The sequence below is a fragment of the Streptomyces sp. NPDC047042 genome (assembly GCF_040644035.1).
Classification (GTDB): Bacteria; Actinomycetota; Actinomycetes; order Streptomycetales; family Streptomycetaceae; genus Streptomyces.
The window spans coordinates 286189-326771 of record NZ_JBEYVP010000004.1; the positions used below are offsets into that span (position 1 = coordinate 286189).

Genomic DNA, 40583 nt, shown 5'->3' on the forward strand with positions numbered 1-40583 from the left:
GGCGCAGCCGGCTGGTCAGTGAGGCGGCGGTGCGGTTGGTGTCGCCGCAGGTGCTGGAGTCGCTGGAGCGAAGCGCGCGGGCGGTGCTGCGGTCGGCGGCTCCTGTCGGTTCGTACGACCTCGCGCTGCCCGAAGGGGCGGGCTGTACCGCCGAGTTCAGCCCGGTGCGGGAGGAGGACGGCGGCCGGCTGCTCGGGATCGTGGCCGTGCTGGAGCCGGTCACGGAGGGGACGGCGGTACGGACGCCGGTACGGGCTCTGCCGCGGCCGGTGGCGGGGCGGCCGGCCGGGAGTTCGGTGCCGTGGCTCCACGCGGTGGGCCGGGCAACGGAGTTGGCGCGCGGCGGCGAACCGCTGCTGCTGACCGGGGAGCGCGGCTCCGGCAAGACCACGCTGGCCCGGGAACTGCTGGGCGGCACCGAGTTCCTGGTCCTGGACGCCGCCGAGTCGCCCGAACTGGGCCTGCGGGGCAGCGAGTTGCCGGGCAACCGGCCGCTTCTGCTGCGGCACGCCGAGCGGCTCGCCCAGTCCGATGTCGCCGCGCTGAACTCGCTCCTGGACGAGCGTCCGGACGTCCGGTTGCTCGTCACGTACACACCCGGCACTCCCCCGGGCCCTTGTCACCAGCGGCTCCTGGACACACTGGCCGCCCGCTCGGTGACCCTGCCCGCTTTGCGTGAACGCCCCGAGGACATCCGCGAGTTGCTGGCGGCGCTGGCTCCGCGGCCGGCCGATGGCACACCGCCGCTCACCTGGACGCTGGACGCGCTGCGGGCGCTGGAGCGCTATCCGTGGCCGGGGAATCTCACCGAACTCGCCCACCTGGTACGGACGTTGGCGGAGACCCGGCGGGCGGCGGGGCCGGTCGGGCGGGCCGAACTCCCGGACCCGGTGAGGGAAGGGCCCGCCGCGCGTCCGCTCAGCCCGATGGAGCACGCCGAGCGCACCGCGATTCTGGAGGCCCTGCGCCGCAACGGCGGCAACAAGGCACGTACGGCGGCGGACCTGGGCATCGCCCGCGCGACGCTCTACCGGAAGCTGCGCGAGTACCGGGCCTGAGCACGCTTCACGGGCTTGGGCAGGGCTTTACGGGCTTCGGCAGGGCTGCACGGGCTTGGGCAGGGCTGCACGGGTCTTGGTGAATTTCATGGGCTTTCGGTCGGTGGTGCCGTAGTCCCCCGGATCTCGAGTGTCGGGGCGGCGAGATGGACGCCGCCCGGCTGCCGGGGCCGGTCGAGTCGTTCGAGGAGGCAGCGGGCGGCGCGGCGGCCGATCTCGTGACTGGCGGGGTTCACGGTGGTCAGCCAGACGTGCCGCAGCCGGGAGATGTTCGTGTTGTCGTAGCCGATGACGGACAGGTCCCTGGGCACGCTCAGCCCCAGCTCCTCGGCGGCGGAGAGGGCACCGACGGACGTCATGTCGTTGACGGCGAAGACGGCGGTGGGCCGGTCGGCGGGATCGCCCAGCAGCCGGACGGTGCTGCGGTAGCCGCCCTCCTCGGTGAGGTCACCGGCCTCGACGAGCGCGCCGTCCGCCAGACCGTGCGCGCGCATGGTCGCCTCGAAGCTGCGCCGGCGCAGTTCCCCGACGGCGCCGTACCCGGCGATGTGGGCGATCCGGCGGTGCCCGAGCCCGATGAGGTACTCGGTGGCGACGCGGGCGCCGTGCTCGTCGTCGTTGGCGACCATGTCGACGCCGGGCAGCGCGGGCTCGCGGGCGCCCGCGACGACGACCGGGATGCGCTCGGCGAGGGTGCCGAGCAGCGCCGGGTCGGGCAGGGTACCGACGACCACCAGACCGTCGACGCCGAGATCGCGGAAGGGGCCGGTGAGGTCCTGGCCGCTGCGCCGGTTGAGGCGGGCGTCGGCGAGCAGCATGTGCAGGCCGTTGTCGTGCAGGACGGAGTTGAGCCCGTCGAGGAGGTCGACGAACCAGGGGTTGCGCAGGTCGTTGAGGAGGACACCGACGGTACGGCTGCGCTGTTCGCTGAGGCTGCGCGCGGCGGCGTTGGGCCGGTAGCCGAGTTCCCGTACGGCGACCAGGACGGCGTCCCGTTTCTCGGGCCGTACCTGCTCGGAGCCGCGGAGCACCAGGGAGACCAGGGACTTCGACACACCGGCTCGTTCGGCGACGTCTCGGATGGTCGGCGGTCTCATGCGTTGGACCGTTCCACAGGCCGCCATGTCCTGTCAAAGGGTTGACAGCACAGGCTGCGGGCGCGGAGGGTGAGGGGAAATGTTCTGGACCGGTCCAAAGAGGGGCTGTCATGGCAAGTACGCTCGGTGTCGCCGTCGTGGGGTTCGGCTGGATGGGACGGGTGCACACCCAGGCGTACGTCCGCCTGGCGCACCACTTTCCCCAGCTGGGGCTGCGCCCTGAACTGGTCGCGGTGGCGGAGGAGGTGCCCGGGCGGGCCGAGGAGGCCGCCGCGCAGTTCGGGTTCGCCTCGACGACCCGTGACTGGCGTGACATCGTCAAGGATCCGCGCGTTCAGGCGGTGAGCATCACCGCGCCGAACTTCCTGCACCGGGAGATCGGCGTCGCGATGGCCGAGGCGGGCAAGCACATCTGGATCGAGAAGCCGGTCGGCCTGTCGGCGGCCGACGCGAGCGCGGTGGCCGACGCGGTCGCGGGGGCGGGCGTCCAGGGCACGGTCGGCTTCAACTACCGCAACGCGCCTGCCGTGGAGCGGGCCCGGCAGATCGTCGCCTCCGGCGAGATCGGCACGGTCACGCATGTCCGTATCCGCCTGTTCAGCGACTACGCGGCCCATCCTGACGGTGCGCTGACCTGGCGGTACGAGCGGGAGCGCGGCGGCAGTGGAGTGCTGGGCGACCTCGCGTCGCACGGCGTGGACCTGGCGCGCTTCCTGCTCGGCGACATCGCCGCGCTCACCGCCGACACGGCCGTCTTCGTGCCCGAACGGTCCCGTCCGACGGGCGCCACGGCAGGTCACACCCGGGCGTCGGGTGGTGAGCTGGGGGCGGTGGAGAACGAGGACTACGTCTCCTGCCTGCTGCGGTTCGCCTCCGGCGCGCGGGGGGTCCTGGAGGCGTGCCGGGTGTCGGTCGGGGAGCAGAACAACTACGGCTTCGAGGTGCACGGGACCAAGGGGGCGGTGTTCTGGGACTTTCGGCGGATGAACGAGCTGGGTGTGAGTACGGGGACGTCTTACCAGGATCAGGCGGTCAGTACGGTGTTCGTGGGGCCGGGGGATGGGGAGTTCGGGGCGTTTCAGCCGGGGGCGGCGAATGCGATGGGGTACGACGATCTGAAGGTGATTGAGGCTCAGCGGTTTGTTCGGTCGGTGGGGGAGGGGGTGTCTTACGGGGCTACGTTGGTGGATGCCGTTCAGAGTGCGGTGGCGTTGGATGCGATGGGGAGGTCTGTGGAGTCGGGGGCGTGGGTGAGATTGGGGTAGGGCTCGGTTTGTTGGGTGCGGGGCCGTGGGGCTCTTTCGCGCAGTTCCCCGCGCCCCTATCGATTCGATGCGCCCGGTTTGTTGGGTGCGGGGCCGTGGGGGCTTTTCGCGCAGTTCCCCGCGCCCCTATCGATGCGCCTGGTTTGTTGGGTGCGGGGCCGTGGGGGCTTTTCGCGCAGTTCCCCGCGCCCCTGTCGGGGCGCTTGGCGCGCCCCGAGTTTTCCTGCTCCGCCCGATGCCCCCCTCAGCGTGGGGGCATGTTGTATGGCGTCACCACCTGGATTGGGGACGGGAGTGTCGGGCCCGCCGGGGGGAGGGCGTCGTGGGAGCGCATTATTGTGCGGCAGGCCTCGTGCATGTCCTGGCGGAGGTCGTGGTGGAGGACGCAGGACAGGCGGTGTTCGCTCAGCAGGCGGGTGTTGTCGTGGTCGAGGTCGTGGGCGACGAACACCGCGCACTCGCGACCCAGGTCCTCGAAGGCCCGTAGCGTCGCGATGTTGCCGCCGCCGATCGAGTAGACCGCCCGGATGTCGGGGTCGCGCTTCAGGGCGTCGCGGACCAGGTCGTACTGGGTGGCGTCCAGGCCCTGGCCCTCGGTGATCTCGACGAGGGCGCGCTCGGGGTGGCGGGCCCGCATCGCGCCCCGGAAACCCATCTCGCGTTCCTCCTCGTTGCGGAAGAAGCCGCTGCTCAGGCTGGTGAGGACGTTGCCGGGGCGGTCGCCGAGCCACTGGCCCATGAGGTAGGCGGCGGTCGCTCCGGCGGCGCGGTTGTCGATGCCGACGTAGGCGAGGCGGGCGCTGGAGGGCAGGTCGGTCACCAGGGTGACGACGGGGACGCCGGCGGCCACCAGGCGTCCGACGGCGGCCGTTATCTCGGGTACGTCCGGCGCCTTGACGATGACGCCCTGTGAGCCGCGCCGGGCGATGCGGTCGAGGGTCGCCGCCAGCTCGGCCACCGGGCCGGTCTCGCGGAAGTGGAAGCGGGAGCGTACGACGGCCGGGTGGAGGGCGGGCAGTTCGGCCTCCAGGGCGGCCCTGACAGCGGTGGTGAACCGCTCGGGCGCCTGCATCACGATGTCGATCATGAACGTACGGCCGACCAGCCTGACCTGGGTGCGCTGGCGGTCCAGGTCCGCGATGGCCTGCCGTACCTCACGCTGGGTGCTCTCGCGCACGCCTCCCCGGCCGTTCAGGACACGGTCGACGGTGGCCTCGCTGAGGCCTGCCTGACGGGCGATCTCCCGGATCGGATAGGGGTGGCCCATGGGATGGTTCCTCGGCTTCGGCTTGAGGGGTTTTTGATGGCCGCCTGCTGGTTGTTTGACGAGTTTGTCATGACAACAATGACAGCGACAACGACAGTCGAGAGAAGCGAGAGAAGGACGACGATGTCCCTCACCGCCGCACAGCACCCCGCGTGGCTGTCCGAACAGGACTGCGATCTCGATGTCTTCCGCGCCGAGGTCGAACGGACGACCGACGCCGCCGACTACCCGTACGCGGCCGGCGTCCGCGAGAACGTCCTCGTCTACGACAGTGAGCTGCTGCGTACCGCCGTCGCCGCGCCCGGAGGCCGCCGGGAGGTCCTGGCGGAGCTGGTCCGGGCGCTCACCGACGGACCCGGCGTGGTGGTCCTGGAGCGGGCCTTCACCGATCCGTCGGTCGTGGACCGGGCGAGTGCCGCCTTCGAGGCGCTCATCGCCGGCCAGCGGGCCGCCGGGACCGTCGCGGGCGACCACTTCGCCAAGCCTGGGGCCAACGACCGGGTGTGGAACGCCCTGCAGAAGACGGCCCTGCGTGATCCGGAGGCGTTCGCCGACTACTACGCCAACGACATGATCGCCCTCGTCTCGACCGCCTGGCTCGGCCCCGGCTACCAGGTCACCTCGCAGATCAACGTCGTCAACCCCGGCGGCGCCGCGCAGAGCCCGCACCGCGACTACCACCTCGGCTTCCTGTCCAACGAGACGGCGGCCGCCTACCCGGCGCACGTCCACCGGCTGTCCCCCGCGCTCACCCTGCAGGGCGCGGTCGCCCACTGCGACATGCCCGTGGAGTCGGGGCCGACGCTGTATCTCCCGTACTCGCACTCGTACGAGCCCGGCTATCTGGCCTGGCGGCTCCCGGAGTTCACGGCGTACTTCGACGCCCACCATGTGCAGCTGGCGCTGGCCAAGGGTGACGCGGTGTTCTTCAACCCGGCCCTCTTCCACGCGGCCGGCACCAACCGCTCCGCGGACATCCGCCGGACGGCGAACCTTCTCCAGGTGTCCTCCGCGTTCGGGCGGGCCATGGAGACGGTGGACCGGGAGGCGATCGTGAACGCGGTCTACCCCGTCCTGCTCGCCCGCAAGGCGGAGGGAGCGAGTGACGCCTGGCTCGAGGCGGTCGTCGCCGCCTCCGCCGAGGGCTACCCCTTTCCCACCAACCTCGACCGGGATCCGCCGGTCGACGGACTGGCCCCGCCCTCCCAGGCGGACCTCGTACGGCGTGCGCTGCGCGAGGAGTGGACCCCGGAGGCGCTGCGCGACGCACTGCGGAGCGCCGCCGAACGACAGATGAGCTGAGGAACGGAACACCATGGGACTTCTTCAGGACAAGGTCGTCCTCGTCAACGGCGGCAGCCAGGGCGTCGGCGCGGCCATCGCCCGGGCCGCCGTCCGCGAGGGCGCCGTCGTCGCGGTGTCGGGGCGGCGCCCGGAACCGGGCGAGGCGCTGGTCGCGGAGCTGACGGCGGCGGGCGGCAAGGCCATGTACGTACGCGCCGACCTCTCCGACGCCGAGCAGGCGAAGGCGTCCGTCGCCGAGGTCGTCGCCGCCCACGGGCGGATCGACTGCCTGGTCAACTCGGCGGGCCTGACCTCGCGCGGCACGCTGCTCGACACCACGCCCGAGCTGTTCGACGCGCACATCGCGATCAACCTCAAGGCCCCGTTCTTCGCCATGCAGGCGGCGGTCGCCGACATGGTGGGCCGCAAGGCGCCCGGCACGGTCGTCAACATCATCACGTCGTCGGCCCACGGCGGGCAGTCCTTCCTGGCCCCGTACGTCGCCGCGAAGGCCGGTCTCATCGGTCTGACCCGCAACGCGGCGCACGCGCACCGCTGGGACCGGGTCCGGATCAACGGCCTGAACATCGGCTGGACCGCCACGGAGGGCGAGGACGCCACCCAGCGGGCCTTCCACGGCGCGGGCGACGACTGGCTCGACCAGGCCGCAGAACGCCTGCCGATGGGCAAGCTGGGCCAGCCGGACGAGATCGCGGACTTCGTGGTCCTCCTGCTGTCCGACCGGTCGGGCGTGGTCACCGGTTCGGTGATCGACTGGGACCAGAACGTCCTGGGCGGCCTGGACTGACCCCTCTGTAACGCCCCCGCGCCTCTCCTCCACCCGCAAGACACCCGCACCACACCCAAGGAGCAGTACAGCCCATGCGCATCGGAATCCTCGGCCTCGGCCGCATCGGCGCCTTCCACGCCGAGACCCTCTCCGGTCTCGACGCCGTCGACTCCCTCGTCTTCAGCGACCCGTTCGGGGACGCCGCCAAGACCGCCGCGGAGCGCTTCGGCGCCCAGGTGGCGGACTCCCCCGAGGCTCTGCTGGCCTCCGGTGTCGACGGCATCGTAGTCGCCGCCGCGACCGACGCCCACCCGGCCCTGATCCTCGCCGCCGTCGAGGCGGGTGTCCCGGTGTTCTGCGAGAAGCCGGTGGCCCGCACGATGGCCGAGGGCGTCGCGGTGCTCAACGCCGTCAAGGACAGCGGCGTCGAGATCCAGATCGGCTACAACCGCCGCTTCGACGCGGGCTTCGTCGCCGCGCGCGCCGCCGTGCAGAGCGGTGAGCTGGGCCGGCTGCACACCGTCCGGTCGACCACGCTGGACCCGGCGCCGCCGCCGGCCGCGTACATCGCCTCCTCCGGTGGCATCTTCCGGGACTGTTCGGTGCACGACTTCGACATCATCCGCTGGGTGACGGGCCGCGAGGTCGTCGAGGTGTACGCGGTGGGCTCCAACAACGGCGCCGACTACATCAAGGAGGCGGGCGACGCCGACACCACCGGCGCGATCCTCACCCTGGACGACGGCACGATCGCCGTCGTCTCCAACTCCCGTCACAACGCCCGGGGTTACGACGTCCGCATGGAGATCCACGGCTTCCAGGACAGCATCGCGGTGGGCCTGGAGGACAAGCTCCCGCTGCGCTCCGTGGAGCCGGGCGTGACCTTCCCGGCGGGCGTCCCGCACGACTTCTTCATGGACCGCTTCATCCCCGCCTACCGCGCCGAGCTGACGGAGTTCACGGAGGTCGTCGCGGGCAACCGTACGTCCCCCTGCACGGTCGCCGAGGCGCTGGAGGCCGGCTGGATCGCGGACGCGTGCACGCTGTCGCTCCAGGAGCACCGCCCGGTGCGCATCGAGGAGGTACGCACGGTCTGACCAGGCCGGATCGCACGAAAGCCCGCGCTGTCAGTCGTACAGCGCGGGCTTTTCGACGAGTTCCGCCTCGACCCGCCGGCCCTCGCGCTGTGCGCGTACGCCGGCCTCGCAGACCGCGGCCACCGCGTAGCCGTCCCAGACGCTCGGCCCGGTGACCTCGCCGCGCCGGGTGGCGTCGACCCATGCCTGGACCTCACGGTCGTACGCGTCCTCGAACCGCTCGATGAAGTCCTGGGCGATGGTCCCGCCCCAGCGGCCGGCCGTGCTGACGACCATGTCCTGGCCGTCGCCGATCCGCGCGGTCCCGCGCTCGCAGACCACCTCGGCCTGCACCTGGTACCCGAAGCCGCAGTTGACGTTGATCTCGACGTCGACGAGCGCGCCGCCGTCGGTCTCCATCACGACGAACTGCGGATCCTGAAGGCCCTCCGGAGCGTTCCCGGACGGCCTCGGAAACAGCACGGTGACCGCGGTGATCTCCTGTCCGAGGAGCCACCGGGTCACGTCCATTTCGTGCACCACGGAGTCGTTGATGTGCATCGCGCTGGTCCACCAGGGCGGGGAGGCCAGATTGCGGTGCCGGTTGTGCAGCATGAGCGGCCGGCCCAACTGCCCTGTGTCGAGCAGCGACTTGAGCTTCAGGTATTCGGCGTCGTACCGCCGCATGAAGCCGACCTGGACCCGGCGCCGCCCCAGCCGCCGCTCGGCCTCCAGCACCCGCAGCGCGGAAGCCGCGTCGGGCGTGAGCGGCTTCTCGCACAGCACGGGCAGGTCACGGGAGAACGCCGCGAGCAGGGCCGCCTCGTGAGCGGCCCCGGGCGAGGCGATGAGCACGGCGTCGACATCGGTGGATGCCATGGCGGCGACGGGGTCGGTGTACGCCGTACAGCCGTCGACCCGGCCGGCGACCAGTTCGGCGCGCTCCCGATCGACGTCCACGACGGCGACCACCCGGGCACCACTGGTGACTTGCTGAATCCGCCGAACATGATCAGCACCCATCTTGCCGGTCCCGATCACGGCTACGCCGAGCACGTCACGGTTTTCCATGGAGTAGCGGTCCCCCTTCGACAGACGGTGGGCTGGACCGGCCTAGGGGCGCGGGGAACTGCGCGACCAGCCCCCACCGACCCGCACTTCGGAACCCGGCACCGAGCCGACCCGGACTCGGTCGACCGGCGGCGCCGTCACGCCGACTTCTCCTCCGCGGAGTCCGGGGAGTCCTTGGAGCCGTTGGCAGAGGCAACAGGCGCCTTGAGATCCTCGACCTCGGGGAGCTCCTCGACGTCGACCCCCCGCACCTGCGCCAACTCGTGCTTGAGAGCCGCGAGTTCGGCCCCACCGGCCATGTGGTTGGTGAGCTCTTCGAGGGTGACGTCGCTGCGGGCGGCGGAGAGTTCCATGGTGCCCAGCCGCAGGACGCTGAAGTGGTCGCCGACCATGTAGGCGTGGTGCGGGTTGTGGGTGATGAAGATGACGCCCAGGCCCTTGTCGCGGGCGGCGGCGATGTACTTCAGCACGACACCGGACTGCTTGACGCCGAGCGCGGCGGTGGGCTCGTCCAGGATGAGGACGCGGGCGCCGAAGTAGACGGCTCGGGCGATGGCCACGGACTGGCGCTGGCCGCCGGAGAGGGTGCCGATGGGCTGGTCGAGGTCGTCCAGGACGATGCCCATGTTGCGCAGTTCGGTGTCCGCGGTCTGCTTCATCTTCTCGATGTCGAGACGACGGATCGGCCAGGGGCCCTTGGTCATCTCGGAGCCGAGGAAGAAGTTGCGCCACACCGGCATCAGCGGGACGGTCGCCAGGTCCTGGTAGACGGTGGCGATGCCGGCGTCCAGGGCCTCACGGGGAGTGGCGAAGTGGACGGGGTTGCCGTCGATGAGGAGTTCGCCCTCGGTGTGCTGGTGGAGCCCGGAGATGATTTTGATCAGGGTGGACTTGCCGGCGCCGTTGTCGCCCAGGACGCAGGTGACCTGGCCGGCGTTGACCGCGAGGTTCACCCCGTGCAGGGCGCGGACGTTGCCGTAGGCCTTGCCGGTGGCCCGGAGTTCGACGATCGGCGCGCCGTCCTTGGGCGAACTGTCCATGGTGAGCGTGCCGTTGGGGGAGGTGGTTTCGTTGGTTGTCATCAGTTCACCTCCGGGTCGCCTGGCGGCGGACCCACAGATTGACGAGGGCGGCAAGCAGGAGCATCACGCCGAGGAACGCCTTGAACCAGTCCGGGTTCCAGTTGGCGTAGACGATGCCCTGGGAGACCATGCCGAAGATGAAGGCGCCGATGACCGAGCCGATGGCCGAGCCGTAGCCGCCGGTGAGCAGGCAGCCGCCGATGACCGCGGCGATGATGTAGAGGAACTCGTTGCCGACGCCCTCACCGGACTGCACCGTGTTGAACGAGAACAGCAGGTGCATGCCGACGAACCAGGCGCACGCGCCGACGCCCATGAACAGGGCGATCTTCGTGAACTTCACCGGGACACCGACGGCGCGGGCACTGTCCTGGCTGCCGCCGACCGCGAAGATCCAGTTGCCGAACTTGGTGCGCAGCAGGATCCAGGTGGCGATCGCGGCGAACACCAGCCAGTACACGATCGTGATCTTGAAGTTGACGTCGCCGATCTTGAACTCGGACGCGAAGACGCTCTTGGCCTGGTCGAAGCCGTCCATGTCGGCGATCGAGTCGGAGGCCACGTTGCCGGTGAAGATCTTCGTGACGGCGAGGTTGGCGCCCTGCAGGATGAGGAACGAGCCCAGGGTGACCAGGAAGCTGGGCAGCCCGGTCTTGATCAGCAGCCAGCCGTTGAACGCGCCCACGGCCAGCGACACGATCAGCGCGACGAACACGCCCGTCCACACGTTCATCGACAGCTGGAAGCTGAGGATCGCGGCGGTCAGGGCGGAGGTGGTGACCGCGACACCGGCGGACAGGTCGAACTCGCCGCCGATCATCAGCAGAGCCACCGGCAGCGCCATGATGCCCATCACGGACGCCTGGTAGAGCACCGTCGCGAGCGCGCTGGTCTCCCGGAAGGAAGGCGCCGCCGCGAAGAAGAACAGGTAGACGAGGACCGCCGCGATGAGGGCGCCGACCTCGGGGCGGCCGAGCAGCCTGCGCCCCAGCGACCGCTGCTTGGTACGGCCGTCCTTCTGAGTGACCGGCGGAGCCGGCGGCGAGGAACTCGCCGCCGGAGCCGTTGTCTGACTCATCGACATCACCGAGTGCCCTTCGCGGCGAACGCGGCGATCTGCTCGACGTTGGACTTGTCGACGAACGCCGGGCCGGTCAGCACGGGCTGCTCACCGCCACCGCTGTAGTTGCCGTTGTTCTTGAAGAGCCACATCGAGTCGACGGCCAAGTAGCCCTGGAGGTAGGGCTGCTGGTCGACGGCGAACTGAATGTCGCCCTTCGAGATGGCGTCGGTCAGCTCCTTGTTGAGGTCGAACGTGGCGACCTTCGCCTTGCTGCCCGCGTCACCGACCGACTGCACCGCGGTCAGCGCGTAGGGGGCGCCGAGCGCGACCACGTAGTCAATGGCCTTGTCCTGGTTGAGCTTTGCCGTGATCGTCGACTTCACGGACGGCATGTCGGTGCCGTTGACGTTGAGGGTCTCCAGCGTGCCGGTGAACGTCTTCTTCACACCGTCACAGCGCTGGGTGAGGCCGACGTTGCCCTGCTCCTGGATCACACAGACGGCCTTCTTGGAGCCGAGCTCGTTCAGCTTCTTGCCGAACGCCTCGCCCGCGACGGTCTCGTCCTGGCCGAAGAACTGCTGGAGGCCGAGCTTCTTCCAGTCGCTCAGGCCGGAGTTGAGGCCGACTACCGGGATGCCGGCCGCCGTCGCCTTGGCGACGACGTCCTTCATGGCGTCGGGCTTCGCCAGGGTGATGGCGATGCCGTCGACCTTCTGGTCGATCGCGTTCTGCACCAGGGTGGCCTGCTGACCCGCGTTCGGGTCGGCCGAGTAGACGAGCTTGATGTTGTCCTTGTCCGCGGCGGCCTGCGCACCCTTGCGGACGATGTCCCAGAAGGTGTCGCCGGGCGCCTGGTGGGTGACCAGGGCGACGGTCATCCGAGGAGTGGTGGCCTTGCCCGCCGAGGCGTCCGCGCCGTTGTCCTCGGACTTCTTGCCGCCGGAACTGCTGGAGCAACCCGCGAGGACCATGGCCGTCACCGCGGCAGCGGCGACGACGGGAGCGATCCTGCGGGAGCGAGAAGAGCGGTCCATCTTTCCTGCACCTCACTGTGCGACCGGGGAGAGGGTGGGGATCAGGATGATCCCGGGCCCGGGTCCCGGAGGTCCGGGCCGTGTGCCGCGAACACGGCAAGTCGTGTTGGGACCGAATCCAATTCCTTGGAACTGTCCGCTGTCAATACTTTGTTAAGACATCATTTCACGAGCAGGTCAGAATGTAAGAACAAACCCTTGACAGCGTCACCCTTCGAGTCCTACACCTTGGGGGACGACAGGCCCCTCGGGACCCGCATCCTCCGCAGCTCGAAGGAGCATCGCATGACCGAGTCAGCCCCGCCCTTCGACCAGGTCACCAAGGGCCGCAGCGGAGTTGATCTCTTTCCGCTGCGGTCCGGCGCACCGCTGACCCTAGTGCAGATGTTCGGGAAATTTCTCGGCGGGTCCACTGCCGACGCGGCTGTAGCGGCGGCCCGTCCGGCCCGGCGGCCCGCGCTCGACCAGGACGAGATCGCCACCGGCGTCCGCCGTGAACAGGGTCGACACGGGACCCGCTGTGAACAGGAGTGACAGACCATGACCACCGCCTACCACCTCCCGGCAGGCAAGGCCCTAGGCGGCTCGTACGTCGTCGACGTCAACCCCGAGAAGGCCGGCTGGGGCTACTCCAGCCTCCGGGTGCTGGAACTGCCACCGGGCGGCTCGCACACGCTCTCCAGCGGCGACAGCGAGTGGATCGTACTGTCCCTGAGCGGCGCCTGCACGGTCGAGACGACGGACGACTTCGGCCGCTCCACCTTCGAGGTGCAGGGCCGCGACAGCGTGTTCAGCGGCGTCAGCGACTTCGTGTACGTGCCACGTGACGCCGGTACGACCATCACCTCGGCCGCGGGCGGGCGCTTCGCGCTCACCGGTGCCCGCTGCACCCGCCGGCTGCCCGCCCGCTACGGGCCCGCCTCCTCCGTCCCCGTGGAGCTGCGCGGCACCGGGAACTCCTCCCGGCAGGTCAACAACTTCGGCGCGGCCGGCGTCTTCGAGTGCGACAAGCTGATCGCCGTCGAGGTGATCACCCCCGGCGGGAACTGGTCGTCCTTCCCGCCGCACAAGCACGACGAGCACCGGCCCGGCGAGGAGTCCGTCCTCGAGGAGATCTACTACTTCGAGTTCGCCGACCACGAGGGCACGCCCGGCCTCGGCTACCAGCGGGTGTCCCCGTCCGGCCAGGGCCGGAACACGGACGTGCTGGCCGAGGTGCGGGACGGCGACGTCGTCCTCATCCCCGACGGCTGGCACGGGCCCTCGATGGCCGTGCCCGGCCACCACATGTACTACCTGAACGTCATGGCGGGCCCCGAGGACGACCGCGCCTGGCTGATCTGCGACCACCCCGATCACGCATGGGTCCGCTCCACCTGGCCCGAGCAGCCCGTCGACCCCCGTCTGCCCCTCTACACGGCCCCGGAGAAGTCCTGATGAGCACCACCCCTGTCCGCCGTCTGACCGTCGCCCAGGCGCTGGTGCGGTTCCTGTCCGTCCAGTACACGGAGCGCGACGGTGTCCGCCACCGGCTGATCGCAGGCACCTGGGGCATCTTCGGCCACGGCAATGTGGCGGGCCTCGGTCAGGCGCTCCTTGAGGCCGGTGAGGACGCGATGCCGTTCCACCAGGGCCGCAACGAGCAGGCGATGGTCCACGCGGCCGTCGGTTACGCACGCCAGCTGAACCGGCTCTCCACCCAGGCCGTGACCACGTCCATCGGCCCGGGCGCCACCAACCTCGTCACGGGCGCGGCCCTCGCGACGATCAACCGCCTCCCGGTGCTGCTCCTCCCCGGCGACTACTTCGCCACGCGCAGCGCCGACCCGCTGCTCCAGCAGCTGGAGCACCCGGTCGAGGCCGACCTGTCGGTCAACGACACCCTGCGCCCGGTCTCGCGCTACTTCGACCGGGTGACGCGCCCCGAGGCGCTGATCCCGTCCGCGCTGAACGCCGTACGCGTCCTCACGGACCCGGTGGAGACCGGTGCCGTGACGCTCGCGCTGCCGCAGGACGTGCAGGCGGAGGCGTACGACTGGCCGGAGGAGTTCTTCGCCGAGCGCGTCTGGCACGTCCGGCGTCCCGCGCCCGACCCCTACGAGCTGGCCGAGGCGGTCTCGGCCATCCGGGCGGCCGAGCGCCCGCTGATCGTCGCGGGCGGCGGGATCCACCACAGCGAGGCCGAGGAGGCGCTGAAGGCGCTCGTGGACGCCACCGGCATCCCCGTGGCGTCCACCCAGGCCGGCAAGGGCTCCCTGCGCCACGACCACCCCGCCGACCTGGGCGGGATCGGCCACACCGGTACGGCCGTCAGCGACGACCTGGCCCGTACCGCCGATCTGGTGATCGGCGTCGGCACGCGCTACACCGACTTCACGACCGCCTCGAACACGCTGTTCCAGAACCCCGGCGTGCGGTTCCTCAACCTCAACATCGCCGCGTTCGACGCCCACAAGCTGGCGGCACGCACCCTCGTGTGCGACGCCCGCGCCGGCCTGACGGCGTTGACGGAGGCGTTGACCGGTCACCGTGTGAACTCGGTTTACGAGGCCGAGTACGGCGTCGGCAAGGCACGCTGGGAGCAGGTCGTCGACGCCGCTTTCACAGCTGCCGACGACTCCGCCGTGCCGACCCAGACGCAGCTGCTGGGCGCCCTGGACTCGGTCGTCGGCGACGACGACGTGATCATCAACGCGGCCGGTTCGCTCCCCGGTGACCTGCACAAGCTGTGGCGGGCCCGCAGCCCCCGCCAGTACCACCTGGAGTACGGCTACTCCTGCATGGGCTACGAGATCCCCGCCGGGATCGGCGTCCAGCAGGCCGCTCCGGACACCCCGGTCTGGTCGCTGGTCGGGGACGGCACCTATCTGATGATGCCGACCGAGATCGTCACCGCCGTCCAGGAGGGTCTGCCGGTCAACCTGGTCCTCATCCAGAACCACGGGTACGCCTCCATCGGGGGCCTGTCCGAGTCGGTCGGCGGGGAGCGCTTCGGCACCCCCTACCGCTACCGGGCCGCCGACGGCACCTTCACCGGCGACCCGCTGCCGGTCGACCTCGCGGCGAACGCGGCCAGCCTCGGCATGGACGTGCTGCGCGCCAAGACCGTGGGCGAGCTGCGCACGGCCCTGGCGACGGCGCGTGCCTCGGACCGGCCGACCTGCGTGTACGTCGAGACCGACCCGACGCCGACCGCTCCCCCGGCGGAGGCCTGGTGGGACGTACCGGTCGCCGAGACCGCCGCCCGCGAGTCCGCCGTACGGGCCCGTGAGGAGTACGAGCGTCAGGTCGCCGACCGCCGCCGGCACCTCTGACCCGGAGGTGGAGGGCAGGTCAACTCCGTTCCCCCCAGCCATTTCTGACGCGACGTCATCATCCGAAGGGAGGTGCCCCCGTGGCGACACCCGGTGATCGTGCCCGTGCGGTGTCCGGCTCCCCGCTCGACACCCTGGACTTCACGCTGGACCGCTCCAGCCCGGTCCCGCTCTACTACCAGCTGGCCCAACAGCTGGAGGCGGCGATCGAGCACGGGGTGCTGGCACCCGGCAATCTCCTGGGCAACGAGATCGATCTGTCGGTCCGCCTCGGCCTGTCCAGGCCCACGGTCCGCCAGGCGATCCAGTCCCTGGTCGACAAGGGCCTGCTGGTGCGCAGACGGGGTGTCGGGACACAGGTGGTGCACAGCCAGGTCAAGCGCCCGCTCGAACTGAGCAGCCTGTACGACGACCTGGAGGCCGCCGGGCAGGGGCCCACCACCGACGTGCTGCGCAACGAGGGGCAGCCTGCGTCCGCCGAGGTCGCCGCCGCCCTCGGGGTGAAGGAGGGCGCCGAGGTCGTCGTACTGGAGCGGCTGCGCTGCACGCACGGCGAGCCGGTGGCGTTCCTGTGCAACTACCTGCCCTCGGGGCTGCTCGAACTCGACGCCGGCCGGCTGGAGTCGACGGGTCTGTACCGGATGCTGCGCAGCGCGGGGATCAACCTGCACAGCGCCCGCCAGACCGTCGGCGCCCGCTCGGCCACGGCGGCGGAGGCGAAACGCCTGGAGGAGCCGGAGGGCGCCGCCCTGCTCACGATGCAGCGGACGGCGTACGACGACACCGGCCGGGCCGTGGAGTACGGCACCCACATCTACCGGGCGTCGCGGTACGCCTTCGACTTCCAGCTGCTGATGCGCCCCTGAGCCGCCGCCGCCCCATGCACTCGTGCGGCTATCGGGAGCAGGGGCGGCCCGGGTACTCGGCGCTCTCCGGTACGCCCGCCGCGCGCATCCGGCGCAGTACCTCGCCCCGGACCGCGTCGTCGTCGATGTAGAGGGGGCAGTTGACGTCCCGGTCGAACACCAGCACGTCCCCGGCGGTGTCCCAGAGCACCCAGCGGGGTGCGTGGGGCGAGTCCTGCCACAGCTCGGTGTAGTCGGCGATGACGTCCGTCGTCGGAGCGCTCACAGCGTTTTCTCCTCGTTCTCCCGGCCGTCGACGAGTGTCGCCACGACCTCGATGTCCCCGATGCGCGAGATGTCGACGCTTCGGGGGTCGTCTCCCAGCACGACCAGATCGGCACGCTTTCCCGGCGTGACGCTGCCCGCGCTGTCCTCCCAGTGGCAGGCGTGGGCGCCCTCGACGGTGTACGCGCGCAGCGCCTCGTCGACGGTGATCCCTTCGTCCGGCCCGATCAACTGCCCGGACAGGGAAGCCCGTTCGACCATGAACTGCACGGCACGCAGCGGCGACCCGTCCGCCACCGGCCGGTCGGAACTCCCCACCAGCCGGATCCCGTGCTCCAGGAACCCCCGGCCCCGGTAGAGCCAGTTCGCCCGCTCCTCCCCCATGATCGACGCGTAGTCGTCGCCGAAGTACCGCAGGAAGTTGGGCTGTACGACGGCTGCCGCGCCGAGCCGCGCCATCCTGGGCAGCTGGTCGGGCCGGATCAGCCCGGCGTGCTCGATGCGGTGCCGGGCGCCCGGCCGGGGCCGCAGCCGCTGCGCCTGCTCCAGCGCGTCCAGCGCGACATCGGCGGCCCGGTCGCCGATGGCGTGCACGGCGAGCTGCCAGCCCGCGAGGTGCCCGTCCACGATGGTCCTGGTGAGGAGTTCGGGGTCCTCCTGCAACTGCCCCGCTGTGTCGAGCCCTTGGTAGGGGCTGGTGAGGGCGGCGGTACGGGCCATCATGCCGCCGTCGGTGTACACCTTCAGCGCGCCGACGGACAGCCAGTCGTCGCCGAAGCCGGTCCGCAGGCCGAGGTCGAGGGCGCGCGGGATGCCGTCGGTCTCGTGCGCGGTGACGGGGTGCAGCCGGTCGGCGGCCACCATCAGCTGGACCCGCAGGGGCAACAGACCGCGTTCCCGGGCGAGTTGGTAGGCGCCCAGCTCGACCGGGCTGTTGCCGAGCAGGGCACCGCCGATTCCCGCCTCGGCGCACGCGGTGACGCCCTCGGCCAGACAGGCCCGGGCGGCCCGTCCGATCGCCTCCGCCAACTCCTCCTGGGAGTGCGGCAGTCGAAGCGCCCGGGCCGCCCCCATGGCCCCTTCGGCGAGGAAGGCGCCCTCGTGCGGGACCACGCCGGGCAGCAGTTCCAGCACGGGGCTGCTGACCGCGCAGCCGTGTCCGGAGTCGTGCATCAGGAGCACTTTGCGCCCGGCGGCGGCCCGGTCGAGCTCGGCGAGCGTCAGATGCCGGCCGAGCCCCCGCTGGTCGTACCCCGCGACGTCCACCCAGCCGCCCGCCGGCACCCGCGCCGCGGCCTCGGCGACGACCGCGAGCACGTCCTCGACCCGGACGCAGGGCGCGACCGTGGGGGTGGCCGCCTTGAACCCGGTCCAGGCCAGGTGCACATGGCTGTCGATGAACCCGGGCAGCACGGTCGCGCCCTGCAGGTCGACCACCCGCCGCGCGGGCAGCCCGGTCACCGCCTCGTCGAGGCCCACGATCCGGCCCCGCCAGATGCCCACGTCGTGGGCCACGGGGTGGTCGGGGTCCATGGTGAGGACGTGGGCGTTGGTCAGTCGTGTGGTGAGCATGGGGAGTCGGTCCGGTCGTGGCTCAGACGGTCGGTTCCATGCGTTCCGCCAGGCTCCTGGGCCGCATGTCCGTCCAGTTGGTCTCGATGTGGTCCAGGCACTCCTGGCGGGGCGCCGGGCCGTGGACGACGGTCCAGCCGGCCGGTACGTCGACGAAGTCGGGCCACAGGCTGTGCTGGCCCTCGTCGTTGACGAGCACGGAGTAGACGCCGTCGGGGTTCTCGAAGGGGTTGGTGCTGCTGCCGCTCATAAGGCTCTCCTCTGTCGGGGGTGGGTGAGTGAGTGGTGGATGGGGCCGGGGTCAGGGCCGGTCGAGGTCCTCGGCGCGGGCGACCAGGGCCCGGAGCGCCCGGAACCAGGTCTCCGCCAGGTCCCGGACCGCCTCCTCGGACAGGACGGCGGCGGGCCAGGACCAGTGGGCGGCCAGGACCGGACCGTCGGCGCGGTCCTCGGTGACGACGTTGATGCCGAGGGCGTGGCCCTCCCGCATCTCCGGCTCGGCACCGATGTCAGAGACGTCCTCCTCGGGGGCGTACGACCAGTCCGTGGCCTCGGGGATGCCGAAGCGGCCGAGGTAGTTGAACTCGATCGACGGCGGGGCGAAGCGCGCCAGGACGGGCGCCGTACGGGGGTTGAGGTGGCGCAGCATGCCGTAGCCGGTGCCGTTCGCGGGCAGTGAGCCGAGGTGGGCGCGCACCCGGGCGAGGGCGTCGTCGATCTCAGGGCCGCCCGCGAGGGCCGCCTCCAGGTCGACGGGTCCGGGGTCGAGCAGGACCGGGAAGACGCTGGTGAACCAGCCGACCGTACGGGAGAGATCGGCGTCCTCGGCCAACTCCTCGTCGCGGCCGTGGCTTTCGAGGTCGACCAGGGCGGGGCCGCCCTCGTCGTCCCCGTGGCGGCGGCGCCAGTCGGCGACGGCGAGGCCGAGGCCGGTGAGCAGTACGTCGTTGACGTTCGCGGTGTAGGCGGACGGCACGGCGGACAGCAGCGGGCCGGTGATCTCGGCGGGCAGCCGCAGTTCCAGGTTCCGCACCGTGCCGGCCGTGTCGCGGACCGGGTCGAGCGGCCTGTCGAGCGGGAGCGGCGCGGCCCCTTCGAGTACGCCGGTCCAGAACGGCAGTTCCGCCTCGTGGGCCGGGTCCTGGGCCAGCTCCTCGAGCCGGTGGGACCAGGTGCGGAAGGAGGTGTCGACGGGCGGGAGTTCGGCGGGGCGCCCGGCGTCGACGGCGGTCCAGGCGGCGGCCAGGTCGGGCAGCAGGATGCGCCAGGACACGCCGTCGGTGACGAGGTGGTGGCCCATCAGCAGCAGCCTGCCGGGCTGGGTGCCCGCGTCGAACCACACGGCCCGCACCATGACGCCCGCGTCCGGGTCCAGGGCCGCGCGGGCGGCGTGGGTACGGTCGCCGACTACCACCCGCAGGCCCTCCGCGTCGAGTCCGGCGACGTCGACCCGCTCGATCCACGTCCCGGTGTCCACCGATCCGGCCTCGGGCACCTCCAGGCTCCAGTGGCCGGCTTCCGTACGGACGAGAGTGGCCCGCAGCATGGCGTGCCGGTCGGCGAGCGCGCGGAGCACGGCGGTGAGCTTCGGCCGGTCCAGGGCCGCGGGCGTCTGGACGAGGGCCGACTGGTGGTAGCTCCTGAACGGGCCGCCCAGTTCCCGCAGCCAGTGCATGACCGGCGTGAGCGGCACGGCGCCGGTTCCGTCGTCCACGGGACGGGCGGGGGCGGAGCCGGTGGTGGTCGCCACTTCGGCGAGGGCGGCCACCGTGCGGTGGCGCAGCACGAGTCGCGGAGTGATCCGCACGCCCGCCGCCCTTGCCCTGCTGACCAGTTGCATCGCCATGATGCTGTCGCCGCCGAGCGCGAAGAAGTCGTCGTCGACGCCGAGTTCGTCCAGTCCGAGGACGTCGGCGAAGACACCGCACAGGGCCTTCTCCAGCTCGGTTCCGGGGGCCCGGCCCGTGGAGAGGGCGGCGAAGTCCGGGGCGGGCAGGGACGATCGGTCCAGCTTGCCGTTGGCGAGTTCGGGCAGCCGGTCCAGGAGGACGACGGCCGCCGGAACCATGTGGTCGGGCAGTCGCCGGCCGACCTGGCCGCGCAGCCGCGCCGGGTCGGGCAGTTGACCGGGCACGGGGACCACGTACGCCACCAGCAGCTTGCGCGCGCCTTCCTGACGTACCGTCACCACCGCTTGGGCGATGTCCGGTTCGGCCGTGAGCACGGACTCGATCTCGCCGGGTTCGATGCGGAACCCGCGGATCTTGACCTGGTCGTCGGCCCTGCCGAGGTAGTCCAGGTGGCCGTCGGCGGTCCAGCGGGCCAGGTCGCCGGTGCGGTAGAGCCGGGAGCCCGGCGCGCCGAACGGGTCGGCGACGAAGCGCTCGGCGGTCAGCGCGGGGCGGCCCAGATAGCCGCGGGCGAGTCCGCCGCCGGCCAGGTACAGCTCGCCCGTCACGCCGGGCGGCAGGGGCTGGAGGCGGTCGTCGAGGACGTACGCCCGGGTGCCCGCCACGGGCCGGCCGACGAGCGGCCGGTCGCTGTCGCGCACCCGTGCCACCAGGGCGTCGACGGTGGACTCGGTGGGGCCGTAGAGGTTGAACGCCTCGGTGCCGGTCAGCCGACCGAGCCGCTCCCAGAGCGCCACGGGGACGGCTTCGCCGCCGACGCCGACGACGGCGAGGGGGCAGCTTCCGTCGTCACGGACGAGACCCGTCTCGGCCATCTGGGCGAAGAACGACGGGGTGACCTCAAGGAAGTCGAAGCCGTGTTCGACGACGGCTGCCGCGAGCAGCTCCGGGTCCCGGCGGGTCTCGTCGGACACGACGTGCACGCAGTGCCCGTCCAGGAGCCACAGCTGCGGCTGCCAGGAGGCGTCGAAGGAGAACGCCCAGGCATGTCCGGCCCGGAGACGGTCTCGGCCGGTGGCGGACTTAGCCGGTGCGTAGAGCGTCTCGCGGTGGCTGTGGAAGAGGTTGCCTACGGTCTCGTGGGTGACGACCACGCCCTTGGGGCGGCCGGTGGACCCGGAGGTGTAGATGACGTACGCCGGGTGGCGCGGGGTGAGCGGGGCGAGGCGGTCGCCGTCGAGGAGGTCGGTCGTGTCCTGGGCGGCGAGCAGTTCGGCGGTCGCCGGGGCGTCCACCTCCAGCATCGGCGGGCCGCCTGCGGGCAGCCGCCGCGCGATGTCCCGCGTGGTGAGCGTCAGCACCGGGCGGGCGTCGTCGAGGGTGTCACTGAGGTGGCCGGTCGGGGCGTCGGGGTCGAGCGGAAGATAAGCGGCGCCCGCCTTCTGTACGGCGAGGACGGCCAGCAGTGTGCGGGCTGTCCGGGGCAGGGCGAGCGCCACGAGCCGCTCGGGGCCCGCGCCGCGCGCGACGAGCAGCCGGGCGAGGCGGTTGGCCTCCTCGTTGAGCTGCGCGTACGTCAGCTCGATGCCGTCGGAGGCCACGGCGGGAGCGTCCGGGGACAGCGCGGTCTGGCGCTCGAAGAGGGCCGGTACGGTGGTCGGCTCGGCGATGAGCGGCCGGGCGTTCCACTCGGTGAGGATCCGGTGGCGTTCGGCGGTGCCGAGGATGTCGATCCGGCCGATCGGAGTGTCCGGGGCGACGACGACCGCCCGCAGGAGGCGGACCAGGCGCTCGCCGATCGCCTCCGCCGTCGCGGCGTCGAAGAGGTCGGCGCTGTACTCCAGGACACCGTCGACGCCGTTCCCGCCGGCGCGTTCCACGAAGTCGAAGGAGAGGTCGAACTTGGCGCCGGTCGCGCCGAGTTCCTCCCGACGGGACTCCAGTCCCGGGAAGCCGCCCTTGTCGACGCCCGCGGCCAGGTAGACGACCATGACCTGGAAGATCGGATGCCGGGACAGCGAACGGGCGGGATTGAGCACGTCCACCACCCGCTCGAACGGAACGTCCTGGTGGTCGAAGGCCGCCAGGTCGGTCTCCCGCACCCGGGCGAGCAGTTCGCGGAAGGCGGGGTCGCCCGAGGTGTCGGTGCGCAGCACCAGGGTGTTGAGGAAGAACCCGACCAGGTCCTCCAGGGCCTCTTCGCCACGTCCGGCGATCGGGCTGCCGAGCGGGATGTCCGTACCGGCGCCGAGCCGGGTCAGCAGGGCCGCCACCGCCGCCTGGACGATCATGAACATACTGACGTTGCTCGACCGGGCCAACTCGCGCAGTCGGGCGGTCAGTTCCGGGTCCAGGGCGATGTCAGCCGTGCCACCTCGGTAGCTGGCCTCCAGCGGGCGCGGCCGGTCGGCGGGCAGCGCGAGTTCCTCGGGGAGCCCGGCCAGGGTCCGCTTCCAGAAGGCGAGTTGCCCGAAGGCGAGGCTTTCGGGGTCCTTCTCGTCGCCGAGCATCGCCCGCTGCCACAGGCTGTAGTCGGCGTACTGCACCGGCAGCGGCGCCCGCTGCGGCGCACGGCCGGCCGCGCGCGCCTCGTAGGCGGCGGCCAGGTCGCGGGTGAGCGGCGCGTCGGACCACTCGTCGCCCGCGATGTGGTGGAGCAGGAGCAGCAGTACGTGCTCGTCCTCGGCGGTACGGAAGAGGTGGACGCGCAGCGGCGCCTCCCGGTCCAGTTCGAAGCCGTACCCGGCGGCCTCGGTGAGCCGCTCGGCGAGTTCCGCCTCGTCGCGGACGGTCTCGGCCGCCACTTCGACGCGGGCCTCGCGTGGCTCCAGGATCCGCTGGTACGCCCGGCCGTCCTCCTCGGGGAAGACGGTGCGCAGCGGCTCGTGCCGGGCCACCAGGTCGTCGACGGCCAGTCGCAGCGCGTCGGCGTCGAGCCGCCCGGTGAGCCGCCAGGCGAGCGGGATGTTGTACGTGGCGCTCGGGCCCTCCACCCGGTACAGCACCCACAGGCGCTGCTGGGCGAAGGAGAGCGGGAGCCGCTCCGGCCGCTCGGCCGGTGCGAGTACGGGCAGTCGGGCGCCGCCGTTGTCCTGGCCCTCCTCCCGAAGGCGCTCGGCGAGCCGGGCGACGGTGGGTGCCTCGAACACCGTGCGCAGCGAGACCTCGGTGGCGAGGGCGGCACGGACGCGGGCGGCCAGTCGCATCGCGATGAGGGAGTGTCCGCCGAGGGTGAAGAAGTCGTCGTGGATGCCGACGTGTTCGAGGCCCAGTACGTCCGCGAAGAGGCCGCAGAGGATCTCCTCTCGCGGGGTGCGTGGCAGGCCTTCGCCGGTGCCGGTGCCGGTGCCGGTGCCGGCCGCCGTTGCCGCCGCCGAGAAGTCGGGGGCGGGGAGGGCCTTGCGGTCGAGCTTGCCGTTGGGGGTGAGGGGCAGCGCGTCCAGGGCGACGAAGGCGGCGGGGACCATGTGCTCGGGGAGCGCGGTGGCCGCGTGCCGGCGGAGGGCTGCGGTGTCGAGCGCGGCGGTGGCGAGGGCGGCGGTCCCCAGGTTGGCGTCGCCGGTCGGCACGACGTAGGCGACGAGCCGCTGGTCGCGGGCGACCACGCTGACATGGGCGACAGAGCCGTGGCGGGCGAGGGCGGACTCGATCTCCCCCAGCTCGACACGGAAACCGCGGATCTTCACCTGGTCGTCCGTGCGGCCCAGGTATTCGAGTGTTCCCTCTGCTGTCCAGCGTGCCAGGTCACCCGTGCGGTACATGCGTGAACCGAGTTCACCAAAGGGGTCGGCTGTGAACCGCTCCGCCGTGAGCCCCGGGCGGCCGAGATAGCCACGGGCCAGCTGCACACCGGCCAGATACAGCTCTCCCGCCACACCCGGCGGAACCGGCCGCAGCGCGCCATCGAGAACATACGCACGCGTGTTCCACACCGGCCGCCCGATCGACACCCGGCGGGTCAGCTCGGTCACCTGGGCCGCCGTGACGTCGACCGACGCCTCCGTGGGCCCGTACAGGTTGTGCAGCTCGGCCGGCAGTACGGCGCGGAACCGCTGTGCCAGCTCGTCGGGCAGCGCCTCCCCACTGCACATCACGCGCCGCAGCCCCAGGCAGCCGGCCGCCGTGGGTTCCTCCAGGAACAGCTGGAGCATCGACGGCACGAAGTGCACGGTCGTGACGCCCTGCTCCTGGATCAGTTCTGCCAGATAGACGGGGTCCTTGTGCCCCTCGGGCCTGGCGACCACGAGGGCCGCGCCGGTGATGAGAGGCCAGAAGAACTCCCACACCGACACGTCGAAGCTGGACGGCGTCTTCTGGAGCACGCGGTCGTCGCCGGTCAGGCCGTACTCCGCCTGCATCCACAGCAGCCGGTTGACGATGCCCTGGTGCGGCACGACGACGCCCTTGGGGGTGCCGGTCGAACCGGAGGTGTAGATGACGTAGGCGGGGCTCGACGGGTCGTAGGACTCCGGGAGTTCACCATCGGCCGGCCCCTCGGGGAGGGCGTCCCGGATCACCGTCACCGGGCGGGCGTCGGCGAGCATGAAGTCCAGCCGCTCCTGCGGGTAGTCGGCGTCCAGCGGCAGATACGCCCCGCCGGCCCGGTGCACGGCCAGCAGCGCGACCACCAGCTCCACCGAGCGCGGCAGCGCGACCGCGACCGTGCGCTCCGGGCCCACTCCCAGGCCGGCCAGGACGCGGGCCGTCCGCTCGACCCGCTGGTCCAACTCGGCGTACGTCAGCCGCTGTTCGCCGAACACCAGCGCCAGGGCGTCCGGCGTACGCGCCACCTGGGCCCGGAACAACTCGGGCAGGCTCGTGGCGGGCACTTCACGGGCGGTGTCGTTCCAGTCGCCCAGAACGGCCCCCCGCTCGGACTCCTCCAGCACGTCCAGGTCCCGCACCAGCACGTCGGGGCGGCTCGCCACCTGCTCGAGCAGCCGCACCAGACGCCCCGCCGTCCGGGTGGCCGTCGGTTCGTCGCAGAGGTCGGTCGCGTACTCCAGGAGAAGGACCAGCCGGTCCGACTCGTCCACGAAGGTGAAGTGGAGGTCGAACTTGGCCATGCCGGTGTCCATGTCGAACCACTCGGTCGCCATGCCGAGGACGTCCGGGTCGCCGTCGGGGCGGTAGTGGTAGCCCAGCATGACCTGGAACAGCGGGTTGCGCCCCGCCACCCGGGCCGGGTTGAGGGCCTCGACGACCTGGTCGAAGGGCAGGTCCTGGTGCTCGAACGCGGCCAGGGACGACTCCCGTACCCGCGCGGTCAGTTGACGGAACGTCAGGTCCTCGCCCGACACGTCGGTGCGCAGCACGAGCGTGTTGACGAAGAAGCCGACCAGATCATCGAGGGCATCGTCCGTGCGGCCCGCGATGGGGGCGCCGAGGGGGATGTCGTCCCCGGCGCCGAGGCGGTGCAGCAGCGCGGCCGTCGCGGCCTGGAACAGCATGAACATGCTGGCGCCGGTGGCACCCGACAGCTCGCGCAGGGCGCGACCGGTGTCCGTGGGCAGCTCGAGGCGGACCTTGCCGCCCCGCCCGGTGGGCTCGGCCGGGCGAGGCCGGTCCAGGGGCAGCCGCAGCTCCTCCGGGAGGTCGCGCAAGGTCTCGGCCCAGTGGGCGAGTTGGCCAGCGCCGACCTGGCCGAGCAGCTCGTCCTGCCAGAGGGTGTAGTCGGCGTACTGGACCGGCAGCGGCGCCCACTCGGGGGCGCGGCCCGCGCGCCGGGCCCGGTAGGCGGTGGTGAGGTCGGCCAGGAAGGGACGGTCGGACCACTCGTCGGTGGTGATGTGGTGGAGCACCACGGCCACGACATGGTCGGCCGGTCCGACCCGCAACACCTCGCACCGCAACGGGAGTTCGCCGGTGAGGTCGAAGGGCCGGCGCTGTGCCGCCTCGATCCGCTCGGGCAGCTCGCCCTCCCCGCAGTCGCTCATGGTGAACCCGGGGTCGGCCTCGGCCGCCGGAACGATCAGCTGGTACGGCTCACCGTCCTGCTCGGGGAACAGAGTGCGCAACGCTTCATGGCGTCCCGCCACGTCCCGTACGGCGGCCCGGAGCGCGTCGAGGTCCAGGTCACCCCGGAGACGGAAGACCAGCGGGAAGTTGTAGGCGACGCCGCTGCCGGTGATCCGTTCGACCAGCCACAGGCGGCGCTGCGCGGCCGAGAGCGGGATGCGCTCGGGCCGGGCGGCGGGAGCCACGGCCGGGCGGGCCGGGCGTGAGGTGTCGGCGCGGGCCGCGAGCTGCTCGGGCGTGGGCGCCTCGAACAGATCCCGGATGGCGAGTTCGGCGCCGAGTTCGGTACGGGCGCGGCTGATCAGACGGGTGGCGAGCAGGGAGTGGCCGCCCAGGTCGAAGAAGCCGTCCTCGGCGCCGACCTCGGGCAGGCCGAGCACCTCGGCGAAGAGCCGGCAGAGCACCTCTTCGCGAGGGGTGCGCGGTCCCCGGCCGGTGCCGAGGGCGACGGCCGGTTCGGCGTCGGGCAGGGCGCGCACATCCAGCTTGCCGTTGTCGTTCATGGGCAGCCGGTCGAGGGTGACGAACGCGGCGGGGACCATGTACTCGGGCAGCCGCTGCTTGAGGTCGTCGCGGAGCTGCCGGATCAGGCTGTTGGCGTCGCGGGCCGCCGTCGGGGAGTTGGCGTACGGGGCCGCTCCGCCGCCGGGGAGGTAGAGCCCGGCGGTCAGCGCGGGCACCTCGCCGGGGACGAACACGGCGTCGTAGGTGCCGGTTTCGCCGGACCAGGTGGTCAGGACGCGGTGCCCGAGGCCTGCGGCGAGGTCGCGCAGGGTCTCCGGGTCGACTCCGCCGGGGGTGCCGATACGGGCGTCGGGGACGCCGGTGAGGCGTACCGGGAGTTCGGTCAGCCCACCGGCCAGATCGCCGCTGTCCAGGCCCTGTCCGATCGTGTCGAAGGGAACGGCGAGAACATCCGCCAGTCGCAGGCCCGGCTCGGCGGCGTACAGGACGGCGTCGTAGCGGTAGCGGGTGAGTTCGTTGTGGTGGCGGGCCTGCTTGGTGCGGAGGTCGACGCCGTAGCCGAGGGTGGTGAAGTAGTCCGGGTCGACGAGGAGTTCCTTCTCCAGGCGCAGCCCGCGTTCGACGGCCCGTGCGAGCGCGTCGCCGGTGAGGCCCTTCGCCTCCTGGATCTCGGTCTGGAAGGCGCGGGCGAGCCGCAGGTTGCGGACGTCGCCGACGAACAGCGCGCCGCCGGGGGCCAACAGCTTCATCGCGCCCCGGATCACCGACGTCAGGTAGTCGATGCTGGGGAAGTACTGGATGACGGAGTTGATGACGATGGTGTCGAAGTAGCCGTCGTCGGGCAGGCCGGTGAGGTCGTCGGCGGGCTGGGCGCGGAGGGTGACCCGGGCGGCCAGCTCCGGGTCCTGGAGCAGCTCCTGACCGATCTTGCGGATGACGGGGGCGGCGAAGTCGGTGGCCCAGTAGGCCTCCGCCTCCGGGGCCAGCTTGGACAGCAGCAGGCCGGAGCCGACACCGATCTCCAGGATGCGGCGCGGCTTCAGGGAGCGGATGCGCTCCACGGTGGCCTCGCGCCACTCCCGCATGTGGTCGAAGGGGATGGGCTGTCCGTCGTAGGAGGAGTCCCAGCCCGCGTAGTCCTCGGTGAAGACGGCGGTGCTGATCTCCTCGTACTCGTCGGAGTAGATCTCCTGCCATTCACCGACCTGGTCGCGCTCCGCCGAATCCCGGTCGCCGCCCGCGAGTTGAGCGGGAACGACGTATCCGACGAGGCGTTCGTCGCGGACGATCACGGCGGCGTGGGCGACCCGGTCGTGCTGGGCGAGGGCGGTCTCGATCTCGCCGAGTTCGACGCGGTAGCCGCGGATCTTCACCTGGTCGTCGGTGCGGCCGAGGAAGTCGAGATTGCCGTCGGGGTTGCGGCGGACCAGGTCGCCGGTGCGGTACATGCGCTCGCCGGGTTCGCCGAACGGGTCGGCGACGAACCGCTCGGCGCTGAGGGACGGCCGGTTGAGGTAGCCGCGCGCCAGACCGATGCCGGCGATGTACAGCTCGCCCGGCACGCCTTCCGGCACGGGGCGCAGCCAGGCGTCCAGGATGTGGGCGCGGGTTCCGCGTATCGGACGGCCGACGGTGGGTGTGGCGCTGTCGAGGGTGCCGCCGCCGAGGGTGTTGATGGTGTACTCGGTCGGCCCGTAGAGGTTGTAGCCGTAGGTGCCCTCGGTGTCGCGCAGCCGGTTCCACACCGTCTCGGACACGGCCTCGCCACCGAGCAGCACCAGCGGCGGCCGGTGGCCCTCCAACAGACCTTCCTCGATGAGGAGATGGGCGTAGGTCGGGGTGACGTTGACGACGTCGACGCGATGGCGCTCGCAGTAGGCGACCAGCGCCTCGGCGTCGCGCCTCAACTCCTCGTCGCAGATGTGGACTTCATGTCCCTCGACCAGCCAGAGCAGCTCCTCCCACGACATGTCGAAGGCGAAGGACACGGTGTGCGCGATGCGCAGCCTGCGTCCGCCCGCCGACGCGATCGCCGGTTCGAAGATCTCCTTCTGGTGGTTGAGCTGCATGTTGGTCAGACCCCGGTACGGCGTGACGACGCCCTTGGGGCGGCCGGTGGACCCGGAGGTGTAGATGACGTACGCGGGGTGTTCGAGGCTGAACGCCACGGAGACCAAGTCGCCCGACAGGGCGTCGAGTTCGGCGTCGATCGCCGGGTCGTCGAGCAGCACGCGCGGTGTGTCGCCCGTCAGCCGCGCCGACACGGCGGCGGTGGAGAGCAGCATCGTCGGCCGGGCGTCGTCGAGCATCGCGGCGAGCCGGTCGTCGGGGTAGTCGAGTTCCAGCGGCAGATAGGCGGCGCCCGTGCGCAGTACGGCGAACAGGGCGACGACCATGTCGAGGGAGCGGGGCAGACCGAGGGCGACGACCCGCTCGGGGGCGGCGCCCCGCGCGATCAGCAGCCGGGCCATCCGGTTGATACGGGTGTCGAGTTCGGCGTAGGTGAGGGTGCGGTCGCCGAAGACGACGGCCGTGGCGTCGGGCGTGGCGGCGGCCTGCGCGGCCAGCAGGTCGGCGATGGTCTCCGTGGGCTCGGGGACCCGTCCGGCGGCCCGCTCCCGCTCCAACTCGGCCTGCTCGGCGGGCAGTAGTGGGTCGAGGCCGCCCACCGGGGCGTCGAGGTCGAGGGTGAGGCGGTCCAGGAGAAGGGTGAAGCGGTCCAGGAGGTCCTGCGCCTGAGGGCGGGCGATGACGTCGGCCCGGTGGGTCAGGGTGACCTGGATGGACCGGCCCGGGGTGACGACGAGGTTGACCGGGTAGTGGGTCGCGTCGACGTTGGCGACTGCGGTGGCGCCGTGCCGGTCGCTGAGTTCGGCGAGCCGGTCCTCGGTGTCGTTGTTGCGCAGCACGAACAGTGTGTCGAACAGCCGCCGGTGCCCGGTCTCGGCCTGGAGCACCCCGAGGCCGAGGTACTCGTACGGCATGACGGCGAGCCGCTCGTCCTGGACGCGGCGCAGCAGTCCGAGGACCGGCTCGGCCGGGTCGTAGGCGATGCGGGCGGGGACGGTGTTGAGGAACATGCCGATGACGTTCTCGATGTCCGGCACCTCGCTCGGCCGGCCGGCGACGGTCGTACCGAAGACGATGTCGGTGCGGCCGGTCGCGCTGGCCAGGGTGAGCCCCCAGGCCGCGTTGAGCACGGTGTTGAGGGTCAGCCCGTGGAGCCGCCCGATGGCGCGCAGCCGCTCGCCCACCTCGTCCGGGACGAGGACGTCGAGGCTCTCCGGGATGTCCGGTTCCAGGCCCTGGTCGGCGGCGGCGAGCAGGGTGGGCTCGTCGAGTCCGGCGAGGGCACGGCGCCAGGCGCCGGTGGCGACGGCCGTGTCCTGGACCTCCAGCCAGGTGAGGTAGTCACGGTAGTTGCCGGGGGCGGGCAGGGTGCCGGCGTCGCCGCCGTTCTCGTACAGGGCGAAGAGCTGGTCGAGGAAGAGCCATGCCGACCAGCCGTCCCACAGGAGCAGATGGCGCCCGACGACCAGCCGGTCACCCCGGTCCGCGCCGAGGCGGACGAGGAGCATACGGAAGAGCAGCGGCCGGGTGAGGTCGAACCGCCGGGAGCGCTCGGCGTCGGTCAACTCACGCAGCCGTACGTCCTGTTCGGCTTCCGGCAGCCCGGAGAGGTCTACCTCTTCGAGGGGGATCTCGGGGTCGCGCACGATGAACTGCACCGGCTGGCGCAGGCCTTCACTGGTGAACCCGGCGCGCAGGCTGGGGTTGCGGTCCAGCAACACCCGTACGGCGGTACGGAATCGGGCGGTGTCGACGGTTTCGGCGAGGTCGAAGGACTCGTGGACGGTGTAGACGTCCAGGGCGCTGTCGTCGTACGTGGAGTGGAAGAACAGGCCTTCCTGGAGCGGGGCCAGCGGCCAGATGTCCTCGACGGGGGCGGGGCTGAGCCGGTGGACGCGCTCGGCCTCCTCGGCCGTGAGCGCGAACGAGGAGCGAAGGACGGCCCCTTCAGCCACTGGTGCCGCGGCTGCGGCGAGGGCGGCCGGGGTGCGGTGTTCGAAGACGTCACGCGGGCTGAGGTCGAGGCCCGCCCGGCGGGCGCGGCTGGAGACGCCGATGGAGGTGATGCTGTCGCCGCCGAGCATGAAGAAGTCGTCGTCGATGCCGACGTCCTCGAGCTTCAGTACGGCGGCGAAGATCCCGGCGAGGGCGTGTTCCCGCTCGTTGCGCGGGGCGCGCCTCTCGGCCCGTACCGCCTCCGGCGCGGGCAGTGCGGCCCGGTCCAGCTTGCCGCTCGGGGTGAGCGGCAGGGCGTCGAGGACGACATAGGCGGCCGGGATGACGGCGGCGGGCAGTTCCTGGGCCAGCGCGGCCTGCAGCTCTGCGGGCGGCGGGACGTCGGCGTCGCGGACCGGCACGACGTACGCGACCAGCTGGCCGCCGTTCACGGTGACGGCGGCCTGGGCGACCGCCGGTGTGCGGCTCAACGCGGCCTCGATCTCGCCGAGTTCGATCCGGTTGCCGCGGATCTTCACCTGGCGGTCGGTGCGGCCGAGGTACTCGATCACCCCGTCGGCGCGGCGGCGCACGAGGTCACCGGTGCGGTACATGCGCGCGCCGGGCTCCCCGTACGGGTCGGCGACGAACCGCTCGGCGGTCAGCTCCGGCCGGGCGTGATAGCCGCGCGCCAGCTGAACACCCGTCAGGTACAGCTCGGCGGGCACCCCTTCGGGCGCGGGCCGCAGGCAGGCGTCCAGGACGCGCAGACCCGTGTTCCACACCGGGCGCCCGATGGGCACGGTGGTGCCGGGTGCGCCGTCGTAGGGGTGGTACGTCACGTCGACGGCGGCCTCGGTGGGCCCGTACAGGTTGTGCAGCGGTACGCCGGTCAGCTCGCGCCAGCGGGCGGCGGCGGCGCCGGGCAGCGCCTCGCCGCTGCTGAAGACGTGACGCAGGGACGCGGCCCAGGTCGGGTCGGCGGTGATCTCCTCGGACTGGAGGAAGGCCTCCAGCATCGAGGGCACGAAGTGCAGTGCGGTGATGCCCTGTTCGCGGATGAGTCCGGCGAGATAGGCGGGGTCGCGGTGTCCGTCCGGGCGGGCGAGGACCACGGCGGCGCCCTCGCACAGCGCCCAGAAGAACTCCCAGACGCTGACGTCGAAGCTGGCCGGGGTCTTCTGCAGCACCCGGTCACCGGCGGTCAGCTGGTACTCGCCCTGCATCCACGCCAGCCGGTTGACGACGGCCCGGTGGGTGACGACGACCCCCTTGGGGCGGCCCGTGGAGCCGGAGGTGTAGATCAGGTAGGCCGGGTCGTCGGGGTGGGCGCGGCGGGCGGTCTCCTGCTCGGGCACGTCCTCGGACGGGGTGTCGAGCAGCAGGAGGGTGGGTCCGGCAGGCAGCCGGGGTGCGGTCGCCGAGGTGGTCACGACGGTGGCGGCACCGGAGTCGGCGAGCATGTGGGCGACCCGGTCGGCGGGATAGTCCACGTCGACGGGCAGGTAGGCGGCGCCCGACTTCAGGACACCGAGCAGGGCGACCATCAGTTCGGCGGAGCGCGGTACGGCGACGGCGACAATCGTGCCGGGGCCGGTGCCCCGCGCGGCCAGTTGCCCCGCCAACACCTCTGCCCTGGCGTCGAGTTCACGATAGGTGAGCGTCTCACCCTCGAACACGACCGCTGTCGCCTGCGGGCTGCGGGCCACCTGCGCCTCGAAGGCCGCGGCGAGGGTCGTACCGGCGATCTCCCGGTGTTCGCCGGTCGGGTGGGCGACGAGGAGTTCCTCGGCCGACAGCAGCTCGACGTCGGCGACGGACTGCGCCGGGTCGGCCGCGAGGGCGTGCAGGATGCGGGAGAGACGGTCCGCGATCCGGCGTACGGAGTCGGCGTCGAGCCGCTGGGCGTGGTGCTTGAGCCGCAGGTCGAGCCGTCGGCCCGGCTTGACGATCAGGGCGAGCGGATAGTGGACGGCGTCGTGGAACTCGTGGCCCGTCAGCCGGAGCGTGCCGGTCGGGTCGGCGGGGTCGGTCGCGGCGGGGTAGTTCTCGAACACGACGAGGGTGTCGAAGAGTTCACCGGCGCCCGCGAGGCCGGCGACGCGCTGGAGTTCGGCGAGCCCGAGGTGCTGGTGGTCCAGCAGCTGGGCCTGCTCGTCCTGGAGTCGGCCGAGGAGACCGGCGAGGGTGTCGGAGGGTTCCCAACGCAGGCGCGTCGGGAGGGTGTTGATGAACAGGCCGATCATGGACTCGATGCCCTCGACCTCGGCGTCACGCCCCGAGACCGTCGTGCCGAACATCACGTCCTGGCGTGCCGTGAGGCGGCCGATGAGCAGGCCCCAGGCGCCCTGGACGACCGTGCCCAGGGTGACTCCGTGCTCGCGTGCCCGCGCGGCGAGTCGGGCGGTCACCCGCTCGGACAGTTCGAGGCGGATCTGCGCGGGCTCGACGGGCGTACCGTCGGCGGGCGTCTCGACGAGCCGCGTGGGCTCCTCGACCCCGGCGAGGGCCGTGCGCCAGGCCGTGCGGGCCGCCTCGCGGTCGGCGGTGGCCAGGCGGCGCAGATGGGAGCTGTAGGGCGCGGGCTGCGGCAGCGCGGCCGGGGTGTCCCCGTAGGAGGCCATCAGTTCGCGGTGCAGAACGGGCAACGACCAGCCGTCGGCGACGATGTGATGGAACGTCAGCAGCAGTTGGCTGCGGTGCTCATCGAGGCGGATCAGCGCGCAGCGCATGAGGGGCGGGTTGGCGAGGTCGAAGCGGTGGGCGCGTTCGGCGGCGGCGACCGCGTCGGCCAGCGGTACGCGGGCGGGTCCGTCGTGGACGGTCAGGTCGACTTCGCGCCAGGGCAGTTCGAGTCCGGCGGCGACGATCTGCACGGGCTGCCCGTCCGGGCGGCGGCGGAAGCAGGCGCGCAGCGGGGCGTGCCGGTCCAGGACACGCTGGGCGGCCCGGCGCAGGGCTTCGCCGTCGACCGGGCCGGTCAGCTCGAGGGCCTGCTGGACGACGTACGCGTCGAGGTCCGCGCCGTCGACGAGGGAGTGGAACCAGAAGCCCTCCTGGAGGGGGCTCAGCGGCAGCGTCTCCTCGACGGTGACCGGGAACTCGCCCTGAACCTCGGCGAGTTCGGCGTCCGTGAGGGCGACCAGCGGGGCGTCCGGCTCGGCGGTCTCCTGGACCACTTCCCCGGCCGCTGCCGCGAGCGCGGCGACCGTGCGGTGCCGGAAGACGTCCCGGGAGCTGAGGCGCAGGCCGGCGCGGCGGGCGTGGACGAGGAGCTGGATGGCGGTGATGCTGTCGCCGCCGAGGGCGAAGAAGTCGTCGTCGATGGTGGCCGAGCGCAGTCCGAGGACGTCGGCGTAGGCCGCGCACAGGAGTTCCTCGCGGGCGTCGCGGGGCGGGCGCCCGGCGCTGAGGGCGCCGTAGTCGGGCGTGGGCAGCGCGGCGGCGTCGAGCTTGCCGCTGGGGGTGACCGGGAGGCGGTCCAGGGGGACCACGGCCGCCGGGACCATGTACTCGGGGAGGTGGTCGGCCGCGTACGAACGCAGCGTCCGCATCAGGGCGTTGACGTCCCGGAAGGGGGCCGGGCGGTTGGCGTGCGGGGTGGTTCCCGAGGGCCGGTAGAGGCCGGTGAGCGGGGTGTCGCCGAGGGCGAAGACGATGTCGAGGCTGCCGTCGTCGGCGGTGCCGTTCCAGGTGACGGCGGTCCGGAGGCCGTAGCGGGTGCCGAGCTCGTGGAAGACCTCGGGGTCGGGGGCGTCCGCCGTGCGGCTGCTGTCGTCCAGGGCGGACAGTGCGGCCAGGTCCTCGGCGAGGCGGGCGTTGGGCACGCCGGTGACCCGAAGCAGCGAGGGCCTCTCGGCCAGGCGGGCTTCGAGTGCCTCGGGCCCGCTCCAGACGACCTCGGCACCGGTGGCCGCCGGCTTGTCGGCGGTGGTGGCCTGCTTGCTGAGCACCACGTCGTACCGGTAGCGCGTCAGCTCGTTGTGGTGGGCGCCGCGCTTGACGAGGATCTCGGCGTCGAACCCGTCGAGGACCGCGAAGTAGTCGGGGTCCAGGAGGAGTTCGCCCTCCCAGGCGACGGACCGCTCGACTGCGGCCCGCAGGGCCTGCTTGTCCTCCGGGTCCCCGGTACGGCGGCTCTCGACGGCCGCGCGCAGGCAGCGCAGCAGCCGGGCGTTGCGCACGTCACCGATGAACAGCCGCCCGCCGGGCGCAAGAAGAGTGCCCACGGCCCGGACGACCTCGGTCAGATAGTCGGCGCTCGGGAAGTACTGGGCGACGGAGTTGAGGACGACGGTGTCGAAGTGGCCGGTCGGCAACCCCGTGGTGTCGTGGGCGGGTTGGGCCGACAGCCGTACCCGGCCGGCGAGTTCCGGCACTGCCTCGACCTGGGTACGCAGGGCGCGTACCGCTTCCTCGGAGAGGTCGGTGCCCCAGTACTCGGCGCAGTCGGGTGCGACGCGGGAGAGGATCAGGCCGCTGCCGACACCGATCTCCAGCACACGGCGGGGCGCGAGCTCCCCGATGCGGGTCACGGTGGCCGCGCGCCACTCGCGCATCTCCTCGACGGGGATGGGCAGCCCGTCGTACATGCTGTTCCATCCCGCGAAGTTCTCCCGGAATCCGGCCAGTTGTTCCTGGTCGCCCTCCGATCCGGCTGCCGCGTAGAGGAGTTCGTGCAGGTCCTTCCACTCACGGACCTGCTCGGTGGCGTCCGGGACGGTCTCGCCGTCCAGCGCCGGGACGATGTAGGCGGCGAGCCTGCGGTCCCCGGGCCGGTCCTCGCGGACGACGACCGCGGCCTGGTCCACGGCCGGATGCGCGCGCAGGACCGATTCGATCTCGCCCGGCTCGATACGGAAGCCGCGGATCTTCACCTGGGAGTCGGCGCGGCCCAGGAACACCAGCCGCCCGTCTGCCTGCCAGCGCACCAGGTCACCGGTGCGGTACAGGCGCTCCCCCGGTGCCCCGAACGGGTCGGCGACGAAGCGTTCGGCGGTCAGGTCGGGCCGCCCGAGGTAGCCGCGGGCGAGCCCGGCGCCGCCGAGGTACAGCTCGCCGGGGACTCCGGCCGGGACGGGCTTCAGACGGGCGTCGAGGACGTAGGCACGCGTACCGGGGTCCGGGATGCCGATGGGGACGATCGAGCCGGACGGGATGTCGGGGTCGCACAGGCCGAGGGTGGAGTTGGTGGTCGCCTCGGTCGGGCCGTACGCGTTGAACATCATCCGGCCGCGCGCGTACCGTCCGACCAGCTCGGGCGAGACGCGTTCGGTGCCGGCGAGCAGGGTGGCGGGCGGGAGTTCGACGTCCTCGGGCATCGCGGCGAGCAGCGCGGGCGGGAGGATCATGAACGTGATGCCGTGCGCGTGGGCGTAGTCGGCCAACGCCCGTCCCGGCACCCGGCGTTCGGACGGTACGACGACGAGCCGGCCGCCGGACAGCAGGCCGAGGCACAGGTCCCAGAACGCCACGTCGAAGCTGGGCGAGGCGAACTGGAGCACCCGGCTGTGCGGGCCGATCCCGAACCGCTCGCTCTGCGTGGCGACCAGCTTGGCGACACCGGCGTGGGTGAGGACGACACCCTTGGGGCGGCCGGTGGAGCCGGAGGTGTAGATGACGTAGGCGGCGTTGGCGACGGTCAGCGCACTCGGGTCGGCACCAGCGGGCTGACGTTCCGTCAACTCCCGTATCAGTTCCGGCGAGTCGAGGACGACGACAGGGACGCCGTCGTTCGCCGGGAGGTCCGCGGCGACCTCGGCCGTGGTGACCAGGCAGACAGGGCCGGCGTCGGCGAGCATGTAGGAGATGCGGTCGGCCGGGTAATCGGTGTCGACCGGGAGGTAGGCGGCGCCGGACTTCAGCACGGCGACCTCGGCGACGATCAGCTCCGCCGACCGGGGCACGGCGAGGGCGACCACACGCTCGGGCCCGGCACCCCGGGCGATCAGGGCCGCCGCCAACCGGCCCGCGCGGTCGTCGAGTTCGGCGTAGGTGAGGGAGACGTCCTCGAAGACCAGCGCGATGTCGTCCGGGCGCTGCCGCACCTGGTCGGCGAACATCTCGGGCCAGGTGCGCAGCGGGACGCCATGGCCGGTGTCGTTCCACTCGAGCAGGACGCGCCGGCTTTCCTCGGCGCCGAGCAGCTCCAACTCCCCGACACAGGCGTGCGGGTTGGCCAGGGCGTCGGCGAGCAGGGTGGCGTAGTGGCCGGCGACACGCTCGGCGGTGGCGGCCTCGAAGAGGTCCTGGCGGTAGGTCACGTACAGCTCGCCGTCGCGCACGGCGAGGGAGAGGTCGAGTCGGCCGCCGTAGCCCGACACCTCACCAGTCGCCTCGCCGGACCTGTCGTCGCCGAACGCGGTGTTGAACAGCAGTCCGCCGCCCCGAGTGGGGTCCGGGCGCAACCAGTCGACCAGTGTGGCGTGTTCGACCCGGTGGGCCCGCGCCTGAGCCAGCGCCTCGGTCACCTGCCGTACGAGGTCCGTGAAGGAGGCGCCTGCGTCGACCGCGATCCGGAGCGGCAGACCGTCGTACCCGAAGGTGAGGTCGGGGGCTCCGCTGTAGCGGTGCAGCAGGGCAGCGTACGCGGCCAGAAGGATCGGTTCGTCGGCCGTCGCCGACAACGAGCGACGAAGAGTGTGCCGTTCACCGGTGGGGTGCAGCGGGTAGGGGAAGTCGACCGGGAGCGCGGTCTCCTGCGGGAGCGGTTCGAGGCACCGCCGCCAGAAGGCCGGGATCGCGCCTTCCGCGTCGTCGATACCGGGCACACGAACTTCGAAACCGGACACAGGCGACGTGCCTCCATGGTGTACGGACCGGCTGAGCCGGAGGACCGCAGGCCATACTAAGGTAAGCATTACCTAACCAAAAGACCCCAGTCTCGGCGGAGACGCTTCCCACCCCTACTATTAAGGCCTGCCTAACCTAAGGGAGTTCTCCGTTGGAAACCGCACGGTGACGCGGGGCAGAAGGGTTCGCCCCGTACTTCTGGTGGCGGTGCTGGGCGCCGTCCTGCTCGGACTGTGTCTTCTGTCACTCGCCCTCGGCGCGGCCAGCATTCCGCCCGATCAGGTGGTGCGGGCACTGTTCGGTGACGCGCCCAGCCGCTTCGTGGACAACGTCATCTGGTCGGCGCGGGTACCCCGGACGGCACTCGGCCTCGCGGCCGGGGCGGCGCTCGGACTGTCGGGCGCGCTCATGCAGGCGCTGACCCGCAATCCGCTCGCCGACCCGGGAATCCTCGGCGTCACCGCCGGTGCCTCGTTCGCGATCGTGCTGGCCGTAGGGGTGTTCGGGCTCGGCTCGTTCTACGGCTATGTCTGGTTCGCGTTCGCGGGCGCGCTGGTGACGAGCGTGCTGGTCTATCTGCTCGGCCGGCTCGGCAGGTCCGGGCTCACCCCGGTGAAACTGGCCCTCGCCGGAATCGCCGTGTCCTCCCTGCTCAACTCCCTGACCAGCGCGATCGCGCTGACCGACCCCGACGCACTCGACCGCTACCGGTTCTTCACCGCCGGTTCGATGGCCGACCAGGACGGGGCGACCGTGCTGCGGATCCTGCCCTTCCTGCTCGTGGGCGCCGTACTGGCGCTCGGCTGCGCGCCCGCCCTCAACAGCCTGGCGCTCGGCGAGGACGTCGCGGCCTCCCTGGGGCGGCGCCTGGGCCTGGTCCGGCTCAGCGGTGTCGCCGCGGTCACTCTGCTCACCGGGGCGGCCGTCGCGGTCATCGGCCCGGTGGTCTTCATCGGGCTCGTGGTGCCGCACGTCGCCCGGGTGCTGGCCCAGTTGGCCGGGATCGGCCCGGACCAGCGCTGGCTGCTGCCGCTGTCGGCGGCGCTCGCACCCTGTCTCTTGCTCTCGGCGGACATCGTCGGCCGGATGATCGCCCGGCCGGTCGAGGTCCAGGCCGGGATCGTCGTCGCGTTCATCGGCGGACCGTTCTTCATCGCCCTGGTCCGACGACGCAAGCTGGCGGAGGCCTGACGATGAAGACGACCTCGGATTCCCCCGCCAAGTCCCCCTCCGCCAAGTCCTCCTCCGCCAAGCCGTCCTCCGCCAAGTCGCTTTCGGCACCCGTCCGCACCTACCGCCTGGCCTTCCCCCCGATCTCCGGCATCCTGCGCCCCCGCCTGGTGACGGTCGCCACGCTGCTCGCCATCGCGGCCTTCCTCCTCTTCTGCTGGAGCCTGACGATCGGCGACTACCCGATCGCCTTCACCGACGTCGTACGCGCCCTGGTCGGCACTGGCGACCCCGGTACCGTGCTCGTCGTCCAGGAACTGCGGCTGCCGCGCTCGCTCGTGGGGCTGCTGGCCGGGATCGCGTTCGGGGTGTCCGGCGGGCTCTTCCAGACCATGACCCGCAATCCGCTGGCCAGCCCCGACATGATCGGCCTCACCCAGGGCGCGGGCACGTTCGTGGTCGCGGGCATCGTCCTGGGCTGGGACGGCGGCCTCGGCACCCAGACCCTCGGCCTGCTCGGCGCGCTGACCACGGCTCTCCTCGTCTACGCCCTGGCCTGGCGACGCGGCACCACCGGCTACCGGATCATCCTGGTCGGTATCGGCGTCGCCTGGATCTGTACGAGCGCCACGGACTACCTGGTCGCCAAGGGCGGCCGGTTCCAGGCCCAGGCCGCGCTGGGCTGGCTGGTCGGCAACCTCAACGGCCGTACATGGTCGGACGTCGGTCCGCTCGCCGTCGCCCTGGCGGTGCTCCTGCCGACGGCACTGCTGCTCGGCCGGCTGCTGCGCACACTCCAGCTCGGCGACGACGTCGCCACCGGCCTCGGCACCCGTGTACAGCCCGTTCGCCTCGCCATCCTGCTCTCCGGCGTCGGCCTGATCGCCTTCGCGACCGCCGCCGCCGGACCGGTGGCCTTCGTCGCGCTGGCCGCCCCGCAGATCGCCCAGCGCCTCGCACGCACCGCCTGGCCGCCCACGCTCGCCTCGGGACTGACCGGGGCGCTGATGGTCCTGGGCAGCGACATGATCGCCCGTACGCTCATCTCCGGCACGGAACTGCCGGTCGGAATCGTCACCGGCGTGCTCGGCGCGCCCATCCTGCTCTGGCTGCTCGTCCGCGCCAACCGCGCGGGTTCAGGAGGCTGATCCCCATGTCGACGGACCCCACGACCACGACCAATAGGACGACCACCGCGGACTCCATGCCGGCCGATCCCCTCCCCCGCACCCCGGAGCCGGCCGCCGAGCCGGACCTGAGGGCGAAGGGGCTGCGGCTGTCGTACGACAACCGGGTGGTCGTCGACGGCCTCGACCTGGCCGTCCCGCCCGGCCGTATCACTGCCATCGTCGGGGCCAACGCCTGTGGAAAGTCGACGCTGTTGCGTGCGCTGGCCCGGCTGCTCGCACCCCGCGAGGGGGCCGTCCACCTGGACGGCCGGGCCCTCCAGTCCATCCCCACGCGGGAGTTGGCGCAGCGCCTGGGCATCCTGCCCCAAAGCCCGGTCGCCCCCGAGGGGTTGACGGTTCTCGACCTGGTCAACCGGGGCCGTTCACCGCACCAGACATGGTGGCGCCAGTGGTCGAAGACCGACGAGGAGGCCGTGCACGAGGCGCTCGCCGCGACCAACATGACCGACCTCGCCGATCGCGCGGTGGATGAGCTGTCCGGCGGTCAGCGGCAGCGGGCGTGGATCGCGATGGCGGTCGCCCAGGGCACGCCCGTCCTCCTCCTGGACGAGCCGACGACGTATCTCGACCTGGCCCACCAGATCGATGTCCTGGACCTGATCACCGACCTCAACCGACGCGAGAACCGCACCGTCGTGATGGTCCTGCACGACCTCAACCAGGCCTGCAGGTACGCCGATCACGTCGTCGCCATGAAGTCGGGCCGAATCGTGGCGGAGGGCCAGCCGAGCGAGGTCATCACGGCGGAAACGGTGGAGGACGTCTTCGACCTGACGTGCCGCATCACCCTGGACCCGGTCAGCGCCACCCCGATGGTGATCCCGCTGGGCCGCCATCACCAGACGACCCCATAGTTTCCTCGCCCCCGCCGCCCCTACCCGTCCCATCCTCGGGGGCTGCGCTGACGCCTCGAGCATCGGCTTGAGCCGACCCCCCTCGATCAGCGCGACTAGTCGCGCAAAGGTGTCGCCGGTCGGATTGGTGATGCCG

21 protein-coding genes and 1 pseudogene (1 of these 22 running past the window's edge) are annotated in these 40583 nt (G+C 71.7%); 12 read left to right on the top strand and 10 right to left on the bottom strand.

Features of this window, described 5'->3' with window-relative positions; all coding sequences use genetic code 11:
• Positions 1-1058 carry the 3' portion of a helix-turn-helix domain-containing protein gene (locus ABZ855_RS06370; protein WP_360801796.1) on the top strand. The gene continues 700 nt to the left of window position 1, outside the view, so the window shows 1058 of its 1758 coding nt (coding positions 701-1758); the start codon falls outside the window, past its left edge; the stop codon is at positions 1056-1058.
• An 86-nt stretch (positions 1059-1144) separates the two neighbouring features.
• Here the strand turns inward: ABZ855_RS06370 and ABZ855_RS06375 are convergent, their stop codons facing one another.
• A complete protein-coding gene (locus ABZ855_RS06375) occupies positions 1145-2155 on the bottom strand; it encodes a LacI family DNA-binding transcriptional regulator (protein ID WP_360801799.1) in 1011 nt (336 codons plus the stop codon).
• 110 nt (positions 2156-2265) lie between these two features.
• Here ABZ855_RS06375 and ABZ855_RS06380 point away from each other — a divergent pair, with 110 nt between their 5' ends.
• The gene (locus ABZ855_RS06380) at positions 2266-3420 is read left to right on the top strand and encodes a Gfo/Idh/MocA family oxidoreductase (protein ID WP_360801802.1); all 1155 of its coding nucleotides are present in this window, start codon (positions 2266-2268) and stop codon (positions 3418-3420) included.
• A 244-nt stretch (positions 3421-3664) separates the two neighbouring features.
• On the opposite strand, the gene ABZ855_RS06385 is transcribed toward ABZ855_RS06380, so the two are convergent.
• The gene (locus ABZ855_RS06385) at positions 3665-4687 is read right to left on the bottom strand and encodes a LacI family DNA-binding transcriptional regulator (RefSeq protein WP_360801805.1); all 1023 of its coding nucleotides are present in this window, start codon (positions 4685-4687) and stop codon (positions 3665-3667) included.
• 123 nt (positions 4688-4810) lie between these two features.
• Here ABZ855_RS06385 and ABZ855_RS06390 point away from each other — a divergent pair, with 123 nt between their 5' ends.
• The 3 genes from ABZ855_RS06390 (at position 4811) to ABZ855_RS06400 (ending at position 7858) form a co-directional block, all read left to right on the top strand.
• Positions 4811-5989, top strand: a complete 1179-nt coding sequence (locus tag ABZ855_RS06390; RefSeq protein ID WP_360801808.1) for a phytanoyl-CoA dioxygenase family protein — start codon at positions 4811-4813, stop codon at positions 5987-5989.
• A 13-nt stretch (positions 5990-6002) separates the two neighbouring features.
• Complete coding sequence (locus ABZ855_RS06395; protein ID WP_360801811.1) at positions 6003-6779, top strand: SDR family oxidoreductase; 777 nt, start codon at positions 6003-6005, stop codon at positions 6777-6779.
• Between the two features lie 74 nt (positions 6780-6853).
• Positions 6854-7858 (top strand): Gfo/Idh/MocA family oxidoreductase, encoded by a 1005-nt coding sequence (locus tag ABZ855_RS06400; RefSeq protein WP_360801814.1) that lies wholly within the window; start codon positions 6854-6856, stop codon positions 7856-7858.
• 30 nt (positions 7859-7888) lie between these two features.
• Here ABZ855_RS06400 and ABZ855_RS06405 read toward each other — a convergent pair whose 3' ends face one another.
• From ABZ855_RS06405 to ABZ855_RS06420, 4 genes are all read right to left on the bottom strand, one after another.
• Positions 7889-8908 carry a Gfo/Idh/MocA family oxidoreductase gene (locus ABZ855_RS06405; protein WP_360801817.1) on the bottom strand — a complete coding sequence of 340 codons (1020 nt, stop codon included), beginning with the start codon at positions 8906-8908 and terminating at the stop codon, positions 7889-7891.
• A gap of 137 nt (positions 8909-9045) precedes the next feature.
• On the bottom strand, positions 9046-9990 hold the full coding sequence (locus ABZ855_RS06410; RefSeq protein ID WP_360801820.1) for an ATP-binding cassette domain-containing protein: 945 nt from the start codon (positions 9988-9990) through the stop codon (positions 9046-9048).
• A gap of 4 nt (positions 9991-9994) precedes the next feature.
• On the bottom strand, positions 9995-11068 hold the full coding sequence (locus ABZ855_RS06415; RefSeq protein ID WP_360801823.1) for an ABC transporter permease: 1074 nt from the start codon (positions 11066-11068) through the stop codon (positions 9995-9997).
• Between the two features lie 5 nt (positions 11069-11073).
• Positions 11074-12087 (bottom strand): sugar ABC transporter substrate-binding protein, encoded by a 1014-nt coding sequence (locus ABZ855_RS06420; RefSeq protein ID WP_360801826.1) that lies wholly within the window; start codon positions 12085-12087, stop codon positions 11074-11076.
• Between the two features lie 285 nt (positions 12088-12372).
• Here ABZ855_RS06420 and ABZ855_RS06425 point away from each other — a divergent pair.
• The 4 genes and pseudogenes from ABZ855_RS06425 to ABZ855_RS06440 form a co-directional block, all read left to right on the top strand.
• A pseudogene (locus ABZ855_RS06425) lies at positions 12373-12528 on the top strand (5-dehydro-2-deoxygluconokinase); the annotation flags it as partial.
• A gap of 99 nt (positions 12529-12627) precedes the next feature.
• Positions 12628-13524 carry a 5-deoxy-glucuronate isomerase gene (iolB, locus tag ABZ855_RS06430; RefSeq protein ID WP_360801829.1) on the top strand — a complete coding sequence of 299 codons (897 nt, stop codon included), beginning with the start codon at positions 12628-12630 and terminating at the stop codon, positions 13522-13524.
• Positions 13524-15401 (top strand): 3D-(3,5/4)-trihydroxycyclohexane-1,2-dione acylhydrolase (decyclizing), encoded by a 1878-nt coding sequence (gene iolD, locus ABZ855_RS06435; RefSeq protein WP_360801832.1) that lies wholly within the window; start codon positions 13524-13526, stop codon positions 15399-15401. The genes iolB and iolD overlap by 1 nt, the downstream gene beginning before the upstream one ends.
• Positions 15402-15481: 80 nt before the next feature.
• Positions 15482-16267 (top strand): GntR family transcriptional regulator, encoded by a 786-nt coding sequence (locus ABZ855_RS06440; RefSeq protein ID WP_360801835.1) that lies wholly within the window; start codon positions 15482-15484, stop codon positions 16265-16267.
• Between the two features lie 28 nt (positions 16268-16295).
• Here the strand turns inward: ABZ855_RS06440 and ABZ855_RS06445 are convergent, their stop codons facing one another.
• From ABZ855_RS06445 to ABZ855_RS06460, 4 genes are read right to left on the bottom strand one after another with little or no spacing between them, the layout of a single operon-like run.
• Positions 16296-16532, bottom strand: coding sequence for a hypothetical protein (locus ABZ855_RS06445; RefSeq protein ID WP_360801838.1), 237 nt, complete (start codon positions 16530-16532; stop codon positions 16296-16298).
• Positions 16529-18103 (bottom strand): amidohydrolase, encoded by a 1575-nt coding sequence (locus ABZ855_RS06450; RefSeq protein ID WP_360801841.1) that lies wholly within the window; start codon positions 18101-18103, stop codon positions 16529-16531. Before ABZ855_RS06450 ends, ABZ855_RS06445 begins: the two co-directional genes overlap by 4 nt.
• A 22-nt stretch (positions 18104-18125) precedes the next feature.
• Positions 18126-18353, bottom strand: coding sequence for an MbtH family protein (locus tag ABZ855_RS06455; RefSeq protein WP_360801844.1), 228 nt, complete (start codon positions 18351-18353; stop codon positions 18126-18128).
• 51 nt (positions 18354-18404) lie between these two features.
• Complete coding sequence (locus ABZ855_RS06460; RefSeq protein WP_360801847.1) at positions 18405-37232, bottom strand: amino acid adenylation domain-containing protein; 18828 nt, start codon at positions 37230-37232, stop codon at positions 18405-18407.
• A gap of 166 nt (positions 37233-37398) precedes the next feature.
• Between ABZ855_RS06460 and ABZ855_RS06465 the strand changes: the two genes are divergently transcribed.
• The 3 genes from ABZ855_RS06465 to ABZ855_RS06475 are packed head-to-tail and all read left to right on the top strand — an operon-like array spanning position 37399 to position 40447.
• On the top strand, positions 37399-38424 hold the full coding sequence (locus tag ABZ855_RS06465; protein WP_360801850.1) for an iron chelate uptake ABC transporter family permease subunit: 1026 nt from the start codon (positions 37399-37401) through the stop codon (positions 38422-38424).
• Between the two features lie 2 nt (positions 38425-38426).
• A complete protein-coding gene (locus ABZ855_RS06470) occupies positions 38427-39551 on the top strand; it encodes an iron chelate uptake ABC transporter family permease subunit (RefSeq protein ID WP_360801853.1) in 1125 nt (374 codons plus the stop codon).
• Positions 39552-39607: 56 nt separating this feature from the next.
• Positions 39608-40447: an ABC transporter ATP-binding protein gene (locus ABZ855_RS06475; protein ID WP_360801893.1), complete on the top strand. Its 840-nt coding sequence runs from the start codon at positions 39608-39610 to the stop codon at positions 40445-40447.
• Positions 40448-40583 lie beyond the last annotated feature (136 nt).

What these genes read in the sequence shown, in the direction of transcription:
- ABZ855_RS06390 (WP_360801808.1), top strand. Translation starts at nt 4,811, where the DNA reads ATGTCCCTCACCGCCGCACAGCACCCCGCGTGGCTGTCCGAACAGGAC.
- ABZ855_RS06415 (WP_360801823.1), bottom strand. Translation starts at nt 11,068, where the DNA reads ATGAGTCAGACAACGGCTCCGGCGGCGAGTTCCTCGCCGCCGGCTCCG.
- ABZ855_RS06395 (WP_360801811.1), top strand. Translation starts at nt 6,003, where the DNA reads ATGGGACTTCTTCAGGACAAGGTCGTCCTCGTCAACGGCGGCAGCCAG.
- ABZ855_RS06455 (WP_360801844.1), bottom strand. Translation starts at nt 18,353, where the DNA reads ATGAGCGGCAGCAGCACCAACCCCTTCGAGAACCCCGACGGCGTCTAC.
- ABZ855_RS06375 (WP_360801799.1), bottom strand. Translation starts at nt 2,155, where the DNA reads ATGAGACCGCCGACCATCCGAGACGTCGCCGAACGAGCCGGTGTGTCG.
- ABZ855_RS06385 (WP_360801805.1), bottom strand. Translation starts at nt 4,687, where the DNA reads ATGGGCCACCCCTATCCGATCCGGGAGATCGCCCGTCAGGCAGGCCTC.
- ABZ855_RS06380 (WP_360801802.1), top strand. Translation starts at nt 2,266, where the DNA reads ATGGCAAGTACGCTCGGTGTCGCCGTCGTGGGGTTCGGCTGGATGGGA.
- ABZ855_RS06410 (WP_360801820.1), bottom strand. Translation starts at nt 9,990, where the DNA reads ATGACAACCAACGAAACCACCTCCCCCAACGGCACGCTCACCATGGAC.
- iolD (WP_360801832.1), top strand. Translation starts at nt 13,524, where the DNA reads ATGAGCACCACCCCTGTCCGCCGTCTGACCGTCGCCCAGGCGCTGGTG.
- ABZ855_RS06470 (WP_360801853.1), top strand. Translation starts at nt 38,427, where the DNA reads ATGAAGACGACCTCGGATTCCCCCGCCAAGTCCCCCTCCGCCAAGTCC.
- ABZ855_RS06400 (WP_360801814.1), top strand. Translation starts at nt 6,854, where the DNA reads ATGCGCATCGGAATCCTCGGCCTCGGCCGCATCGGCGCCTTCCACGCC.
- iolB (WP_360801829.1), top strand. Translation starts at nt 12,628, where the DNA reads ATGACCACCGCCTACCACCTCCCGGCAGGCAAGGCCCTAGGCGGCTCG.
- ABZ855_RS06475 (WP_360801893.1), top strand. Translation starts at nt 39,608, where the DNA reads ATGCCGGCCGATCCCCTCCCCCGCACCCCGGAGCCGGCCGCCGAGCCG.
- ABZ855_RS06420 (WP_360801826.1), bottom strand. Translation starts at nt 12,087, where the DNA reads ATGGACCGCTCTTCTCGCTCCCGCAGGATCGCTCCCGTCGTCGCCGCT.
- ABZ855_RS06450 (WP_360801841.1), bottom strand. Translation starts at nt 18,103, where the DNA reads ATGCTCACCACACGACTGACCAACGCCCACGTCCTCACCATGGACCCC.
- ABZ855_RS06405 (WP_360801817.1), bottom strand. Translation starts at nt 8,908, where the DNA reads ATGGAAAACCGTGACGTGCTCGGCGTAGCCGTGATCGGGACCGGCAAG.